The organism is Streptomyces sp. NPDC004667 (assembly GCF_040609475.1).
Lineage (GTDB): Bacteria > Actinomycetota > Actinomycetes > Streptomycetales > Streptomycetaceae > Streptomyces.
Map to the genome: position 1 here is coordinate 1 of NZ_JBEXKC010000068.1, position 44,971 is coordinate 44,971.

43 protein-coding genes and 7 tRNA genes are annotated in these 44,971 nt (G+C 72.8%); 16 read left to right on the forward strand and 34 right to left on the reverse strand.

From position 1 onward, the window contains the following. Positions 1-105 precede the first annotated feature (105 nt). The 15 genes from ABZW32_RS29455 to pgsA all read right to left on the reverse strand — a co-directional run bounded on the left by ABZW32_RS29455 (position 106) and on the right by pgsA (position 15,273). A complete protein-coding gene (locus ABZW32_RS29455) occupies positions 106-2,544 on the reverse strand; it encodes a bifunctional (p)ppGpp synthetase/guanosine-3',5'-bis(diphosphate) 3'-pyrophosphohydrolase (protein ID WP_356221514.1) in 2,439 nt (812 codons plus the stop codon). A 217-nt stretch (positions 2,545-2,761) separates the two neighbouring features. After that, positions 2,762-3,319, reverse strand: coding sequence for an adenine phosphoribosyltransferase (locus tag ABZW32_RS29460; RefSeq protein ID WP_356221517.1), 558 nt, complete (start codon positions 3,317-3,319; stop codon positions 2,762-2,764). After that, a complete protein-coding gene (gene secF / locus ABZW32_RS29465; protein ID WP_356221520.1) occupies positions 3,316-4,380 on the reverse strand; it encodes a protein translocase subunit SecF in 1,065 nt (354 codons plus the stop codon). Before secF ends, ABZW32_RS29460 begins: the two co-directional genes overlap by 4 nt. Positions 4,381-4,383: 3 nt before the next feature. Beyond that, positions 4,384-6,180 carry a protein translocase subunit SecD gene (gene secD / locus ABZW32_RS29470; protein ID WP_356221523.1) on the reverse strand — a complete coding sequence of 599 codons (1,797 nt, stop codon included), beginning with the start codon at positions 6,178-6,180 and terminating at the stop codon, positions 4,384-4,386. Between the two features lie 149 nt (positions 6,181-6,329). Next, positions 6,330-6,824, reverse strand: coding sequence for a preprotein translocase subunit YajC (gene yajC / locus ABZW32_RS29475; RefSeq protein ID WP_356221526.1), 495 nt, complete (start codon positions 6,822-6,824; stop codon positions 6,330-6,332). A 164-nt stretch (positions 6,825-6,988) separates the two neighbouring features. Further along, entirely contained in the window at positions 6,989-8,062 is a 1,074-nt protein-coding gene (gene ruvB, locus ABZW32_RS29480) for a Holliday junction branch migration DNA helicase RuvB (protein WP_356221529.1), read from the reverse strand. Positions 8,063-8,154: 92 nt separating this feature from the next. Beyond that, positions 8,155-8,787: a Holliday junction branch migration protein RuvA gene (gene ruvA, locus ABZW32_RS29485; RefSeq protein ID WP_356221531.1), complete on the reverse strand. Its 633-nt coding sequence runs from the start codon at positions 8,785-8,787 to the stop codon at positions 8,155-8,157. Then, positions 8,784-9,317: a crossover junction endodeoxyribonuclease RuvC gene (gene ruvC, locus ABZW32_RS29490; RefSeq protein ID WP_356221533.1), complete on the reverse strand. Its 534-nt coding sequence runs from the start codon at positions 9,315-9,317 to the stop codon at positions 8,784-8,786. Before ruvC ends, ruvA begins: the two co-directional genes overlap by 4 nt. Positions 9,318-9,499: 182 nt before the next feature. Beyond that, on the reverse strand, positions 9,500-10,252 hold the full coding sequence (locus tag ABZW32_RS29495; RefSeq protein WP_030233895.1) for a YebC/PmpR family DNA-binding transcriptional regulator: 753 nt from the start codon (positions 10,250-10,252) through the stop codon (positions 9,500-9,502). A 57-nt stretch (positions 10,253-10,309) separates the two neighbouring features. Further along, the gene (gene pdxT, locus ABZW32_RS29500; protein WP_356221536.1) at positions 10,310-10,900 is read right to left on the reverse strand and encodes a pyridoxal 5'-phosphate synthase glutaminase subunit PdxT; all 591 of its coding nucleotides are present in this window, start codon (positions 10,898-10,900) and stop codon (positions 10,310-10,312) included. 6 nt (positions 10,901-10,906) lie between these two features. Then, the gene (gene pdxS, locus ABZW32_RS29505; protein ID WP_356221539.1) at positions 10,907-11,824 is read right to left on the reverse strand and encodes a pyridoxal 5'-phosphate synthase lyase subunit PdxS; all 918 of its coding nucleotides are present in this window, start codon (positions 11,822-11,824) and stop codon (positions 10,907-10,909) included. 136 nt (positions 11,825-11,960) lie between these two features. After that, the gene (locus tag ABZW32_RS29510; RefSeq protein ID WP_356221542.1) at positions 11,961-12,503 is read right to left on the reverse strand and encodes a hypothetical protein; all 543 of its coding nucleotides are present in this window, start codon (positions 12,501-12,503) and stop codon (positions 11,961-11,963) included. A gap of 36 nt (positions 12,504-12,539) precedes the next feature. After that, on the reverse strand, positions 12,540-13,703 hold the full coding sequence (locus ABZW32_RS29515; RefSeq protein WP_356221545.1) for a glycosyltransferase family 4 protein: 1,164 nt from the start codon (positions 13,701-13,703) through the stop codon (positions 12,540-12,542). Next, the gene (locus ABZW32_RS29520; protein WP_356221548.1) at positions 13,703-14,605 is read right to left on the reverse strand and encodes a phosphatidylinositol mannoside acyltransferase; all 903 of its coding nucleotides are present in this window, start codon (positions 14,603-14,605) and stop codon (positions 13,703-13,705) included. The genes ABZW32_RS29515 and ABZW32_RS29520 overlap by 1 nt, the downstream gene beginning before the upstream one ends. After that, positions 14,605-15,273: a phosphatidylinositol phosphate synthase gene (pgsA, locus tag ABZW32_RS29525; RefSeq protein WP_356221550.1), complete on the reverse strand. Its 669-nt coding sequence runs from the start codon at positions 15,271-15,273 to the stop codon at positions 14,605-14,607. Before pgsA ends, ABZW32_RS29520 begins: the two co-directional genes overlap by 1 nt. Before the next feature lie 242 nt (positions 15,274-15,515). On the opposite strand from pgsA, the gene ABZW32_RS29530 reads away from it, so the two are divergent. The 4 genes from ABZW32_RS29530 to ABZW32_RS29545 all read left to right on the forward strand — a co-directional run bounded on the left by ABZW32_RS29530 (position 15,516) and on the right by ABZW32_RS29545 (position 21,858). Next, on the forward strand, positions 15,516-17,720 hold the full coding sequence (locus ABZW32_RS29530; protein ID WP_356221551.1) for an elongation factor G-like protein EF-G2: 2,205 nt from the start codon (positions 15,516-15,518) through the stop codon (positions 17,718-17,720). A gap of 158 nt (positions 17,721-17,878) precedes the next feature. After that, positions 17,879-19,567 (forward strand): hypothetical protein, encoded by a 1,689-nt coding sequence (locus ABZW32_RS29535; protein ID WP_356221554.1) that lies wholly within the window; start codon positions 17,879-17,881, stop codon positions 19,565-19,567. A gap of 41 nt (positions 19,568-19,608) precedes the next feature. Continuing rightward, entirely contained in the window at positions 19,609-20,010 is a 402-nt protein-coding gene (locus ABZW32_RS29540) for a DUF1992 domain-containing protein (RefSeq protein ID WP_356221556.1), read from the forward strand. A 243-nt stretch (positions 20,011-20,253) separates the two neighbouring features. Beyond that, a complete protein-coding gene (locus tag ABZW32_RS29545) occupies positions 20,254-21,858 on the forward strand; it encodes an IPT/TIG domain-containing protein (protein WP_356221559.1) in 1,605 nt (534 codons plus the stop codon). A gap of 4 nt (positions 21,859-21,862) precedes the next feature. Here ABZW32_RS29545 and ABZW32_RS29550 read toward each other — a convergent pair whose 3' ends face one another. Further along, on the reverse strand, positions 21,863-22,423 hold the full coding sequence (locus ABZW32_RS29550; protein WP_356221562.1) for an HIT domain-containing protein: 561 nt from the start codon (positions 22,421-22,423) through the stop codon (positions 21,863-21,865). A gap of 82 nt (positions 22,424-22,505) precedes the next feature. Then, positions 22,506-24,482, reverse strand: coding sequence for a threonine--tRNA ligase (gene thrS / locus ABZW32_RS29555; RefSeq protein WP_356221564.1), 1,977 nt, complete (start codon positions 24,480-24,482; stop codon positions 22,506-22,508). A 152-nt stretch (positions 24,483-24,634) separates the two neighbouring features. Here thrS and ABZW32_RS29560 point away from each other — a divergent pair, with 152 nt between their 5' ends. Further along, the gene (locus tag ABZW32_RS29560) at positions 24,635-25,120 is read left to right on the forward strand and encodes a GNAT family N-acetyltransferase (protein WP_356221567.1); all 486 of its coding nucleotides are present in this window, start codon (positions 24,635-24,637) and stop codon (positions 25,118-25,120) included. On the opposite strand, the gene ABZW32_RS29565 is transcribed toward ABZW32_RS29560, so the two are convergent. Further along, positions 25,117-26,331 carry a hypothetical protein gene (locus ABZW32_RS29565; RefSeq protein ID WP_356221570.1) on the reverse strand — a complete coding sequence of 405 codons (1,215 nt, stop codon included), beginning with the start codon at positions 26,329-26,331 and terminating at the stop codon, positions 25,117-25,119. The two genes, ABZW32_RS29560 and ABZW32_RS29565, sit on opposite strands and share 4 nt — an antisense overlap. Further along, on the reverse strand, positions 26,331-26,897 hold the full coding sequence (locus ABZW32_RS29570; RefSeq protein ID WP_356221573.1) for a DUF4365 domain-containing protein: 567 nt from the start codon (positions 26,895-26,897) through the stop codon (positions 26,331-26,333). The genes ABZW32_RS29565 and ABZW32_RS29570 overlap by 1 nt, the downstream gene beginning before the upstream one ends. A 219-nt stretch (positions 26,898-27,116) precedes the next feature. Between ABZW32_RS29570 and ABZW32_RS29575 the strand changes: the two genes are divergently transcribed. Further along, on the forward strand, positions 27,117-27,842 hold the full coding sequence (locus ABZW32_RS29575; protein WP_356221576.1) for a 3'-5' exonuclease: 726 nt from the start codon (positions 27,117-27,119) through the stop codon (positions 27,840-27,842). 62 nt (positions 27,843-27,904) lie between these two features. Here the strand turns inward: ABZW32_RS29575 and ABZW32_RS29580 are convergent. Both ABZW32_RS29580 and ABZW32_RS29585 read right to left on the reverse strand, forming a co-directional pair. Then, positions 27,905-27,976 (reverse strand) — tRNA-Val (locus ABZW32_RS29580). A 38-nt stretch (positions 27,977-28,014) separates the two neighbouring features. Beyond that, entirely contained in the window at positions 28,015-28,485 is a 471-nt protein-coding gene (locus tag ABZW32_RS29585; protein ID WP_356221579.1) for an SRPBCC family protein, read from the reverse strand. A gap of 189 nt (positions 28,486-28,674) precedes the next feature. Between ABZW32_RS29585 and ABZW32_RS29590 the strand changes: the two genes are divergently transcribed. Continuing rightward, positions 28,675-31,005, forward strand: a complete 2,331-nt coding sequence (locus ABZW32_RS29590; RefSeq protein ID WP_356221582.1) for a hypothetical protein — start codon at positions 28,675-28,677, stop codon at positions 31,003-31,005. A 66-nt stretch (positions 31,006-31,071) separates the two neighbouring features. Here the strand turns inward: ABZW32_RS29590 and ABZW32_RS29595 are convergent. Together ABZW32_RS29595 and ABZW32_RS29600 are read right to left on the reverse strand one after the other, a co-directional pair. Then, positions 31,072-31,143: transfer RNA gene (locus ABZW32_RS29595), tRNA-Val, on the reverse strand. 57 nt (positions 31,144-31,200) lie between these two features. After that, complete coding sequence (locus ABZW32_RS29600) at positions 31,201-31,638, reverse strand: TIGR02611 family protein (RefSeq protein ID WP_356221585.1); 438 nt, start codon at positions 31,636-31,638, stop codon at positions 31,201-31,203. Positions 31,639-31,814: 176 nt separating this feature from the next. On the opposite strand from ABZW32_RS29600, the gene ABZW32_RS29605 reads away from it, so the two are divergent. Together ABZW32_RS29605 and ABZW32_RS29610 are read left to right on the forward strand one after the other, a co-directional pair. After that, positions 31,815-32,228, forward strand: coding sequence for an SsgA family sporulation/cell division regulator (locus tag ABZW32_RS29605; RefSeq protein WP_030011909.1), 414 nt, complete (start codon positions 31,815-31,817; stop codon positions 32,226-32,228). Between the two features lie 213 nt (positions 32,229-32,441). Then, positions 32,442-33,068, forward strand: coding sequence for a CGNR zinc finger domain-containing protein (locus ABZW32_RS29610; protein WP_356221588.1), 627 nt, complete (start codon positions 32,442-32,444; stop codon positions 33,066-33,068). Here the strand turns inward: ABZW32_RS29610 and ABZW32_RS29615 are convergent. Next, on the reverse strand, positions 33,009-33,215 hold the full coding sequence (locus ABZW32_RS29615; protein ID WP_356221591.1) for a hypothetical protein: 207 nt from the start codon (positions 33,213-33,215) through the stop codon (positions 33,009-33,011). The two genes, ABZW32_RS29610 and ABZW32_RS29615, sit on opposite strands and share 60 nt — an antisense overlap. A 175-nt stretch (positions 33,216-33,390) precedes the next feature. Then, on the reverse strand, positions 33,391-33,828 hold the full coding sequence (locus tag ABZW32_RS29620; RefSeq protein WP_356221593.1) for a hypothetical protein: 438 nt from the start codon (positions 33,826-33,828) through the stop codon (positions 33,391-33,393). A 153-nt stretch (positions 33,829-33,981) separates the two neighbouring features. On the opposite strand from ABZW32_RS29620, the gene ABZW32_RS29625 reads away from it, so the two are divergent. Next, positions 33,982-34,476 (forward strand): DsbA family protein, encoded by a 495-nt coding sequence (locus tag ABZW32_RS29625; RefSeq protein WP_356221596.1) that lies wholly within the window; start codon positions 33,982-33,984, stop codon positions 34,474-34,476. Positions 34,477-34,581: 105 nt separating this feature from the next. Here ABZW32_RS29625 and ABZW32_RS29630 read toward each other — a convergent pair whose 3' ends face one another. The 4 genes from ABZW32_RS29630 to ABZW32_RS29645 form a co-directional block, all read right to left on the reverse strand. Next, positions 34,582-35,085 carry a hypothetical protein gene (locus ABZW32_RS29630; protein ID WP_356221598.1) on the reverse strand — a complete coding sequence of 168 codons (504 nt, stop codon included), beginning with the start codon at positions 35,083-35,085 and terminating at the stop codon, positions 34,582-34,584. Between the two features lie 392 nt (positions 35,086-35,477). Next, positions 35,478-36,302 carry a GNAT family N-acetyltransferase gene (locus tag ABZW32_RS29635; protein ID WP_356221601.1) on the reverse strand — a complete coding sequence of 275 codons (825 nt, stop codon included), beginning with the start codon at positions 36,300-36,302 and terminating at the stop codon, positions 35,478-35,480. Positions 36,303-36,361: 59 nt separating this feature from the next. After that, positions 36,362-37,183, reverse strand: coding sequence for an aminodeoxychorismate lyase (locus ABZW32_RS29640; RefSeq protein ID WP_356221604.1), 822 nt, complete (start codon positions 37,181-37,183; stop codon positions 36,362-36,364). Next, on the reverse strand, positions 37,180-38,262 hold the full coding sequence (locus ABZW32_RS29645; RefSeq protein WP_356221606.1) for a chorismate-binding protein: 1,083 nt from the start codon (positions 38,260-38,262) through the stop codon (positions 37,180-37,182). The genes ABZW32_RS29640 and ABZW32_RS29645 overlap by 4 nt, the downstream gene beginning before the upstream one ends. A gap of 180 nt (positions 38,263-38,442) precedes the next feature. On the opposite strand from ABZW32_RS29645, the gene ABZW32_RS29650 reads away from it, so the two are divergent. The 5 genes from ABZW32_RS29650 to ABZW32_RS29670 all read left to right on the forward strand — a co-directional run bounded on the left by ABZW32_RS29650 (position 38,443) and on the right by ABZW32_RS29670 (position 38,909). Continuing rightward, positions 38,443-38,515: transfer RNA gene (locus ABZW32_RS29650), tRNA-Gly, on the forward strand. Between the two features lie 41 nt (positions 38,516-38,556). Continuing rightward, positions 38,557-38,630 (forward strand) — tRNA-Cys (locus ABZW32_RS29655). 1 nt (position 38,631) lies between these two features. Next, positions 38,632-38,703 (forward strand) — tRNA-Val (locus ABZW32_RS29660). A 19-nt stretch (positions 38,704-38,722) separates the two neighbouring features. Then, positions 38,723-38,794: transfer RNA gene (locus ABZW32_RS29665), tRNA-Val, on the forward strand. A 40-nt stretch (positions 38,795-38,834) separates the two neighbouring features. After that, positions 38,835-38,909, forward strand: a tRNA-Val gene (locus ABZW32_RS29670). Positions 38,910-38,971: 62 nt separating this feature from the next. Here the strand turns inward: ABZW32_RS29670 and ABZW32_RS29675 are convergent. From ABZW32_RS29675 to ABZW32_RS29685, 3 genes are all read right to left on the reverse strand, one after another. After that, a complete protein-coding gene (locus ABZW32_RS29675) occupies positions 38,972-39,283 on the reverse strand; it encodes a zf-TFIIB domain-containing protein (protein WP_356221609.1) in 312 nt (103 codons plus the stop codon). Between the two features lie 75 nt (positions 39,284-39,358). Beyond that, entirely contained in the window at positions 39,359-40,270 is a 912-nt protein-coding gene (locus ABZW32_RS29680; RefSeq protein ID WP_356221618.1) for a phosphotransferase, read from the reverse strand. A gap of 320 nt (positions 40,271-40,590) precedes the next feature. Further along, a complete protein-coding gene (locus tag ABZW32_RS29685; protein WP_030233823.1) occupies positions 40,591-40,776 on the reverse strand; it encodes a hypothetical protein in 186 nt (61 codons plus the stop codon). Positions 40,777-41,328: 552 nt separating this feature from the next. Here ABZW32_RS29685 and ABZW32_RS29690 point away from each other — a divergent pair. Then, a complete protein-coding gene (locus tag ABZW32_RS29690) occupies positions 41,329-42,510 on the forward strand; it encodes a protein kinase (protein ID WP_356221612.1) in 1,182 nt (393 codons plus the stop codon). A 55-nt stretch (positions 42,511-42,565) separates the two neighbouring features. Here ABZW32_RS29690 and ABZW32_RS29695 read toward each other — a convergent pair whose 3' ends face one another. Both ABZW32_RS29695 and cobA read right to left on the reverse strand, forming a co-directional pair. Then, a complete protein-coding gene (locus ABZW32_RS29695) occupies positions 42,566-43,381 on the reverse strand; it encodes an RNA methyltransferase (protein ID WP_266838020.1) in 816 nt (271 codons plus the stop codon). A 42-nt stretch (positions 43,382-43,423) separates the two neighbouring features. Further along, positions 43,424-44,668 carry a uroporphyrinogen-III C-methyltransferase gene (cobA, locus tag ABZW32_RS29700; protein ID WP_356221615.1) on the reverse strand — a complete coding sequence of 415 codons (1,245 nt, stop codon included), beginning with the start codon at positions 44,666-44,668 and terminating at the stop codon, positions 43,424-43,426. Positions 44,669-44,971 lie beyond the last annotated feature (303 nt).

Below are 44,971 nucleotides of genomic sequence, written 5' to 3' on the forward strand. Positions count from 1 at the left end.
GGGGGCGCCCCCTGATCGGGCACCGGTGCCGGCCGCCCATTTCAGGGGGGCCGCCACCCCGAGGGGGTGGCGCCCACCGTCATGTGCGGGCCCGGCAACCGCCCCTCAGGGCCTGCGGGCGGAGGTGACGCGGTAGACGTCGTAGACGCCCTCGACGCCCCGTACGGCCTTCAGGACGTGGCCCAGGTGCTTCGGGTCGCCCATCTCGAAGGTGAACCGGGAGGTGGCCACCCGGTCCCGGGAGGTCTGCACGGCCGCCGAGAGGATGTTCACGTGCTGGTCCGACAGGACCCGGGTGACGTCCGACAGCAGCCGGGACCGGTCCAGTGCCTCCACCTGGATGGCGACGAGGAAGACGGAGGATTGGGTGGGTGCCCACTCGACCTCCAGCATCCGCTCGGGCTGCTGGGAGAGGGAGTCCACGTTCACGCAGTCGGCGCGGTGAACCGATACGCCACTGCCGCGCGTCACGAAGCCGATGATCGGGTCGCCCGGCACCGGGGTGCAGCAGCGGGCCAGCTTGACCCAGACGTCGTCGACGCCCTTGACCACCACGCCCGGGTCGGCGCTGCCGCGGCGCTTGGTCCGGCCGCGCGCCGGCGGGATGCTCTCCTCGATGTCCTCGTTGGCGGCCTCCTCGCCGCCGAGGGCCTGCACCAGCTTCTGGACGACGCCCTGCGCGGCCACGTGGCCCTCGCCGATCGCCGCGTAGAGCGAGGAGATGTCGGGGTAGCGCATCTCGTGCGCGAGGGTGACGAGGGAGTCGCCGGTCAGGATCCGCTGGATCGGCAGGTTCTGCTTGCGCATGGCCCGCGCGATGGCGTCCTTGCCGTGCTCGATGGCCTCGTCGCGGCGCTCCTTGGAGAACCAGCCGCGGATCTTGTTGCGGGCCCGCGGGGACTTGACGAAGCCGAGCCAGTCGCGGGACGGGCCAGCGCCCTCGGCCTTGGAGGTGAAGACCTCGACCAGGTCGCCGTTGTCGAGGGTCGATTCGAGCGGCACCAGCCGCCCGTTGACCCGCGCCCCTATGGTGCGGTGGCCGACCTCGGTGTGGACCGCGTAGGCGAAGTCCACCGAAGTGGCGCCCGCGGGCAGCGCGATGACGTCGCCCTTGGGGGTGAAGACGAAGACCTCGTTGCGGGAGAGGTCGAAGCGCAGCGAGTCCAGGAACTCGCCCGGGTCCTCCGTCTCCTTCTGCCAGTCGAGCAACTGCCGCAGCCAGGCCATGTCGTTGACGGTGTCCTGGCCGGCGCTGCCCTTGGCGGCCTGCGGGACGTCGGTGCGGACCTTGGAGGCGCCGGCGACGGTCTGCTGCTTGTACTTCCAGTGCGCGGCGATGCCGTACTCGGCTCGGCGGTGCATGTCGAAGGTGCGGATCTGGAGTTCGACGGGCTTGCCGCTGGGTCCGATGACCGTCGTGTGCAGCGACTGGTACATGTTGAACTTGGGCATCGCGATGTAGTCCTTGAACCGGCCGGGGACCGGGTTCCAGCGCGCGTGCACCGTGCCGAGGGCCGCGTAGCAGTCCCGGACGGTGTCCACGAGGACGCGGATGCCCACCAGGTCGTAGATCTCCGCGAAGTCACGGCCGCGGACGATCATCTTCTGGTAGACGCTGTAGTAGTGCTTGGGGCGGCCGGTGACCGTGGCCTTGATCCGGGCGGCTCTGAGGTCGACCATCACCTCGTCGGTGACGACGGCCAGGTACTCGTCGCGCTTGGGGGCGCGCTCGGCCACCAGGCGCACGATCTCGTCGTACATCTTGGGGTAGAGGATCGCGAAGGCGAGGTCCTCCAGCTCCCACTTGATGGTGTTCATGCCCAGCCGGTGCGCCAGCGGGGCGTAGATCTCCAGCGTCTCGCGGGCCTTCTTCTCCTGCTTCTCCCGCTTGAGGTAGCGCATGGTGCGCATGTTGTGCAGGCGGTCGGCGAGCTTGATGACCAGGACCCGGGGGTCCTTGGCCATGGCCACGACCATCTTGCGCACGGTCTCGGCCTGCGCGGCCTCGCCGAACTTGACCCGGTCGAGCTTGGTGACCCCGTCGACCAGCAGGGCCACGGCGTCGCCGAAGTCGCGGCGGAGCTGTTCGAGGCCGTACTCGGTGTCCTCGACGGTGTCGTGCAGCAGACCCGCCATCAGGGTGGCCGGGTCCATCCCGAGCTCGGCGAGGATGGTGGTCACCGCGAGCGGGTGGGTGATGTAGGGGTCGCCGCTCTTGCGCTTCTGGCCGCGGTGCCACCGCTCGGCCACCTGGTACGCCTGCTCGATCTGGCGCAGCGTCGCCGTCTCGATCTTCGGGTCGTTGCTGCGGACTATGCGGAGCAGGGGTTCCAGTACCGGGTTGTACGGGTTCGAACGCTGCACGCCCAGGCGCGCCAGCCGGGCGCGCACGCGGTTGGACGACCCGGCCGGCCTGGCCGGGGCGGGCTTGGCCGGGGCGGGCTTGACCGGCGGGGCCGGCGGGGGCGTGGCCGCGGCCGCCGCGGCCGGGTCGGCCTGCGGGTCGGGCTGCGCGGCGGAGAGTGGCTGGACCTCGTCTGGCAAGAGCGCTCCTCATGAGGATCCGGGGCCCCGGTCAGGTCCGGATAAACCATGGTAGCGAGGGTTCCGCCGGCCCGTTCTCCGTGGTCGTCCCGCGAGACGCGGCCCCGAGGCCTTTTCCAGCCGGGCGGGGGGCCCGGTCCCCCGCCGGGGCGCCGCACACGAAAGCGGCGGGTGCCGGGGAGGACCCGGACACCCGCCGCTCGGCGTACGAAGGAGCTCAGACCAGGATCAGCGCGTCCAGCGGCGCCCCGTCGAGCGCGGGGACGAGCTTGGCGCGCCCCGGCAGGAACGACAGCTCCATCAGGACGGCCACTCCGGCGACCTCGGCCCCGGCCCGCCGGATCAGGTCCAGCGAGGCCTCGGCGGTGCCGCCGGTGGCCAGGACGTCGTCGATGACCATGACCTTGTCACCGGCCGACAGGTCCTCCGCGTGGACCTCGATCTCCGCGGTGCCGTACTCCAGCTCGTAGGACTGCGCGAGCGTGGCGCCCGGCAGCTTCCCGGCCTTGCGTACGGGGATGAACCCGATGCCCGCCCGGACGGCGACCGGGGCGGCGAGGATGAAGCCCCGCGCCTCCAGCCCGACGATCTTCGTCGCGCCGTACCGGCCGGCCAGCTCCACCAGGGCGTCCGTCAGCGCCGCGAAGGCCTGCGGGTCGGCGAGCAGCGGGGTGATGTCCTTGAACACCACGCCCGGCTTCGGGTAGTCCTGGACGTCCTTGATCCGGCTGAGCAGCAGCTCGCGGACCTCGGGGGAACAGGCGTAGGCGGTCACCGGCGACGCCTCCCCTGGCCGCCCTGGGAGACGACCTGCGGGCTGTCCTCGGAACCGGAGCCCTCGTCGCCCTCGGGGCTCTCGCCCTTGGCCACGGCGGCCGCCCGCTTGGCGAGCACCCGCTTCTTCAGGGCCTTCATCGCCGGCTCGCGCTCCTTCAGGTCCACGACCAGCGGGGTCGCGATGAAGATCGAGGAGTACGCGCCGGCGGCGAGGCCGACGAACAGCGACAGCGAGATGTCGTTGAGCATGCCCGCGCCCAGGAAGCCGCCGCCGATGAACAGCAGGGCTCCGACCGGGAGCAGCGCCACGACGGTGGTGTTGATCGAGCGGACCAGGGTGCCGTTGATGCTGCGGTTGGCGACCTCGCTGAAGGTGAAGCGGGTCTGCTTCGTGATGTCCTTCGAGCCCTCCTTGAGACCGTCGAAGACGACGACGGTGTCGTAGAGGGAGTAGCCGAGGATCGTGAGCAGACCGATCACGGTGCCCGGGGTGACCTCGAAGCCGACCAGCGCGTAGACGCCGACGGTGATGGTGAGGTCGTGGATCAGCGCGATCAGCGCCGCGACCGCCATCCGCCATTCGAAGGCGATGGCGAGGTAGATCACCACGAGGACCATGAAGATCGCCAGGCCGGTCCAGGCCTTGTTGGCGATCTGCTCGCCCCAGCTCGGGCCGACCAGGTCGGCGTTGATCTGGTTCTCGGTGACCTTGAGGTCGGCGGCGAGCGCCTTCTTCACCGAGGCGGCGGAATCGGTGTCCAGACCGGAGATCTGGATGCGCAGACCGCCGGTACCGAGCTGCTGGACGGTCGCGTCGTGGCCGGAGGCCTTCTCCGCGTCCGCCGTCGCCTTGGCGACCGAGACCGTCGTCTTCGGGGTGGTGAAGACGGCACCGCCCTTGAACTCGATGCCCATGTTGAGGCCCTGAACGGCCACGGCCACGATCGCCGTGATGGTGATCAGGATGGAAACGCCGTACCAGACGAAGCGCTTGCCGACGAAGTCGTAGCCGACCTCACCGCGGTACAGCTTGGCGCCGAGATCTCCCAGCTTCGACATCTCTCACGCCTCCTTTGCGTCGACGGGGGCGGGGACGGGACCCGTACGGCGGGACCGGCGCAGCGGCGGCTTGGCGCCCAGACGCTCGGGGTCCAGCCCGGACCACGGATGTCCGCTGGAGAAGAACTTGGTGCGCGCCACCAGGGTCATGATCGGCTTGGTGAAGAAGAACACCACGACCACGTCGAGCAGGGTGGTCAGACCCAGCGTGAAGGCGAAGCCCTGGACCTTGCCGACGGTGACGATGAAGAGCACCGCGGCGGCGAGGAAGGACACGAAGTCGGAGACCAGGATGGTGCGCCGGGCGCGGGGCCAGGCACGCTCGACGGCCGGACGCAGGGTGCGGCCCTCGCGGATCTCGTCCCGGATGCGTTCGAAGTAGACGATGAACGAGTCCGCCGTGATGCCGATGGCCACGATCGCGCCGCAGACGGCCGGCAGGTTCAGGGCGAAGCCGATGCCCTTGCCCAGCAGCGACATGATCGTGTAGGTGAGGACGGCGGAGACCATGAGGCTGACGATGGCGATGAAGGCCAGCCCGCGGTAGTAGACCAGCAGGTAGATCACCACGAGGGCGAGGCCGATGGCGCCGGCGATCAGGCCCGCCTTCAGCTGCTCCCCGCCGAGCGCGGCGGTGACCGTGGTGACGCTGTCCTCCTGGAAGGACAGCGGCAGGGCGCCGTACGACAGCATGTTGCCGAGGTCCTGCGCGGACTGCTGGGTGAAGCCGCCCGAGATCTCGGCGTTGCCGCCGGTCAGGGCCTGGCTGACGGACGGGTCGGAGATGACCTCGCCGTCGAGGACGATCGCGAACTGGTTCTGCGGGGCCTGCTTGGTGGCCAGCTCACCGGTGATCTTGGCGAACTTGTCGGCGCCCTTGTCGGTGAACTGCATCGTGACGATCCACTGACCGCGCTGCTGGTCGATGACGCCCTTGGCGTCCTTCACGTCCTGGCCGTTGACCTGGGCCGGGCCGAGGACCCACTTGCCCCAGAGGTTGCCGCGCTTGCCGCAGGCGAGGATCGGGTCCTCGGGCTTGGCGCCCTTGCCGGCGGCGGCGCGCTGGTCCTCCTTGGTGCAGTCCAGCGCGGCGAACTTCGCCTGCAGGTCGGCCACGGCGGGGTCCACGGGCGGGGTGCTCGGGGCAGGGGTCGCGGGCGGGGTCGTGGCCTTGTCGTCTGCCTTCTTCGACTCGCTCGCCGAGGGCGAGGGAGTGGGGGTGCCCGGGGCCTTGAGGGCCTCGCTGAGCACACGGCCCTGGGAAGTGGCGCTGGACGACGGGGTGGCCGGGGCGGAGGGCTTACCGCTGCCTTCGGCCTTGGGGGCGCCGGAACCGCTGGCGGAGGGGGTCGGGGACCCGCTCGGCTTGGTCTCCGGGGCGACGGGGGCGCCGTCGGCGAAGGCGAGCACGGGGCGGAAGTAGAGCTGGGCGGTGGTACCGACCTGCTCGCGCGCCTGCTGCTCGTTGCTCCCCTTGGGGATGTTCACGATGATGTGGTCGCGGCCCTGGGTCTGGACCTCGGCTTCCGAGACGCCGAGACCGTTGACGCGGCGCTCGATGATGCCGACCGCCGTGTTCATGTTGGTCTCGTTGACCGCGTCCGGCTTGCCGGGCTCGCTCTTGGCCTTGAGCGTGATGCTCGTACCGCCCGCGAGGTCGATGCCCAGGCGGGGGGTCGTCTGCTTCGTGAGGAACATCCCCGCGGTGAGCGCCACCATCGCGATCAGGATGATGGCCAGGGCGCGCCCCGGCCTCCCCTGAGCCCCCGTGGGCCGCCGGCCCTTCTTCGGTGCTGCCACCTTGTCGTTTCTCCCTGTCCAACCGTCCCGCGCCGGGTCAGCGCGCGGACGGCCACGAAATGTGTGGTGGGGACCCCTGCCCCCCGCAGAAGTTCACTGCGGGTACCGCGGTGTCGCCGGTCGGACGCCACCGCGGTACCGGCCGGACGTTACTTGGTGCCGGCGTCGCCGTCGGACTTGCCGTCCTTGGGCTCGTCGCCCTTGGCCTGGTCGCCCTTGGCCTCGTCACCCTTGCCCAGGTCGAGCTTGGGGGCCTCGCCCGCGTCGCCGTCCTTCGACAGGTCGGCCTTCGGGGCGTCGGCCTCGGTCAGCGAGGAGGCGTCGTCCGGGACGACCGGCGTGTCGAGGGTCAGGTCCTCGGTGGTGCCGTGGACGATGCGGTTGTACTCCTCGTCCTCCAGCACGGCGCCGATGGAGTTCTTCGCGTAGATGGCGTGGACGCCGGGAGCCACCTCAAGGGTGACGGTGTCGTCACCGATCTCCTTCACCGTGGCGTACATGCCGCCGATGGTGCGGACGCCGGTGCCGGGCGACATTTCGTTGCGCATCTGCGCGGCCGCCTGCTGCTTCTTCTTGGCGGAGCGGGTCATCAGGAACATCGCCCCGATGAGCACGATGAACGGGAGGAGTGTCACGAGATTCACGGGACGGAGATCCTTCGCACGACCGCACGGGAGACGGCCAATTTCTACGGGGGTGGGCACGCCGACCCGAAGGGTCGGCATCGGCGGAGTCTAGGCGAGTCCGCACCGATGGAACAACGCCCAGCATGGCACCGCAGTTCCTGACCGGGGAAACGCCCGCGCCGTCAGGCCCCGAACAAGCCCTGTTGTCCCCTTGGTCCGCCGCCGGCCTGCTGCGGGGGGACAAGCCCCAGGTGAGCCCATGCGGCGGGGGTGGCGACCCGCCCGCGCGGGGTGCGCGCCAGCAGGCCCTCACGGACCAGGAAGGGTTCGGCCACTTCCTCGACGGTCTCCCGCTCCTCGCCGACCGCCACCGCGAGGGTGGACAGGCCGACGGGGCCGCCGCCGAACAGCTTGAGCAGGGCTTCCAGCACCGCCCGGTCCAGCCGGTCCAGCCCGCGCGCGTCCACCTCGTAGACCTGGAGGGCGGTTCCGGCCACCTCGCGGGTGATCACCCCGTCGGCCCGCACCTGGGCGTAGTCGCGGACGCGGCGCAGGAGGCGGTTGGCGATGCGGGGCGTGCCGCGGGAGCGGCCGGCGATCTCCGCGGCGCCGGCGGTGTCGATCTCCACGTCGAGGAGGCGGGCGGAGCGGTGGACGACCCGCTCCAGCTCCTCGGGGGCGTAGAACTCCATGTGGCCGGTGAAGCCGAAACGGTCCCGCAGCGGCGGGGGCAGCAGGCCGGCCCGGGTCGTCGCCCCGACGAGGGTGAAGGGCGGCAGCTCCAGCGGGATGGCGGTCGCCCCGGGGCCCTTGCCGACGATCACGTCGACGCGGAAGTCCTCCATGGCCATGTACAGCATCTCCTCGGCGGGCCGGGACATGCGGTGGATCTCGTCGAGGAAGAGGACCTCGCCCTCCTGGAGGGAGGAGAGGATCGCGGCGAGGTCGCCGGCGTGCTGGATGGCCGGGCCGGAGGTGATCCGGATCGGCGCCCCCATCTCCGCGGCGATGATCATGGAAAGGGTGGTCTTGCCGAGGCCGGGCGCGCCGGAGAGCAGGACGTGGTCGGCGGTGGCGCCGCGCTGCTTCGCCGCCTTGAGGACGAGGTCGAGCTGCTGGCGGACCTTCTCCTGGCCGACGAACTCACCGAGGTCCTTGGGGCGCAGGGCCGCCTCGACGGCGGTGTCCTCGCCGTCGGCGCCGGCCGCGACGAGGCGGTCCGGCTCGGGGGTGTCGGTCTCGTCGTACCCGTTCACGGTGTCAGTCTGCCTTCTCGGTCTTCACGGTCGGTGCGGTGTGCGGGGCCCGGCGGGGCCCGGGACGGCGGGCCCCGGGCGGCGGGCTGCGGTCAGCGGGCGCGGTTGAGGGACTGGAGGGCGGCGCGCAGCAGCTGCGGTACGGGCGCGGAGCCGCCGGCGGCGATGGCCTCCTCGGCCTGCGGGGTCACGGCAGAGACCGCCTCCTCCGCGTCCCGGGCGGCGTAGCCGAGACCGATCAGGGCGGCCTGGAGCTGTTCGGTCCAGGGCGCCGGACCTGTGGCGACGGCCCTCTGGGCGCCCACGAGGCCGCTGGCTCCCAGCGGGGCGCCGAGCTTGTCCTTGAGCTCCAGGAGCAGCTTCTGGGCGCCCTTCTTGCCGATTCCGGGCACCGCCGTCAGGGCCTTCTCGTCGCCCGTGGAGACGGCGAGGCGCAGCGCGTCGGGGCTGTGCACGCCGAGCATGGCCTGGGCCAGCCGGGGCCCGACGCCGCTGGCGGTCTGGAGGAGCTCGAAGACCTGGCGTTCGTCGTCGTCGGCGAAGCCGTAGAGGGTCAGCGAGTCCTCGCGCACGACCAGGGAGGTGGCCAGCCGGGCCGGATCACCGATCCGCAGGCCCGCGATCGTGTTCGGCGCGCACTGCACGGCCATGCCGACCCCGCCGACCTCGATCACGGCGAGGGTGGGGGCGAGTGCGGCGACCTGGCCGCTGACGAAGGCGATCATCGGGTACGGCCTTTCGAGGCGGCGTGCAGCGCGGCCGCCTGCTGGAGTCGGTTCTGGGCGGGGGCCCGCCAGATGTGGCAGATGGCGAGGGCGAGGGCATCGGCGGCATCGGCCGGTTTCGGCGGGGCGGCCAGCCGCAGCAGCCGGGTCACCATGGCTCCGACCTGCGCCTTGTCGGCCCGGCCGGTGCCGGTGACGGCGGCCTTGACCTCGCTGGGGGTGTGCAGGGCGACCGGTATCCCGCGGCGCGCCGCGCAGAGCATGGCGACGGCGCTGGCCTGGGCGGTGCCCATCACGGTGCTGACGTTGTGCTGGCTGAAGACCCGCTCCACGGCGACGACCTCGGGGCGGTACGTGTCGAGCCACTCCTCGATGCCCCGCTCGACGGCGACGAGCCGGTCCCCCAGCTCGGCGTCCGCGGGCGTGCGCACGACACCGACGCCGAGCATGGTCAGCGGCCGCCCGGCGACCCCCTCGACCACCCCGACGCCACACCGCGTCAGGCCCGGGTCAACGCCGAGTACGCGCACCGTACCCCCCTCACTCGATCGCCTGTCCGTGTCCGTGCAGGCTATCCGGCACCACTGACAAAGGACGGGCCGACAGGGTGTGTCCTGTCGGCCCGTCCAAAACAGCAACCATCAATTGAGCAACCCGAACGGCGAGCAACCACATCCGCGAGAGCGGCGGCGGTTCAGCCGCAAGGAGGGGATCAGGCGTCGACCTTCTCCATGACCTCGTCGGAGACGTCGAAGTTGGCGAAGACGTTCTGCACGTCGTCGCTGTCCTCCAGCGCGTCGATCAGCTTGAAGATCTTGCGCGCGCCCTCTTCGTCCAGTTCGACCTGCATGGTCGGGACGAAGCTGGAGTCGGCCGAGTCGTAGTCGATGCCGGCCTCCTGCAGCGCCGTGCGGACCGCGACCATGTCGGTGGCCTCGCTGATGATCTCGAACTGGTCGCCGAGGTCGTTGACCTCCTCGGCACCGGCCTCCAGCACGGTCTCCAGGACGTCGTCCTCGGAGAGCTCGCCCTTGGGCAGGAGAACGACACCCTTGCGGTTGAACAGGTACGAGACCGAGCCCGGGTCCGCCATGGAGCCGCCGTTGCGGGTCATGGCGACGCGGACGTCGGAGGCGGCGCGGTTGCGGTTGTCGGTGAGGCACTCGATGAGCACCGCGACACCGTTCGGGCCGTAGCCTTCGTACATGATCGTCTCGTAGTCGGCGCCGCCGGCCTCGAGGCCGCCGCCGCGCTTGACCGCGGAGTCGATGTTCTTGTTCGGGACCGAGCTCTTCTTGGCCTTCTGAACGGCGTCGTAGAGCGTCGGGTTGCCGTCGATGTCGGCACCGCCCATACGGGCCGCGACCTCGATGTTCTTGATCAGCTTCGCGAAGAGCTTGCCGCGCTTGGCATCGATCACGGCCTTCTTGTGCTTCGTCGTAGCCCATTTAGAGTGGCCGGACATCCGCCTGTCTCCTTCGCGTAACCAACAGTGTTCGTCCCCGATCCTACCGGGAGCCGGTCAGAGCCCGGCGCGCACCATGTCGACGAAGTACGCGTGGACCCGGTCGTCCCCGGTCAGTTCGGGATGGAACGAGGTCGCCAGGACATTACCCTGACGCACGGCGACCGTGTGACCCTCGTACGTGGCGAGCACCTCGGCGGTGGCGCCGACCGACTCCACCCACGGGGCGCGGATGAAGACGCCCTCGACGGGGCCGCCCGCTATGCCCGCAAAGTCGATCTTCGCTTCGAAGGACTCGTTCTGGCGGCCGAAGGCGTTGCGGCGCACGATCATGTCGATGCCGCCGAGCGTCTCCTGGTCGTCACGGCCGTCGAGCAGCTTGTCGGCGAGCATGATCATGCCGGCGCAGGTGCCGTAGACGGGCATGCCCGACCGGACGCGCTCGCGCAGCGGCTCCAGCATGCCGAACAGCACGGCGAGCTTCGACATGGTCGTCGACTCGCCGCCGGGGATCACCAGGGCGTCGACCTCGGCGAGCTCCTCGGGGCGCCGGACCGGCCTGGCCACGGCGTCCGCCGCGGCCAGGGCGATCAGGTGCTCCCGTACGTCGCCCTGGAGGGCCAGGACACCGATCACGGGGGTGGTCATGTCCGACTACCAGCCGCGGTTGGCGTAGCGCTCGGCCTCGGGGAGGGTGTCGCAGTTGATGCCGACCATGGCCTCGCCCAGGTTGCGGGAGGCGTCCGCGATGACCTTCGGGTCGTCGTAGAAGGTGGTGGCCTTCACGATGGCGGCGGCGCGCTTGGCCGGGTCGCCCGACTTGAAGATGCCGGAGCCGACGAAGACGCCCTCGGCACCGAGCTGGCGCATCAGCGCGGCGTCGGCGGGGGTGGCGACGCCACCGGCGGAGAACAGCACGACCGGGAGCTTGCCGAGCTCGGCGACCTCCTTGACGAGCTCGTACGGGGCGCGCAGCTCCTTGGCGGCGGCGAACAGCTCGTTGTTGTCGTAGCCGCGCAGGCGGGCGATCTCGTTCTTGATCTGGCGCAGGTGGCGGACGGCCTCGACGACGTTGCCGGTGCCGGCCTCACCCTTGGAGCGGATCATGGCCGCGCCCTCGGCGATGCGGCGCAGGGCCTCGCCCAGGTTGGTGGCGCCACAGACGAAGGGGGTGGTGAACGCCCACTTGTCGGAGTGGTTGACCTCGTCGGCCGGGGTCAGGACCTCGGACTCGTCGATGTAGTCGACGCCGAGGGACTGCAGGACCTGGGCCTCGACGAAGTGGCCGATGCGGGACTTGGCCATGACCGGGATGGAGACGGCCTCGATGATCTCTTCGATCATGTTCGGGTCCGACATGCGCGCGACGCCGCCGTCCTTGCGGATGTCGGCGGGGACCCGCTCCAGGGCCATGACGGCCACGGCGCCGGCGTCCTCGGCGATCTTCGCCTGCTCGGCGTTGACCACGTCCATGATCACGCCGCCCTTGAGCTGCTCGGCCATGCCGCGCTTGACGCGGGAGGTGCCGATGGCCGACTCAGCGGACTGGGAAGAGGGGGGAAGCGTGCTCACGGGTTGACCTCACTCGAAAGGAAGACGGGTACTACTGGGCTGAGAAAACCCCACGGACCAGTCCACTGCAAGGGCCAATCTGGAGCCGGTGGCCTCTCGACTTGTCCCCCGCGGCACTGGCCGGACCCGCCCGCGCCTATGCGGGACGGTCCGCCAAGTCCACCGGAGGCTCATCGTCCATTTCGAAGGCGAGCGGGAACGGGGCGTGTCCCGCCAGTCTGAACCACCGCACCTTGCGGTGGGTGCGCAGCGCGCGGGCGGCCCGTACGGCGTCGTTGAGGAACCGCCGCGCCATCGGCACCCGGCGCACGGCCGCCGCCAGGTCCTCGGCCGCCGCCTCTCCCCCGGGAGCCGCCTTGAGCACCTCCACCTGGTCGGCGTCCGCGAACACCGCGCGCAGCGCCTGGCTGAGCTCGCTCTCGGCGACCTCCCGCTGCTCCTCCTCGGCCTGCCGGGCCGCGTGGGCGGCCTCGTACAGCACGAGCGAGGAGGCGGGGTCCAGCGCCCCCGAGGTGGCCACCTCCAGCACCACGGAGGCGCGCCGCACGAGCTGCGCGTCGAGGGCGGCCCGGGCGGCGTCCATCCGCGTGTGCAGCCGGTCCAGCCGCCCGGCGGTCCAACTGAGGTAGACCCCGACGACACCGAGCGCCACCGCGATCCAGACAAGGTTTTCGATCACGGGCCGCGACACTACCGGCTACGGGAGGCCGTTCGCTCAGCCGTCCCGCGAGAAGCCGAGGCGGGTGCGGAGGGGGATGCGTTCGTCGGCGGCCACCGCGGCCGCGCCGTCGGTCACCGTCTCGTAGACGGCCAGGATGTCCGCGCCGACCGTCGACCAGTCGAACCGCCGCACGTGGGCCGAGCCGCGGGCGCTCAGCTCCGCGCGCCGGTCCGGGTCGCGGAGCAGGGCGACGGCGGCCGTCGCCAGCGAGTTCGCGTCCTCGTTGGCGAAGAGCTCCCCCGCCGCGCCCTGGTCCAGGACCTGGGCGAAGGCGTCGAGGTCCGAGGCCAGGACGGCCGCTCCGGCGGAGAGGGCCTCGACCAGGATGATCCCGAAGCTCTCGCCGCCGGTGTTGGGGGCGACGTAGACGTCCACGCTGCGCAGCAGGCGCGCCTTGTCCTCGTCGGAGACCATGCCGAGGAACTCCACCCGGGAGCGCAGTTCCGCGGGGAGGGAGGCCACGGCCTCCTCCTCGTCGCCCCGGCCCGCGACGAGCAGCCGTACGTCCGGGCACTGCTCGGCGATGGCCGGGAAGGCCGCCATCAGCACCGGCAGGCCCTTGCGGGGTTCGTCGATGCGGCCGATGAAGCCCAGGGTCCGGCCGGACCAGTCGGGGTTCGGGTCGGCCTTGGCGAAGAAGTCCACGTCGACGCCGTTGGGGATGACCACGGCGTCCCCGCCGAGGTGTTCCACCAGCGTGCGCCGGGCGTACTCGCTCACCGCGATCCGCGCGCTGATCTTCTCCAGCGCCGGCTGGAGGATCGGGTACGCGGCGATCATCGCCCGCGAGCGGGGGTTGGAGGTGTGGAAGGTCGCCACGATCGGGCCCTGGGCCGCCCAGCAGGACAGCAGCCCGAGGGAGGGCGAGGCGGGCTCGTGGATGTGGATCACGTCGAAGACGCCGTCGTGCAGCCAGCGGCGTACGCGGGCGGCCGAGAGGAAGCCGAAGTTCAGCCGGGCGACCGAGCCGTTGTAGGGCACCGGCACCGCCCGTCCCGCCGAGACCACGTAGGGGGGCAGCGGGGTCTCGTCGTCCGCCGGCGCCAGGACCGACACCTCGTGGCCGAGGCGGATCAGGTGCTCGGCCAGATCGCGGATGTGGAACTGGACGCCGCCCGGCACGTCCCACGAGTACGGGCACACGATGCCGATCTTCACTACGGGCGCTCCTCCAGGTCGTCGAGCCACAGGCGCTGCAGCATGTGCCAGTCCTCCGGGTGGGCGGCGATGCCCCAGGCGAAGGCGTCCGCGAGCGCCTGGGTCATGACCGAGGTCTTCTCGGTGCGCGTCCCCGTGCCGGGCACCTCCACCTCGGGGTGGATCCGGCCGTGCATCACCGGGGTGTCGCCGTAGTGCAGGGTCGCCGGGAGCAGTACGGCGCCGGTCTGCTGGGCCAGCAGGGCCGGGCCCGCAGGCATCCGGGTCCTGGCGCCGAAGAAGTCCACCTCGACCCCCGAGGCCGACAGGTCCCGGTCCGCGACCAGGCAGACCATCCCGCCGGAGCGCAGCCGCCGGGCCAGGGTGCCGAAGGCGGCGCCGCCGCTGTGCGGCAGGACCTCCATGCCCAGGCTCTCGCGGTAGGCCACGAAGCGGTCGTACAGCGACTCGGGCTTGAGCCGCTCGGCGACCGTGGTGAACGGGACCCCGATGTGGCCGATGGCCCAGGCTCCCGCGAGGTCCCAGTTGGCCAGGTGCGGCAGGGCCACGATCACCCCGCGGCCGGTGGCGAGGGCCTCGCGCAGGAGGTTCTCGTCCTGGAAGCGGACGTCCGTGCTGAACCGCTTCGGGTCCATCGTCGGCAGCCGGAAGGATTCCATCCAGTACCGCATGTACGAGCGCATGCCGGCGTGCGAGAGCTCGCGCAGCCGCTCGGGGGTCGCGTCCGGCACCACCCGCGCCAGGTTCGACTCCAGGCGCAGCACGCTCTTGCCGCGCCGTTTCCAGGCCACGTCGGCGATCTTGCGGCCGAGGGCCACGGCGGCCGGTTCGGGGAGCTTCTTGACGCCGGCCCAGCCGAGCCCGTACAGGCCGTCGACCAGCTTGTCCTGTGCCTTGCCCATCAGGCGGTACCACCCTCGGACCCGGCCGTGGCCTCGGCGTCGGCCTCGGCGGCCTCCCGGCGTACGGTGACCACCCGCTGGATCAGGGTGACGAGCGAGCCCGCCGCCACGACCCACAGGGCGATCGGCAGCAGCACGCCGATCCAGGAGGGGACGCCGAAGGTCTGGAGCCCGGACAGGCCGGCCGCGACCAGGGAGATCACCAGTCGCTCGGCGCGTTCGATGAGCCCGTTGACGGCGACCGGCAGCCCGATCGACTCGCCGCGGGCCTTCGTGTACGAGACCACCTGGCCGCTGGCCAGGCAGAAGATCGCCACTGCGCACAGCGCGTTGTCGTTCCCGTCGCCCGCGTACCAGAGCGCGAGGCCGCCGAAGATCGCCGCGTCGGCCACCCGGTCGAGGGTGGAGTCGAGGAAGGCGCCCCACCGGCTGGAGACCCCGGCCTGGCGGGCCATGTTCCCGTCCACCAGGTCGGAGAACACGAAGAGGGTGATGGTGATCGTGCCCCAGAAGAACTCGCCCCGGGGGAAGAAGACCAGCGCTCCGGCCACCACTCCGGCGGTGCCGATGAGGGTGACCGCGTCCGGGCTCACCCCCCGACGGAGGAGAAACGCGGCGAACGGCGTGAGAACACGCGTGAAGAATGCACGCGCGTACTTGTTCAGCATGGCCTTCCCGGAGGGTCGCTGGGCCGCGCGGCCACCTCGGCCACCGGCTGGCCCATCGTAGCCAGCGCCCCGGGCCCGTCACGCCGCGCACCCACCGGTTCGCGCCGCGCAATCCGGCCGCCGGGCCACCGTCACGCTCCGGACAGTCGCCGGTACGACGTATGGACGCAGTGTGACACCGGTGCAAAGCTCGAAGGACCCCGATCACCCTCCTCACCGCGACACCAGGAGGCACGAGCAGCATGGGAGCCACATCACACCAAGCCGGAGCCGCCGGCAGGGCACTGACGGCCGACCGCCCCTCTTCCGTACGGAACGTCGTGCTGGTCGGCCCCAGCGGTGCCGGCAAGACCACCCTCGTCGAGGCCCTGGCCCTGACGGCGGGGGCAGTGAACCGGGCCGGACGGGTCGAGGACGGGGGCACGGTCTCGGACTACGACGAGATCGAGCACCGCCGCCAGCGCTCCGTCCAGCTCTCCCTGGTCCCCGTCGAATGGGCCGGCATCAAGATCAACGTCCTGGACACCCCCGGATACGCCGATTTCGTCGGGGAACTGCGGGCCGGTCTGCGCGCGGCGGACGCGGCCCTCTTCATCGTCTCGGCCGCCGACGGGATCGACGGGGCCACCCGCATGGTCTGGGAGGAATGCCAGGCGGTCGGCATGCCCCGCGCCATCGTCGTCACCCATGTGGAGGCAGCCCGCTCCGATTACTCCGAGACGGCCGCCGCCTGCGGCGAGGCCTTCGGAGCGGAGGACCCCGACGCCGTCGTCCCGCTCTACCTGCCGCTGCACGGAGCCCGCGGGCCCGACGGCCACGCCCCGGTCACCGGCCTGATCGGCCTGCTCTCCCGGCGCGTGTACGACTACTCCTCCGGCGAACGCGCCGAGCGCGACCCGGACCCCGCCGAGCTCGCCCTGATCGACGGCGCCCGCTCCCGGCTGATCGAGGGGATCATCGCCGAGAGCGAGGACGAGAGCCTCATGGACCGCTACCTCGGCGGCGAGGACATCGACGTCAAGACCCTGATCGACGACCTGGAGCGGGCCGTCGCCCGGGGCACCTTCCACCCCGTCCTGATGGCCGCCCCCGCCGTCGACGGCGCCCGTCAGGGCCTGGGCACGGTCGAACTCCTCGAACTGATCACCGGCGGCTTCCCCACCCCCGAGGAACGCGCCCCCGTCACCGTCACCGCCCCCGACGGCTCCCCGCGCCCCGCCGTCACCTGCGATCCGGCCGGACCGCTCCTCGCCGAGGTCGTCAAGACCTCCTCCGACCCCTACGTGGGCCGCGTCTCCCTGGTCCGCGTCTTCTCCGGCACCCTGCGCCCCGAGGAGACGGTGCACGTCAGCGGCCACGGGCTGGCCGACCGCGGGCACGAGGACCACGACGTCGACGAACGCGTCGGCGCCCTCACCTCCCCCTTCGGCAAGCAGCAGCGCACGCTCGGCACCTGCATCGCCGGCGACCTCGCCTGCGTGGCCAAACTCACCCGCGCCGAGACCGGCGACACCCTCTCCGCCAAGGACGCCCCCCTGCTCATGGAGGCCTGGGCGATGCCGGACCCGTTGCTCCCCCTCGCGATCGAGGCCCACAGCAAGGCCGACGACGACAAGCTCTCCCAGGGCCTGGCCCGGCTCGTCGCCGAGGACCCCACGATGCGGCTGGAGCAGAACCCGCACACCCACCAGCTGGTCCTGTGGTCGCTGGGCGAGGCCCACCAGGACGTCGCCCTGGAGCGGCTGCGGACCCGCTACGGGGTCCAGGTCGACCCCGTCCCGCACAAGGTCAGCCTGCGCGAGACCTTCGGCGCGAAGGCCACCGGCCGCGGCCGGCACGTCAAGCAGTCCGGCGGCCACGGCCAGTTCGCCATCTGCGAGATCGAGGTCGAGCCCCTCCCGCCCGGCAGCGGCATCGAGTTCGTCGACAAGGTGGTCGGCGGCGCCGTGCCCCGCCAGTTCATCCCGTCCGTGGAGAAGGGCGTACGGGCCCAGGCCGCCCGGGGCATCGCGGCCGGCTATCCGCTGGTCGACGTACGGATCATCCTGCGCGACGGCAAGGCGCACTCGGTGGACTCCTCCGACGCCGCCTTCCAGACCGCCGGCGCCCTCGCCCTGCGGGAGGCCGCCGCCGACACCCCCATCCACCTCCTGGAACCCGTCGCGGAACTCGACGTCCAGGTCCCCGACGCCTACGTCGGCCCGGTCATGAGCGACCTCGCGGGCCGCCGGGGCCGCGTCGTGGGCACCGAGCAGGCCGGGGCCGGCCGCACCCGGGTGCGCGCCGAGATCCCGGAGATCGAGATCGGCCGGTACGCCGTGGAACTGCGCTCCGTATCGCACGGCACGGGCCGGTTCAGCCGCGCCTATGCCCGCCACGAGCCGATGCCGCCCCACCTCGCGGACAAGGTGCGCGAACAGGCAGAGAAGGGAAACCAATTGACATAGCGTCACGCCCGCCGCCCACCCGACCCGCTTGCGGTGGGCGGCATTTCCCTGTCCCATGACCAAGGGGCGGTGTCCGCCGATAGGCTTTTCGGCGCGGCGGACGGATCGACAGGGCACAACGACCACAGCGGTACGACAAAGAGCACAGTGGCACGGCGATGGGGGCAGCGGTGGCGGACGACTTCGACTTCAGGCCCGGGGCACAGATTCCGCTCCAGGGGGGCGGCGGCCAGACCGCCGCGACCAACGCGCTCGCCTCCGCCGCGTACCGCGACGGCGGCACGGACACCGCGCTGTCCTCGATACTCGGGGCCAACAGCGAGAACCACCCGGCTTCGGTGAAGCCCCCGAAGATCTCCCTGTTCGAGCCCAACCTCGGCGAGGCCTTCTGCCGGGCCGTGGAGGCCCGCACCCTCGCCCCCGGCCGCAAGCCGCTCATCCAGTCCTTCGGCGCCGACCCGCAGACCATCGTCGAGCACTGCCTGGCGGCCTCCCACATCCGCCGGGCGCGCGACCGCAAGCTGCGCCTGATCATGCTGGTCTGCGGTGTGGTGTTCCTGCCGGGGCTGCTGCTGTGGCTCGGCCTCTTCCAGCTGCGCAAGACCCTCGCCAAGGGCGAGGGAAAGAAGAGCACGTGGATCGGGACCGCCCTGCTGGTCGGCGTCGTCGTCGTGGCCGCGGTGCTGCTCTACCGGGTGGTCTACCGGGCCCCGGGCAGCGGTGTGCTGGAGCTGTACCTGTTCGGCTCGCTGGCCGCCCCCGCGCTGGGCTGGTTCCTGGCCCGCCGGATCTGCGAGAGCACCGCCGCCGACCTGCGCTCGCGCTGGGACGGCCTGCTCGGGGGCGGCGGGGTCGCCGCCAAGATCCCGGACGCGGTCCCCGGCAACCCGGACGAGAAGGCCCGCGAGGACCTGCGCCGCCAGCTGGCGAAGCTGACCGCCGAGGACCGCAGCAACTCCGTCTTCTACGCCGGCCCCAAGGGCATCCTCGGCATGGGCACCCGCTGGGGCAGCTGGCAGATGGCCGAGGAGCTGACCCCGAGGACCGAGGGCGCGGAGATCCACCCCTTCCGCAGCTGGGACGTCATACGCGCGATGGACGCCCAGCTGCGCAAGCTGGAGCGGGGCCCCCTGCACACCGGCGGCTTCCCGGCCGCCTCCATCCAGCACTGGATCGTCACGCCCGTGGGCGAGGGCGCCGGGGAGGTCGCCCGGCCGACCGGCGAGGACGTGGACACCTTCCTGGTCAAGCCGCACGAGATCACCCGGATCTGCAACGAGCAGCAGTTCAGCGCGGGCAACCGGCACTACCTCGGCATCCAGTACCCGCTCTGGGACGGCCAGCTCGTGATCAACATGCTGGTCACCGTGACCGTGCTCTACAAGACCCTGCGCGTGGACGTCACCGCCCACGCCCTCGGACCGGTGCACGGCCTGTTCACCACCAAGTCCAAGGCCCCGGTCATAGAGGTCCCCAAGTCGGTGCGCTTCTGGGAGACGGTGGAGCGCCCGCTGCCGCTCGTGGACGCGAGCGAGGTCGTACGCCTCGCCGTGCGTGCCCCGCTGACCTGGTACCCGCCGCTCCTGGAGTACTTCGGCGGCAAGCTGGTCCTGCCCGAGCCCTTCGGCCTGCGGCACGTCTGGGCCGGCACCATGTGGCGCCACCGCTTCATGGCGGACGACGCACTGCGCACGGTGGCCCCGGTCCTGCGTTCCGTGCACGCCGCGGCGTTCAAGGTGCTGGAGGAGAACGGCGTCGACACGGACCGCTTCACGAACCGCTCCTCGATCATGAGCGGCCTGATCCAGGAGCCCGCCCCGCGCAGGGCCGACGTCTACGACGCCTAGGTACGCTGAAGAGGACCGATCCGACCCGGGGAGGAACCACCATGACCGAGCGCAAGCCGCCCGGTGTCAGCTTCGAGTCCTTCGTGGACCGGCAGATCCGGGAAGCGGCCGACCGCGGCGAGTTCGAGAAGCTGCCGGGCTGGGGCAAGCCGATGGCCTCGCTGGACGCGCCCTACGACGAGCTCTGGTGGATCAAGGGGAAGCTGCACCGCGAGGGCTTCTCCGCGCTGCCCCCGTCCCTCGCGCTGCGCAAGGAGGCCGAGGACGCCCTGGAGAAGGTCCGGGAGGCCCGTACCGAACGCCGGGTACGGGACGTCCTCACGGAGGTCAACGAGAAGATCCGCGCGGCCCTGCTCAGGCCCCCGCCGGGACCTCCCCTGAACCTCACCGAGTTCGACGTCGAGGCCGCCGTCGCCGACTGGCGAGCGAGCCGCGAGGGGTAGACCGGGTCGAGCCGGGGTCCCCGCCGGGGTCCGCCGGCGCTGGGCCGGGAGCCTGAAATCCGGCGGCCCCCGGGCCGGTGACGTCCCCGCCGGGTGTGGCGCCGGGGAGGATGGGCGCGACCAGCACGATCGCAGGGGTGGTGTGCACCTGTCGCCGACCCGGCAGGGGTACCGAGGTCTCCTGAGGCCGGACACGACGGCCGTCGCGGGCCGCTCCGCTCCGCAGCCACGCAAGGAGCACGTATGGCCACGTCGGCCCAGCCCGTCCCGTCCACCGCCCCGGTCCTCTTGACCCTCGCCGCGATCGCCGCCACGGCGGCGGTCGCGCGTCCGTCGGGTGAAAGCAGGCAGGAGCAGGCCCTGCGCGCCAGGTCCGGCATCACCTCACTCCTACAGGACCCCACGCTCGCCACGGCCGGCACATGGCAGTTGAAGTGGCTGGGGCTCAGTCCGGACAACGCGAACCTCGCCTACGTCGCCTGGAACTCCGACGGCTCGAACCAGATCGTCGTCGCCGTCCGCGGCACGGTCAACCAGCCGCTCGACACCATGGAGGACCTCGACGTCGGCACGGTGGTGCCGTTCACGGCCGGCGGGTCGACGGACATCGCCGTCTCCACCGGTGCCATGGACGCGTTCACGCAGGTCGCGACGGCACGCGGGATCACCGGGGTGCCCGCCGAACCGTCAGGGTCCGATGGGCCGGACGCCGCCATCCCGGTGGACGCGACGCTCGCCCAGGCTCTCGCCCTCCTCCTCGCGGTCGTGCCGTCCTCGCCCCAGCCGACGGTCCACGTCACCGGCCACAGCCTGGGCGGCTGCGTCGCCACCATGCTGGCCGCGTACCTCCAGACGCAGACCTGGACGCCGAACCCGCCGCGGTTCGCACTCGTCACCTTCGCCGCGCCCACCGCCGGCCTCCAGAGCTTCGCCGACCACGTCGACGGCCTGGACTGGATCCTGCACGAACGCCACGTCAACGCGTACGACGTGGTGCCGCTGGCCTGGTCCGACCTGCTCGAAGCCCGCAAGTGGTACCCGCACCCCCAGGGCCCGAGGGCCACCGCCGAGGTGGAGCTGCTCCTGACGGAGATCAACCTGCTCACGAAGGACAACGTCTACGTCCAGCCCCTCGCCGACTCCCCCGTCACGTGGAACCCGTCGTACGACTGGTACAACACGCTCTTCATCCACAAGACCACCGCCGACTTCACGGCCCAGGTCGCCTTCCAGCACTCCAACTTCAGCTACCTGTACCTGCTGGGCGCGCCCCGGATCCCGGCCGGCCCGGTGGTGACCGGGCTGAGCAGCACCGCCGGGGAGGGCGGCGAGCAGCTCACCATCAACGGCACGGGATTCACCCCGGACAGCGTCGTCGACTTCGGTCCCGTTCCGTGCACCGAGTTCGTCCACGACCTGGACGGGATGTGGATCAGGGCGGTCGTGCCAGACGGGGTCGGCATCGTCGACGTCCGCGTCACCAGCCGGCTCGGGACCTCGCCCGCCGTCCCGCTGGGACGGTTCGCCTACGGAGGTCCCGCGCCCGTCGTGGTCGCCTCCGTCGTCCCGGACCACGGGACGGCCCTCAGGAAGGTCACCATCGAGGGCTCGGGCTTCGCCTCGGGCGCGGCCGTGCGGTTCAAGGACGAGCTCGCGTACGACGTCGCGGTCGAGTCCTCGACCGTCATCACGGCGAAGGCTCCGGCCCGGGCGCTCGACGGAGCGGACGCGGACGACGCGAAGACGGTGGACGTCACCGTGACGGTCGGCGTGGCCACCTCGCCCACCGCGCCGATCGACGAGTTCACCTACGACGACCTGTCGGCCGCCGGAGGGGACCCGAGCTAGCCGGCTAGTCGACGGGCCAGGCGTCGGCGAGCATCTGGCGGGTGTCGGCCAGGAGCTGCGGCAGGACCTTGGTGTGGCCGACCACCGGCATGAAGTTCGTGTCCCCGCCCCAGCGCGGCACGATGTGCTGGTGCAGGTGCGCGGCGATGCCCGCGCCGGCGGCCGCGCCCTGGTTCATGCCGATGTTGAACCCGTGCGCACCGGACGCCTTGCGCAGCGCGGCCATGGCCCGCTTGGTGAGGTCCGCGAGCTCGGCGGTCTCGGGGCCGTCGAGCTCGGTGTAGTCGGCGACGTGCCGGTACGGGACGACCATCAGGTGGCCGCCGTTGTACGGGTAGAGGTTCAGCACGGCGTACACGTGCTCGCCCCGCGCCACGATCAGACCGTCCTGGTCGGACATCTCCGGAATCCCGCAGAAGGGACAGCCGTCCCCGGCCTCCGGGCCGGTCGGCTTGTTCTCCCCCTGGATGTAGGCCATCCGGTGGGGCGTCCACAGACGCTGGAACGCGTCCTGCGTGCCCACACCGATCTGCTGCTCCGGCTCACTCGTCATAGGACGCAGCATATGACCTCGTCCCGGTGGACGAGGAAGGCCCCCGGAAAGTGATCGCTTTCCGGGGGCCCGCCGACTGCCGTGCGGCCGTGGATCAGACCTGGACGCGGTCGGCGACGACCTTCGCCAGCTTGGCCAGGGCCTCGTCCTTGGCGATGCCGTTCTCCTGCGAACCGTCGCGGTAGCGGAAGGAGACGGTGCCCGCGGCCATGTCCTCGTCACCGACGATGATCATGAACGGGACCTTGAGCTTCTGGTGGTTGCGGATCTTCTTCTGCATGCGGTCGGACGAGGCGTCCACCTCGACCCGCAGCCCCTGCTTCTTCGCCTCGGCGGCGAACTCCTGGAGGTACTCCACGTGCCCGTCGCCGATCGGGATGCCGACGGCCTGGACCGGGGCCAGCCACGGCGGCATGGCGCCCGCGTAGTGCTCCAGCAGCACCGCGAAGAACCGCTCGATCGAGCCGAACAGCGCGCGGTGGATCATGACGGGGCGCTGGCGCGATCCGTCCGGGCCGGTGTACTCCAGGTTGAAGCGCTCCGGCAGGTTGAAGTCCAGCTGCACGGTGGACATCTGCCAGGTGCGGCCGATGGCGTCACGGCACTGGACCGAGATCTTCGGGCCGTAGAACGCGGCGCCGCCCGGGTCCGGGACCAGCGGGAGGCCCTGCTTCTCGGCGACCGACTGGAGGACCGCGGTGGCCTCCTCCCAGACCTCGTCGGAGCCGACGAACTTCTCCGGGTCCTTGGTCGACAGCTCCAGGTAGAAGTCGGTCAGACCGTAGTCGCGGAGCAGGTTCAGCACGAAGGTCAGCGTGCGGTCGAGCTCCTCCGCCATCTGCTCCTTGGTGCAGTAGATGTGCGCGTCGTCCTGGGTGAAGCCGCGCGAGCGGGTCAGGCCGTGCACGACGCCGGACTTCTCGTACCGGTACACGGTGCCGAACTCGAAGAGGCGCAGCGGCAGCTCGCGGTAGGAGCGGCCGCGCGCGTCGAAGATCAGGTTGTGCATCGGGCAGTTCATGGGCTTGAGGTAGTAGTCGGTACCACCGTCGAGCTGCATGGGGGGGTACATGCCCTCCGCGTACCAGTCCAGGTGGCCGCTCTTCTCGAAGAGGGCGCCCTTGGTGGCGTGCGGGGTGTAGACGAACTCGTAGCCCTCTTCCTCGTGCCGCTTGCGCGAGTAGTCCTCCATGGTGCGGCGGATGACGCCACCGCGCGGGTGGAAGACGGCCAGGCCGGAGCCGATCTCGTCCTGTACGGAGAACAGGTCGAGCTCGGTACCCAGGCGCCGGTGGTCGCGCTTCTCGGCCTCGGCGAGGAAGTCGAGGTGCGCCTTCAGCTCGTCCTTCGACGGCCAGGCGGTGCCGTAGATGCGCTGGAGCATCGGGTTCTTCTCGCTGCCGCGCCAGTAGGCGGCCGCGTTGCGCATCAGCTTGAAGGCCGGGATGACGCGGGTGGTGGGCAGGTGGGGACCGCGGCAGAGGTCCTTCCAGCACAGCTCGCCGGTCTTCGCGTCGAGGTTGTCGTAGATGGTCAGCTCGCCGCCGCCCACCTCGACGTTCGCGCCGTCGTCGGTCGACGCCGAACCCTTGATCCCGATGAGCTCCAGCTTGTACGGCTCGTCGGCGAGCTCCTCGCGGGCGGCCTCGTCGGTGACCACGCGGCGGGCGAAGCGCTGGCCGCGCTTCTGGATCTCCTGCATCTTCTTCTCGATGGCCTTGAGGTCATCGGGGGTGAAGGGCCTGGCGACGTCGAAGTCGTAGTAGAAGCCGTCACGGACCGGCGGGCCGATGCCCAGCTTGGCCTCGGGGAAGAGCTCCTGCACGGCCTGCGCCATCACGTGCGCGGTCGAGTGGCGCAGGATGTTCAGGCCGTCCTCGGAGGAGATCTCCACCGGCTCGACGGTCTCGCCGTCCTTCACCTCGTACGCGAGGTCCTTCAGCTCACCGGCGACGCGCGCGGCCACGATGGTGCGCTCGCCGGCGAAGAGCTCCGCCGCCGTAGTGCCCGTGGCCACCACGCGCTCGTCCCGCTCGGAATCGCGTTGGATGATCACACGGACGTCTGACACCGGTCACTCCTGACTCAAGGGATGCGCGAGCGGACACTGCGCGCCTGAATCGTACCGAGCCGAGAGGCCGCGCCGCTAAACGGTTACGGCCCGCCCGCGGGCGCTGGCTACCCTGGGCCGCGTCCGCCCCCGCCGACCGGAGGAATCCGCCCGTGCCGAACCCGCTCGTCCGCCCGCTGGACCTGACCGACGACGGGACCGCCGCGGCCGTGCACCGCATCGGCCGCGCCGCCTACGCGGTGGAGGCGGAGCTGATCGGCTTCGACGGCATCCCCGCCCTCGGCGAGAGCCTCGCGCAGCTGCGGGCGCGGCCGCTGCGCTGGCTGGGGGCCGTGTCCGGGGACGGCGCGATCGCCGGGTTCCTGGCCTGGGAGGCGGCGCCCGAGGAGGCGATCGCGCTGGACCGGCTGTGCGTGGACCCGGCGTGGTTCCGCCGCGGCATCGCCTCGCTGCTGCTGCGGCACGCCCTGACGGAACTCTTCGCGGACCGGACGGTCGAGGTCACCACGGGCGCGGCCAACACCCCCGCGGTGACCCTGTACGAACGCCTGGGCTTCGTCCGCGGCGCGGACTTCTCCCCCGTCCCGGGACTGACCATGGCCTCCTTCACCCGCGCGGGGTCGCCCCGGTCGCCCTAGTCGTCCTGGTCGTCCGACGGCAGGACGTCCGAGGGCTCGAAGCCGTCGTCGAGCGACTTCATCAGGCGGTCCCGTTCGACCTCGTCCAGGGGGACGGGCGTCACGTCCGTGGCGTCCGTCAGCCGGCGGAAGCCGCCCCGGCGCTGGAGCCGGCCGCTCACCCGGACCGGCAGGCCCACCAGGTGGGCGTGGCCCGCGATCCGGTACGCCTCCTCGTCCAGCGCGGCCCGCACGTACGGGACCTCCGCGCCGGCCAGCACCCGCAGCCGGACGGTCCCCCCGCCGCCCGCCGCGGCCCGCCGCATCCGGACCACCGCCCCCGCGAGCCGTACGGGGACCGCGGGTTCCTCGCGGGTGTAGCGGGCGGCGGCCTCCCGCAGCACCGGCAGGTCGCCGGGCGAGAACTCCACCGGCTCGGGCCGTGCCGCGCAGCCGGCGGGGACCCCGGCCGCAGGCGCCCAGGCCAGCGTGATCCGGGCCCCTTCGGAACCCCGTACGAGGGCGATCAGGGCGTCGGCGAGTTCCCTGCTGACCCCGGCGGCCACGGCGGCGTCGAAGGCGTCCATCCCGCCGGTGGCCCGCCGGTAGTCCACCGCCTCCCGGGCCGCGTGCAGGGCCTGGTGCAGCCGGGCCACCACGCCCCGGCCCCCGTCGACGGGCACGTACGCGGTGAGCCGGCGCCCGCCCGGCGAGGGCCCGACCAGCACCCCGTCCAGGACGCGTTCGGCCTGGGCGCGGTGGCGGGCGCCGTAGTACCCGGCGCGGGCGCGGTCGGCCAGGGCGCCGGCCACCAGCAGCCGGCGGGCCGCCGAGCGCAGCTGTTCCTGGACGGTCCAGGCGGCCTCGCCCTGGTAGCCGTAGGGGCCGACGGGTATCTCGCGCTCCCAGCGGACCTCGTCGCTGGGCACGCTCAGCCCGAACAGCACCTCCCGCGCCGAGGCGAGCCCGCTGCGCGAGAGCGCGGTGAGCGCCTCCTCCAGCAGGTCCGCGCAGTCGGGGAAGGTACGGCTCTCGGGGACGAGCAGGCTGGTCCCGGCACGGCCGGGCGGGGTCCAGCGCCCGTACCGGCCCGCCGCGCCGCCGCGCCGCAGCCATCCGTGCCGGTGCAGCAGCGCGCCGAGCACCTGCGGGTCGACCTGGGCGGGATCGGGCGTGCCCGGGGAGAGCTCCGGGGGCGGCAGCGGTTCGAGGTGCGGCGGGTGGCGGTGCATCAGGGTGTCCCTCCCGACCCGACCCGGGTCATGATCTCGCACAGCGCCCGGTCGTCGAAGATCCGCGTGGTCGGGATCCGTACGGTGGTCCGGCGCCGGCCGGTCACGGGGTGCCCGGCGAGGTTGGTCCAGTAGCAGCAGTGCCGCAGGTCGAGCCGGTCGTGCCCGGCGCCGATCCACTGGTCCCGCTCCCGCGGTACGAGCATCACGACGAGGATCTTGTGGACGGCGACCGGCGTCCGGGCCAGCTTCACCAGGTGCTCGTTGTCGAGGGTGAAGCCGAAGGTGGCCCCGGCGGGCCGGGGCGGTATCTGGTAGGTCGCCTTGAGCTGCACCTTGATGGTCACCTCGTCGTCGACGACGTGCTCGGGGGCGCCGTGGCTGACGTGCCAGTCGATGCCGTTGTCCGGGAAGGGCTGGGAGAGCGAGCAGCCGGCCGCGGCCGCGACGGCGTGCAGGTATCCCACCTGGAGGGTCTCCATGCAGGCGGTGGTGGCGAGCGTGCCGCGCAACGGTCCCGTCGGTCCGTGCGGCAGCCCGCCCGGTTCGGGCTGTGCGAGCGCCATGGCCGGCCCCCCATGCCTTCCGGGCTCTGCCGTGAGCGGGAACGGGGTGACGACCGGTCATGCGTACGACCCCCCAGGGAAGTTGTCTCCGCACCCGGGTGCCCGCAAACGGCGTACGGGGCAAACGGCCCGGGTATCACCGCTTCGGCAAGGTGGCACGTTCCGTGGCGGTTGTGCCCGGGGGCGCCCCATCTGTCGATCGGGGACGAGGAGTTCGCCATGACACGCTGGTACGAGGGCCCGCTGGCCGCATTCGACACGGAGACCACCGGGGTGGACGTCGAGCAGGACCGGATCGTGTCCGCCGCGCTCGTCGTGCAGGAGTGTGCGGGCGGCCGGGTCCGCTCCACCCGGTGGCTGGTCAATCCCGGCATCCCGGTGCCGCCGGGCGCCACGGAAGTGCACGGCCTGACCGACGAGCACCTCCAGCGCCACGGCCGTTGGCCGGCGCCGGTGGTGGAGGAGATAGCCCGCGCGCTCGGTGAACAGCAGGTGGCGGGCCGGCCGGTGGTGGTGATGAACGCGCCGTTCGACCTGACGCTGCTGGACCGGGAGTTGCGCCGGCACCGGGCCTCGACGCTGGCCCGGTACCTGGACAACCGGCCGCTGACGGTGCTGGACCCGCGGGTGCTGGACAAGCACCTGGACCGCTACCGCAAGGGCCGCCGGACGCTGACGGACCTGTGCGCGCACTACGGGATAGAGCTGGAGGGCGCCCATGACGCGACGGCGGACGCGATGGCCTCGCTGGAGCTGGTCCGGGCGGTCGGGCGGCGCTTCGCGGGGCGGCTGGAGCGGCTGACCCCGGCGGAACTGCACGCGCTGCAGGCCGTGTGGCACGCGGCGCAGGCGCGCGGGCTCCAGGCGTGGTTCACCCGGCAGGGCACCCCGGAGGCGGTGGATCCGCACTGGCCGCTGCGTCCGGAGGTGTCGCAGGCCGCGTAGGGCCCGTACATGCCCTGACATGCGGAAGGCCGGTCCGTCAGTGACGGACCGGCCTGTCCCGGTGGGCGATACTGGGATCGAACCAGTGACCCCTTCGGTGTGAACGAAGTGCTCTCCCGCTGAGCTAATCGCCCGGGAACGGAGTGAACAATACAAGAGGCTCGGGGTCTGTTCAAACCGCTTCCCGCTCGGCCTCCAGCAGGGCCGCGAGCCCGCGGCGCCCCGCCCGCATCATCAGGGTGTGGTTGAGCCGCAGGACCGGACGCCCGGCGAGCGCGAACGGCCGCAGCGGGGCCGCCCGCAGCTCGACCTCCTGCTCGTAGAGGGCCCGTGTGGCCGCGGGGCCGGCGGCGCGCGGGCGTACGGTCCACCGCGCCCAGCCTTCGAGGTCCCCGCGCACCGCCACCTCCAGGACGCCCCGCTCGGGATCGCGGAGCAGGCCGGTGAGGGTGACGTGGATCGCGTACGGGAGGACGGAGCGGATCACGGCGGTACCGGTGTGCTCGTCGACCGCCCGGACCCGGCGGACCTGGGGCCACCACCGGGGGTAGTGCGCGGGGTCCTCCAACCGCGCGAACACGAGGGCGGGCGGGGCGTCGAGGTCCCACACGTCGCGGAAGCGGAAGTGCGTCCAGCGCGGCATGGCCCCAGTCTGGCCCGGTGGCGTGGTCCGCGTCCGGCCGTCGCGGGTTTTGGTGCCCGGGGGTGCGGGGGTGCAGGGGTGCAGGGGTGCGGGGGTACGGGTACGGGTGCGGGGGTACGGGGGTACTCAGCGCCGATCTGAGTACGCACGCCCATGTCCTGAGGGAGTGACGGGCACCACACTCCGGCTATGGACACGCCCCTGCCGCCCGCCGAGGAGCTGGCGCTGATCGACCGTGAGCTGGCCCGACTGGACGCCCGGCGGCTGTACTTGTTGACCCGTCGGGAGTGGCTGGTGCGTCTGCTGTGGCAGCAGGCACCGGCCGCGGCGCCGGCCTTCCCTCCCGTGGCCCACGGTGCGCCGACACCGGCCGGCCCGAGCGCGCAGAACGTGCTGCTGACCCTGGGCGCGGTGCTGCTCGCCGTGGCCGCGCTCGCCTTCACCCTGGTCAGCTGGGGCTCGCTGGGCATCGGGGGCCGCTGCGCGGTGCTGGCCCTGCTGACGGCGGCGGCGCTCGCCGCGCCCGCCGCGCTGCTGCGGCGCGGGCTGCGCTCGACGGCCGAGTCGGTGGCGGGCGTCGCGCTGGCGCTGACGGTGCTGGACGCCTACGCCCTGCACGCCGTGGGGCTTCCCGGCACCGACGGCGGGGCCTACGCGGCGGGGGCGGCCGCCGTGCTGGCGGGGCTCTGGGCCGGGTACGGGCTCGCGCTGCGCGGGCTGCGGCTGCCGCTGCCGGCCGCGGTGGCGGCGGCGCAGCTGCCGTTGCCGCTGGCGGCGGCCGTCACCGGTGCGGGGCCTCTGGCGGGCGGCTGGGCGCTGCTGGCGACGGCCGCGCTGGACGCGGCGCTCGCGACGGCGGTGTCCCGACGGGCGGTACGGCTGCCCGCGGCGGTGGCCGGGGGGCTGCTCGCCGCGATGGCCCTGTCCACGGGGCTGGCGCTCTCCCTCGGCGCTCCCGGGACGGCCGGGCCGGCGGGGCTGCTGGCGGCGGGGGCGCTGCTGGGCGTGATGGTGGCCCTGCGTGAGCCGCGGGCCCGGGCGGCGGCCGTCGCGGGGGGCCTGGCGGCGGTGGCGGCGGTCGGGGCGCTGGTCCCGGCGCCGGCCCCGGGGTGGGCGGTCGCGGTGCGGGTGGCGGCGGCACTGGCCCTGCTGGTGGCGGTCCCGCGGACGGGCGGGCTGCCGGAGCCGGTGCGGCGGGGGCTGCTGTGGGCCGGGACGGCGGTGGCCGCCCTGGGGGCGTCGGCGGCGGTCCCGACGGTGGCGGGGGCGCTGCTCTCCGGGCTGGGGGTGCTGCGCGAGGTGTGGGCGGCGACGACCCCGCGGCCGGCCGGGGACGGGTACGGCATCCCGTACGTGGTGACGCTGCTGCTGTCGGCCGGGGCGCTCGCGTGGCCGGCCGGGGTGCTGCCGCGCCGGGCGGCGCGGGCGGCGGCGGGGGTGTGCGCCGGGACGGCCCTGTTCGTGGCGCCGGCGGTGGCGGGCCTGCCGGTGGCGGCGGTGCTCGCGGCGCAGCTGGCGGTGACGGCCGCGGCCGGGGTGTCGGCGCTGCGGGCCACGGGCCGGGGCGTCGCCCTCACAGCCGGGGGCTGCGCGGCCGCGGCGGCCCTGGACGTGTCCCTGACGGCCCTGGACGGCCGCCTGGCCACCTTCGCGGTGTTCGGCCTGCTGGGGGCCGGCTGCGCGCTGGGGGCGGCGTACGGGCCCGCCGAGCGGCCCGTGCGGGCGGGCGGGGCGGTGTGCGGCGTCGGGTTCGCGACGGCGACGGCGGTGGCGGTGGGCGCGTCGGCGGGGCTCGCCGTGCCGTGGCGGGCGGTCGCCGTACTGGCGGTCCCGGCCCTGGTGGTGGCGCTCGCCCCGCGGCTGGGTCCGGTACGGGTCCCCTCCGAGGTGGCGGCGGGCGCGGCCGGGGTGCTCGCGGTACTCCTGGCGGCCGGGGACGGGCCGGTGTCGGCCCTGGTCCTCGCGCTGGGCGGGGTGCTGTGCGCGGGCGCCGCGGTGCGCCCGGACCGGCGGGCCCTGGGCTGGGCCGCGGGGGCGTTGTTCGTGGCGGCCTCGTGGGTACGGCTCGGCGCGTCGGGGGTGACGGCGGCGGAGGCGTACACGCTGCCGGTGTCGGTGCTCGCCCTGGCGGTGGGTCTGGTGCGGCGCCGCCGGGACCCGGCGGCCTCGTCCTGGGCGGCGTACGGTCCGGGACTGGCGGCGACCCTGCTGCCGAGCCTGGTGGCCGTCTGGGGGGACCCGTACTGGCCGCGCCCGCTCGTGCTGGGCCTGGCGGCGCTGGGCCTGACCCTGGGCGGGGCGCACCGCAGGCTGCGGGCGCCGCTGCTGCTGGGCGGGGCGACCCTGGCGGGGGTGGCCGTGCACGAGCTGGCCCCGTACGTGGTCCAGGTCGTCGGGGCGCTGCCGCGCTGGCTGCCCCCGGCCGCGGCGGGTCTTCTCCTGCTGGTGGTGGGGGCGACGTACGAGAAGCGGCTGCGCGAGGCGCGCAGACTCCGGGAGGCCGTGGGCCGGCTCCGCTGAAGGAGGTCGGGGCGGGTACGACAGAGGCCCGAAGACTCTTCCGAGTCTTCGGGCCTCTGCTCCGGGTGGGCGATACTGGGTTCGAACCAGTGACCCCTTCGGTGTGAACGAAGTGCTCTCCCACTGAGCTAATCGCCCGGACGCACCGCAAACATTACCGCATGTCAGCGGTGCTCCATGACCACCCCCGGACGGTCACTGGTCCTTCAGGTTCCACGGCAGGGTGAGGCCGTACTTCCACAGGTAGAAACCGATCAGCGCGCCCGCGATGGCCAGGCCGACGCCGGTGAGGATGATGTTGCGGCGGCGCACCTTCGGGTCGAGCGCCTTCTGTGCGGCTTCACTGACCTTGCGCTTGGTCCAGCGCAGGACGAGGTGGGCCCAGGCGAACTCGGTGGCCCAGATCGCCAGGCCGGCGAAGATCGCCACCCAGCCCGGACCGGGCAGGACGAGCATGGCGATGCCCGCCCCGATGACGGCCAGGCCGACGATGAAGACGCCGACCTGCCAGCTCAGGTGCAGGCTGCGGTTGGCCTTGATGAACGCGGGCGCCTTCGAGACGTGGGGCGTCTCTTCGGCGGCCGGTTCGGTGGTGGCGGACTCGTCGGTCCCGCGGTCACTCCCCGTATTCATGCCCCGAATCTACCGGAGCCGGAAGCACACGTGAATGCCGCTTTGGATCCGCCGTTCGAGGGACCCAGAGGTCCGCAAAACGGTCAGAGGGGTTTACAACGGCACCGTAGGTGGCATGTCGATTTCGCCGACGTGCGAATCCCCGAGCGCACACTGAGCGAAAGGCCCTGGCGCTTATGAACACCACGGTCAGCTGCGAGCTGCACCTGCGCCTCGTTGTGTCGAGCGAGTCCTCACTGCCTGTTCCCGCGGGCCTGCGGTATGACACGGCCGACCCCTACGCCGTGCACGCCACCTTCCACACCGGCGCCGAGGAGACGGTCGAATGGGTATTCGCCCGCGACCTCCTCGCAGAGGGTCTCCACCGGCCCACCGGAACCGGCGACGTCCGCGTCTGGCCGTCCCGCAGCCACGGTCAGGGCGTCGTGTGCATCGCCCTGAGCTCACCGGAGGGAGAAGCGCTGCTCGAAGCACCCGCCCGAGCCCTCGAATCGTTCCTCAAGCGGACGGACGCCGCGGTCCCACCCGGGACCGAACACCGGCACTTCGACCTCGACAAGGAGCTCTCCCACATCCTGGCCGAAAGCTGAGCCAGGCCTACAGCCGCTCGACACCGTCCGACTCGGGGCGACGGTGCGGGTCGGACAACCACATACGGCAGTGCCGGCGCTGTTCCCGCGGAAGCCGACCGCGGGGACGGCGCCGGTGCGTTTGGGCCCGCCCGGGGAGGTAACCGCTAGAGTCGGCCCCCCAGCGGCGGCGGCGGTCCGTCGCCGCAATGCCGGCCTCCAGGGAGCGACCCCGTGCAGATCCCCCACGACACCCGTCGCGCGCTCGACGTCGTCGTCGCGCTGGTGAACACCGCGGCCGAGCCGGACCAGCCGGACGGCCTGTCCGACGTCGCCGCAGTGCGCGGCTTCGTCAAGGAGCACGCGATCAGCGACGTCGGCGAGCTCGGCGCCCGCGACCTCGCCGGCGTGCGGACCGTGCGCGGCAAGTTCGCCCAGGTCTTCGCGGCGCCGAACTCCCGTGCGGCGGCGGCACTGATCAACGAACTCGTCGCCACCGCGGGCACCACCCCGCAGCTCACCGACCACGACGGCTACGACTGGCACGTGCACTACTTCGCGCCGGGCGCCTCGGTGGGCGACCACCTGGCGGCGGACGGCGGTATGGCGCTCGCCTTCATCGTGGTCTCCGGGGAGCAGGAGCGGCTGCGCCGCTGCGAGGCCCCGGACTGCCGGCGGGCCTTCGTGGACCTGTCCCGCAACCGCTCCCGCCGCTACTGCGACAGCCGGACCTGCGGGAACCGGCTGCACGTGGCCGCCTACCGGGCGCGCCGCAAGGAAGCCGACTCCCAGCCGGAGGGCTCAGAGCAGGTACAGGTCGTGGACGGCGGCGAACAGCAGCAGGCTCCCGATCACCCCTAGGAAGATCATCAGCGGGGGCTGGGACAGGGCGAAGAGGCAGCCGCGCCCCTCGGGGGAGAGCGGGGCCGGCGGAACGGCGGCCTGGGCGAGGGGGACCTCGGCGACGGAAGGGAGAGCCTGCGGCTCGTCCTGCGATGTGTCGAGCATGTCCGGGCGATGATCGCGCAGCGCGTCCCGGATCGGCCCCCAACACGCCATTCGGGGGGCGGGAGTTCGCCCTCTCTCGTCAGTTCAGGTGGTTTCCCGCCACTTCTCCCCCGCGCCCGGCCGCACCTGCGCTATGGCCTCGGGCAGCCTTCCGGGCGCCGCGCGGGCCACGGCGTCAGATGCCGTGCTTCTTGAGGATGGCCTCGATGTCGGAGAAGTCCTCGGCCGGGGGCGCGGCGGCGGCCGGCGCGGAACCGGTACGGGCTCCGGTGCCGAGGGAGGGGGCGGAGGCGGCGGGGGCCACGGCCTCCCGGGCCGCACCTCCCCGGGCGGCCTTCGCGGGCCGCTCCGCGCCGAGGCCCCGGCGCTCCACCGCCCGGGTGGTCACGAGGAGCAGCCAGGCCAGGCCCAGCAGCCCGAAGCCGATCCAGACGGACGGCTTGAAGACGATCCCGGACAGCCACTCCACCACGCCGGTCATCACCAGGCCCACCGGCACCAGGGAGTACGCCGCGATGCGCGTGGCGGTCAGGAAGCGCCTGCGGTACGCGGTCACCGCGGCGATGCCCAGTCCCGCGGCGGACACCGCGGAACATATGGTTTCGGCGAGCATGCGGTCCTCCGACCCTGGACGGATGGGCGATCTGTCCCTTCCATCCTGCACCGGCGGGTGCCGTCGGGGCCACGTCCGGAGGGCCTGCGGCCCGGATCTCCGGGAGATCTCGGGGTCGGATCTCCTCCCCGGGGGGTCTGGGAGACTGTCCGCATGACCGATTCCGTGATCCTCGACGTCTGGTGCGAACTCCAGTGCCCGGACTGCCACAGCGCTCTGGACGACGTGCGCGCCCTGCGGGCCCGCTACGGCGACCGGCTGGACATCCGGCTGCGCCACTTCCCCCTGGAGAAGCACAAGCACGCCTTCGCCGCCGCGCAGGCCGCCGAAGAGGCCGCGGAGCAGGGCAAGGGCTGGCCGTACGCGGAGGCCGTCCTGGCCCGCACCGCCGAGCTCGGTGAGCGCGGCGAGGCCGTCCTGCTGGACGTGGCGCGCGAACTCGGCCTGGACGCGGAGGAGTTCGACACCGCGCTGATCGACGGCCGGCACATCCTGATCGTCGACGCCGACCAGGCCGAGGGCAAGGCCATCGGCGTGACCGGCACCCCGACCTACGTGATCGACGGCGAGCGCCTCGACGGCGGCAAGAGCCAGGAGGGCCTGCGCGCCCGCATCGAGGAGATCGCGGACCGGCTGCTCGCGGCCTGACGCCCTGCGCGCGGACCGGCCCGCCGCGGTGACGGCAGGCCGGCGGGTCTGCGGGCCGGCGGGCCTGCGGGTCCCCCGGACGCGGGACCCGCGGGTGCGGATACGTCAGTGCTGGATCGCCACGAGTCGGCTGCAGACGATCGCCACGTCGTATTCGTGCGGGAGGCGCGTATCGGTGTTGACGACGGTCACCTCCCACGACTCACTGACCCCCTTGATGGACTTCTGCACGACGAGCGTGGGCGGCGGCGTGCTGAGCGCGACACCACCGCTGTCGATGAGCCAGCCCGGGTCGCAGGCGAGGCTGACGTTCTGCGTCGCGCCTTCATGGACGAGGAAGGTCGTCTTGAGGGTGCGGGACTGCAGTTCGTAGCTGATGCCACCACGGGAGTGGTCGCAGCGGCCGGAACTGCGGTCGTCCTGGCCCCCGCAGTCGCCGTCCATGAACTGGTGCGGGGGGTCCGCGGCCACGACGGGCGGTGTCGCGGCGAAGGCCGGGGCCGAGAGGCCCGTCAGGGCGAGGGCCAGGGCGGCCGTCACCCCCGAGGCGAGCGCGGCCGGGCGGCGGACGCGGACACCGGGGTGTCCCGAGGTGCGGTGGGAGTTCAACTCTCGCTCCTTGCTCAGGGTCGGTTTCGGGTCCGCCTCGGATGCGGTGGCCCGCTTTCCTCGGAAACCGCCGCCGCTGCCGGAGCGCCTCCCGCCCCCGGAGCCGGCGCTCCCGCCCCCGGAGCCGGCGACTTCAGGGCTCCGTACACCAACCGCGTGCCGCCCGAGCGCACCCTCGCCTTACGGCGAGCATCCATGCGCACGCTCCTTGTCGACTCAGGATCCCGGCGACGATCCGATTACCGTTCTTGTACGCAAAACAGCTGTCGGGCAATCGGACCCCGCCCCTGATTCACCCCCGCCCACGGCAGTGCCCTTGTGATCGCCGGGCACGGCTCCCTCCCCCTGGGCGAAATGGCCGCCGGACGAGCGAGGGCGCGGAGCGTCGACCTCTAGATCAGCTCTTTGGCCCAGTTCAGGTCCGTGGTGACATAGCCGAGGGACTCGTACAGGCGCAGCGCCGGGGTGTTGGCGGCGAAGACGTGGAGGGCGAGGCGGCGGTGCCCGGCGGCCAGGGCGGCACGCTCCGCGAGGAGCATCAGGTCGCGCCCGTAGCCGTGTCCCCGGTGCTCCGCGGCGACCTCGACGTCGAAGACGTACGCGCCCTCCCCGGTCCCGGAGACCCAGACGTGCCCCACGGGGGCGCCGGCCGCCTCCAGGACGGTGAAGGTCGCTCCGAGGGTCTCCAGCCCCTGCGGGAGCTGCGTGTCGTGGTCGGCCCGCGCCTTGTTGCGGGCGGCCTCGGGGTCCATGCCCCGCCGGGTCCAGCTCGCGGCGTACTCCTCGCGGGCCCGCAGGTCCCAGTCCGCGTACTCGGCGCCCGTCATCGGGCGGCCCCGTACCCCGGTGGAGAGGGCGGGCGGGTCGGCCGGGAGGTCCTTGGCCATGTTGCGGCCCTGCTCGACGTAGCCCAGGGCCGCGGCCAGCCGCAGCCCGCCCGGCGAGCCGGCCGGTACGGAGATCCGCACCCGGCGGCAGCCCCAGCCGCGCAGCACCTCCTCGGCGGCGAGCGCCGCGACGGTGGCGCGGCCCCGGAGGCGGTCGCGTTCGTCGATGGCCAGGTCGCGGATCTCCCCCACGGTCGGCCCGAAGGGGGTGTCGGCGGCGATCAGCAGCGCCCCCACGCGCCTGCTGTTGACGCGGACCTCGTAGGGGCGCGAGCGGGCACCGTCCGCGCTCTGCCGGAGCGGCCCCGAGGGCCGCAGGGTGGTGGTCATCCGTCGAGTTCTACCCGTCCCGCGGCCCCGTGACTACGGGCCGTGCCCGCCGGTCCCGCTCAGGGGTCGATGTCGGAGGCGGCCCGCTCCTCGAAGATCCGCATCGCCTTGGCGGTGACCGGGCCCGGTGCGGCGGCCAGGGTGCGGCCGTCGACGCGGTGGACGGCCTGTACGTCGCGCAGCGTCGAGGTCAGGAAGACCTCCTCGGCGCGCTCCAGCGCGTCGAAGGGCAGGTCGGCCTCCTTGGCGCCGGTCCATTCGACGGCGAGCGCCCGGGTGATGCCGGCGAGGCAGCCCGAGGCCAGGGGCGGGGTGTACAGCTCGCCGTCGAGGACGACGAAGACGTTGGAGCCGGTGCCCTCGCAGAGCTGCCCGACGGTGTTGGCGAAGAGGGCCTCCGAGGCCCCCTCCCCGTGCGCGCGGGCCAGGGCCACCACGTTCTCGGCGTAGGAGGTGGTCTTCAGACCGGCCACGGCGGAGCGCTCGTTGCGCACCCAGGGCACGGTGATCACCGCGGTGGTGTCGGGGCGGCGGGCGGTCTCCCCGATGGCGACGGTCAGCGTGGGTCCGCTGTCGCCGCGCTCGGAGCCGAGCGGGGAGAGGCCGCCGGTGTAGGTGATCCGGAGCCGGCCGAGCGGCACGGGGTGTTCGGCCACCACGGCGGCGCAGGCGCGGCGCACCTCGTCGAGGTCGGGGTCGGGCAGGCCGAGGCCGCGGGCCGAGCGGGTCAGCCGGTCCAGATGGCGGGTGAGCGCGAAGAGGGTCCCGTCCTGGGCCTTGACCGTCTCGAAGACCCCGTCGCCCACGGTGAGCCCGTGGTCCATTGCGGACACCTTCGCGTCGTGCTCGTCCCGCAGCGTTCCGTCGAGCCAGATCCTCACCGTACGGTTCCTCCACTCAGGTCGCGGGCCCCGTTCGGGCCCGGCTCTCGCACCCCCGACGCTAGCGCGACCAGCCGGGCCGCCTTGAGCTCGGTCTCCGCCCACTCCCGCTCGGGGTCGGATCCCCAGGTGATGCCCGCTCCGGTCCCGAAGCACAGGCGGGGGCCGCCGGGGGCCGCGCGGTCGATCCAGAAGGTGCGGATGCCGACGGCGAGGGCGGCGGTGCCCCGGTCCGCGTCCACCCAGCCGATGCCGCCGCAGTAGGGGCCGCGCGGGGCGGTCTCCAGTTCGTCGATGATCCGCAGGGCGGAGGACTTGGGCGCGCCGGTGACGGAGCCGGGCGGGAAGGTGGCGGCGAGCAGCTCCGGCCAGCCCGCGCCCTCGGCGAGTTCCCCGCCGACGGTGGAGACCAGGTGGACGAGGCCGGGGTGCTCCTCGACGGCGCACAGCTCCGGGACGGTGACCGAGCCGGTCGCGCAGACCCGGCCCAGGTCGTTGCGGACCAGGTCCACGATCATCACGTTCTCGGCGTGGTCCTTGGGGAGCAGGTCGGCCACGGTGCGGCCGGTGCCCTTGATGGGGCCGGACTCGATGCGGCGGCCGTGGCGGCTCAGGTAGAGCTCCGGGGAGGCGCTGGCGATCTCCACGCCGTGGGCCGGCAGGCGGATCGTTCCTGCATACGGGGCCGGGTTCCCGCGCGCGAGCAGGGCGGTGAGGGCGTCCACGTCGGCCCGCGCGGGGTCCGGCAGCGGCGCGGACATCACGCGGCACAGGTTGGCCTGGTAGACCTCGCCCGCCTCGATGTACGCGCGTATCCGGCGCACGCCCGCGACGTACGCGTCGCGGTCGAGCGAGGAGGACCAGCGGCCGGCGGCCGGGCCGGACCAGGCCCCGGGCACGGGGGCCGGGACGGGGTCGGGACGCACGTCCCCGAAGCGCGCGCAGACCAGCCGGCCTTCGAAGTCTGCGGTCACCGCCCAGAAGCCGGAGGAGTCGAGGGCCGCGGGGTCACCGGTGACGTCACGGAGGTCGGTCGCGAGGAGGCCGCCGAAGCGGGCCAGGGGAGGCAGGTCGTGCACGGCTGCGAGTCTATGACCGGTGACGCGATGGCGCCGGTGAGGTGGCCGCCGGGTGACCGGTGGTGATCGGGCCGCAGCACGCTGCGGAAACGCGTTTTTGAGCTGGCCCGGGAATCCGCTAGAGTTCAACACGTCGCCAGGGAGCGAAGGGGAAAAACCCCGGAGCGAACACGGTGACCTGCGGACGTAGCTCAGTTGGTAGAGCACCACCTTGCCAAGGTGGATGTCGCGAGTTCGAGTCTCGTCGTCCGCTCGAAGTGGGGGATTTCTTCCCGAGAACCCCTACAGCTCCATGGTGGAGTGGCCGAGAGGCGAGGCAACGGCCTGCAAAGCCGTCTACACGGGTTCAAATCCCGTCTCCACCTCCAAGGACGATTAGCTCAGCGGGAGAGCGCTTCCCTGACACGGAAGAGGTCACTGGTTCAATCCCAGTATCGTCCACTGATCCGCAAGGATCCCCGCGCGATTAGCTCAGCGGGAGAGCGCTTCCCTGACACGGAAGAGGTCACTGGTTCAATCCCAGTATCGCGCACGCAGTACACGCATCACCTGCGGTTTCACACCGCGGTCCCGCGCGATTAGCTCAGCGGGAGAGCGCTTCCCTGACACGGAAGAGGTCACTGGTTCAATCCCAGTATCGCGCACCAGCTCCGGAAGCCCCGGCCGTTCCCACGGCCGGGGCTTTCGCGTTCCCGGGTGCCGACCGGTCTCAGGAGGAGAAGAGCATCCGGCCGAATCCGCCCTTGTGGTGGCCGTGGTGTCCGTGGCCGTGTCCGTGGCCGCCGTGCTGCGGGGCGCCCCAGGCCGGGGCCGGAGCCACGTGGGCCGGGTACGGGGCCGGCGGCGCGGCGGGCGGCGGGACCTGGCCGTACTGCTGGGCCGTGTACTGGGACTCCAGGCGGGTCAGCGCCTCCAGCTCGCCGTAGTCGAGGAAGATGCCGCGGCAACCGCTGCACTGCTCGATCTGGACGCCGTTGCGCTGGTAGGTGTGCATCATCGCGTGACACTTCGGACACTGCATGACCGGATCAACTCCTCGCCGTTCGCGTCGGCGCCGGATGCGTACCCGGCGCCTCCCGCTCACCCTACGACGGCATCAGGGCTCCAACTCGGCCCGGAGTGTAGCCATTCGGACACAGGAATCCAGCATCAGCCGCTCCCCCTCGTCCAGCGGGCGGCGGGCGGGTGCCGCCTTGGCGAGGGCGAGGGCCGCCGTCTGTACGGTCAGCGCCCGTGCGGCCAGGTCGAGTTCCGGCCAGGGGTCGCTGCCGGGCGGGCCGGCGGCCGGGCCGCCCGCGGCCCGGTAGGCGTCGAGGAAGCGCAGCCAGGCCTCCGGGGCGAGGATCCCGGCCGCGTACCAGGCGGCCGGGCGGGCGAGGTCCCAGGCGGGCGCGCCGAGGCCGAGGTCGTCGACGTCGATGAGCCGCCAGGGGCCGTCGGGGACGGGGTGGCGGACGAGCTGCCCGAGGTGCAGGTCGCCGTGGCACAGCACCGCCGCCCCGGCCGGGGGGACCGCCTCGCCCCGGGCCCAGTCCGGAAGGGTCGCGGCGGCGGCGCGGACCGCCCGGACCCCGTCCGGGTCGGACTGCGGGGCCCTGGACAGCCGGCGCAGGGCGCGGGCCACCTTGGCCGGGCCGCGCATCGGCGGAAGGGGTCCGGGGAGGTCCCGGAGCCCGGTCCGGTGCAGGGCCGCGAGCAGCCGGGCGGCCTCCTCCCAGGGGGCGTCCTCGGGGCGCGCCGGATCCACGGGGGTCCCGTAGGGCCACAGCGAGACGGTGCGGCCGTGGACGGCTCCGGTGCGCAGCGGGGGCAGCAGCACCCCGGCGAGGGGGCCGGAGCCCGCGACGCGGATGCGGGCCGCGAGGGCTTCGGGGTCGCTGCCGGGGGCGTGCGCCTTGGCCACGGTGTCCCCGCAGCGCACGACGGTCCCGTCGGGCCGGTCGGCGAGGAGGACGTAGGGCTGCGCGGGGCCGCCGCCGCGGGCCCAGGCGGCGAGGGCCGCGGGCAGCGGGGCGGGCAGCGGCAGTGCGCTCACGCGGCGGCCGCGGCGCGCGGCGGCGTGCCGCGGCGCGGGGGGTGCGTCGCCTCCCCGTCGTGGGCCTGCGTGCTCGTGGGGTCGTGGTCCGCGTCCGCCATGGGCCTCTCCTTCGCTCGGGACGAGGCTACGGGTGGCGGGGGCGGGACGAAAGAAAGGGTGCTGCCCGTCCGACTCCCCAGTCGTACGGGCAGCACCCTTCACCTGCCGTCCGTCGTCGATCCCCCGTCCCCACGGGGATTCGACAGGCCGATGTCCCGGTCCGGGCCGCTCTCCCGGACCCGGGGCGCCGCTCAGCGCCCCAGCATCACGCCAACGGACGACGCCTGTGCCGCCACCTGGTCGAAACCTCCGAAGAGGAAGAGCAGGAGGGCGGCCAGGGGGAGGACCATCGCCGCGGCCACCAGCGGGTGGCGCGTACCGGACTCATGGCTGTTGAACGCGAATGCCTTGCGTCCCTGCCGGGCGATGTCCGCCATGGTCCTCTCCCTGTCGTCTGGCAGCGGCGGGTTCGTGACCTCGGGGGACGAGTGCGCCACCCGCCGCTTGTCTTCAACACTAGGTGCGCGGAAGGCCCCTGGCCTCATGCCCTCGTACCCTTTGCCGGGCCTCCGGGAGGATGACGAGGGCCTCCCCGGAGTACTCCCCTGGGTGGAGACCGCTTCCCCGTCATGGGGGACTTCCCGGAGGGGATGACCGGAGGGTAGTGACTTCGCTCACTTCCGTCACTCCCCGCACACGCGTGTCCGCGTACGGGCGGTTGACCGCGTCACCCGGCGGCTCCCGCCGCTCCCCCGCCGGGACGAGCCCGCACGGGGCCGCCGTCGGCGCCAATCCCCTTGGCGCGAGGGCCGTTTGGGCGCCCTGTCCGCCGCGGGTCCGGGGGCGGGGGCCGGGGGCGGTGCACCCTCAAGTGGCCTGCCCCGTACTGAGGATCGAATCCTCCGACGAGGGCGCGGCCTCTGAGCGCTCTTGCCGGATGGTCCGTAAGCTGTGCCAGGTCAACAGGACGACCGGTCAGCGGGGTGGACATGGCGATGATGCGGCTCCGGCGCGAGGACCCGCGTGTCGTCGGCTCGTTCAGGCTGCACCGCAGGCTCGGCGCGGGCGGCATGGGCGTGGTCTACCTGGGGTCCGACCGGCGCGGTCAGCGCGTCGCCCTGAAGGTGATCCGGCCCGACCTGGCCGAGGACCAGGAGTTCCGCTCACGCTTCGCGCGCGAGGTGTCCGCCGCCCGGCGGATCCGCGGCGGGTGCACCGCGCGGCTGGTGGCCGCCGACCTGGAGGCCGAGCGCCCCTGGTTCGCCACGCAGTACGTGCCCGGACCCTCGCTGCACGACAAGGTGGCCGAGGAAGGCCCCCTGACGGCCGCGCAGATCGCCGCCATCGGCGCCGCGCTCTCCGAGGGCCTCGTCGCCGTGCACGAGGCGGGCGTGGTCCACCGCGACCTCAAGCCCTCGAACATCCTGCTGTCCCCCAAGGGCCCGCGGATCATCGACTTCGGCATCGCCTGGGCGACCGGGGCGAGCACCCTGACCCACGTGGGGACGGCCGTCGGCTCCCCCGGCTTCCTCGCCCCCGAGCAGGTGCGCGGCGCCGCCGTCACCCCCGCCACCGACGTCTTCGCGCTCGGCGCCACCCTCGCCTACGCGGCCACCGCCGACTCCCCCTTCGGGCACGGCAGTTCCGAGGTCATGCTGTACCGGGTGGTGCACGAGGAGCCCCACCTGGTCGGCGTACCGGACGCCCTCGCGCCGCTGGTCCGGGCCTGCCTGGCCAAGGACCCCGAGGAGCGGCCGACGACCCTGCAGCTGTCCATGCGGCTGAAGGAGATCGCGGCCCGCGAGGCGCAGGGGCTGGGCGACGGCCGGCCGCCGGTGCAGCGGCCGCGGCCCGACCGGCCGGTGGGGCGGCTCGCAGACCAGACCGCCCTCTACACCGAGCAGAGCAGCGTGGACCGGCGCACTCCGGGCGCCGGCACGCCCGCCCCCAGGGCGCAGGCCCCGCACGGCGGACCTCCCTCGCGGCCCTCGTCCCCGCGCAACCCCGGTTCCACCGCCGGGCGTACGGGCGGCCGTCCGGCTCCGCGGACCACCGGCACGGGGCGCCGGCCCTCGCGGCCGGACCCGAAGCTGATGCGGCAGCGGCTGATCGTGTTCGTCGTGGTGACGCTCCTGGTGGCGCTGGGCATCGCCCTGGCGCAGAAGATCTAGGGCCACCGGCCCGTACGGCGGTGCCGGGCCCCGAGGGGTCCGGCACCCGGCCGGGTCAGGCCCGGTGGCCGCCGGCCACCGCGTAGAAGGCGACGGCCGCGGCCGCGCCCACGTTGAGCGAGTCCACGCCGTGCGCCATGGGGATGCGCACCCATTCGTCGGCGGCGACCAGCGCCTGCGTGGACAGGCCGTCGCCCTCCGCCCCGAGCATCAGCGCGACCCGTTCGAGGGACTGCGGGGCGGCCTCGTCGATCGGCGAGGCCTTCTCGTGCGGGGTGAGGGCCAGGAGCTTGAAGCCCGCCTCCCGCACCGAGTCCAGGCTCTTGGGCCAGGCGTCGAGGCGGGCGTAGGGGACGGAGAACACCGCACCCATGGAGACCTTCACCGAGCGGCGGTAGAGCGGGTCCGCGCAGTCGGGCGACAGCAGCACCGCGTCCATGCCGAGGGCGGCGGCGCTGCGGAAGATGGCTCCGATGTTGGTGTGGTCGTTGACCGCCTCCATGACGGCCACCCGGCGGGCCGACGCGAGCAGGTCCTGCGCCGTGGGCAGCGGCTTGCGCTGCATGGAGGCGAGGGCGCCGCGGTGCACGTGGTAGCCGGTGACGCGTTCGGCGAGCTCCGGGCTGACGGCGTAGACCGGGGCCGGGAGCTCGTCGATGACGTCGCGCATGACGTCGACCCACTTGGCGGAGAGCAGCATGGAGCGCATCTCGTAGCCGGCGTCCTTGGCCCGTCTGATGACCTTCTCGCCCTCGGCGATGAAGAGGCCCTCGGCGGGCTCGCGGCGGCGCCGCAGCTCCACGTCGGTCAGGCCCGTGTAGTCGCGCAGGCGGGGGTCGTCGGGGTCTTCGACGGTGATGAGATCAGCCACAGGGTGATACTGCCTTGTCGTGGGTGTGGTGCCAACGGCCTGTCAGGCGTCGGTGGCGGGGAGGGCGCCGGACGCGTTCACGCGGACGACCTCGCCGATGACGATCACGGCCGGCGGGCGGACCTCCTCGGCGCGCACGGTCTCACCGACCGTGGCGAGGGTGGCGTCCACCCGGCGCTGGGTGGCCGTGGTGCCCTCCTGGACGACCGCGACCGGGGTGTCGGCGGAGCGGCCGTGGCGGATCAGGGCCTCGGCGATCAGGCCGATCTTGTCGACGCCCATGAGGATCACCAGGGTGCCGGTGAGCTTCGCGAGGGAGGCCCAGTCCACCAGGGAGCGCGGGTCGTCGGGGCCGACGTGTCCGCTGACCACGGTGAACTCGTGCGCCACCCCGCGGTGGGTGACGGGGATCCCGGCGGCGCTCGGCACCGAGATGGAGCTGGAGATGCCGGGGACGACCGTGCAGGGGATGCCGTGCTCGGCGAGGGCCTGCAGCTCCTCCATGCCACGGCCGAAGACGTACGGGTCCCCGCCCTTGAGCCGGACGACGGCCTTGCCCGCCTTGGCGTGCTCGATCAGGGCGTTGTTGATGGCCTCCTGGGCCATGAAACGGCCGTACGGGATCTTCGCCGCGTCGATGACCTCGACGTGCGGCGGGAGTTCGTCGAGGAGGTCGCGGGGGCCGAGCCGGTCGGCGATGACCACGTCGGCCTCGGCGAGCAGGCGGCGGCCGCGCACGGTGATCAGGTCCGGGTCGCCGGGGCCGCCGCCGACGAGGGCGACACCGGGGGTGGCCTTGTGGCGGTGCGCGGGGGCGGTGAGGGTGCCGTCGCGCAGCCCCTCGACGACCGCGTCGCGGACGGCGGCCGAACGGCGGGGGTCGTTGCCGGTCAGCACGGCGACGGTGACGCCCTCGATGCGGCCGGTGGCGGGGGTCCAGGCCGTGGCGGCGGAGGCGTCGTCGGCGCGCACGCACCAGACGCGCTCGCGCTCGGCCTCGGCGGAGGCCCGCTCGTTGTCCTCGCGGTTCTGGGTGGCGATCAGGGCGTACCAGGCGTCGGCGAGGTCGCCCTCCCGGTAGCGGCGGCGTTCCCAGCGGATCTCGCCGGTCTCCGCCATCGCGTCCACGGAGGGGGTCGCGGAGGGGGAGATCAGCAGGACGTCGGCGCCGGCCGCGATGAGGGCGGGCAGGCGGCGCTGGGCGACCTGACCGCCGCCGATGACGACGACGCGGCGCCCGGCCAGGCGGAGTCCTACGGGGTAGGCGGGGTATGCCGGGTTTGCCATGGCGGTTGCGGCTCCTGATGCGGCGAGGGGTCGGCGGGCCGCTGCTGCGCTGGAGCGGCGTGGCGGGCGGCGTGCGGATGCCCGCCCGGGACCACGATACGACCCATCCGGGGCGGGGGTACCTGCGGGGGCTGCGCGGGCTTTGGGGTTCGGCGCCGCTGCGCGGGGCTGGGTCCCCTACCCGCCCTTCCACCGTTCCCCGGGCTCCGCCCGGACCCGTTCGGGGGCTCCGCCCCCGGACCCCCGCGCCTCAAACGCCGGCGGGGCTGGATTTCCGCCTGGCGGCGGCTGGATTGCCCGCAG

Coding starts and splice junctions, on each gene's coding strand:
- ABZW32_RS29575 (WP_356221576.1), top strand. CDS start 27,117: ATGACACGCTGGTACGAGGGCCCGCTGGCCGCATTCGACACGGAGACC.
- ABZW32_RS29495 (WP_030233895.1), bottom strand. CDS start 10,252: ATGTCCGGCCACTCTAAATGGGCTACGACGAAGCACAAGAAGGCCGTG.
- ruvA (WP_356221531.1), bottom strand. CDS start 8,787: ATGATCGCCTTCGTCAGCGGCCAGGTCGCCGCACTCGCCCCCACCCTC.
- secF (WP_356221520.1), bottom strand. CDS start 4,380: ATGTCGAAGCTGGGAGATCTCGGCGCCAAGCTGTACCGCGGTGAGGTC.
- ABZW32_RS29635 (WP_356221601.1), bottom strand. CDS start 36,302: ATGACCACCACCCTGCGGCCCTCGGGGCCGCTCCGGCAGAGCGCGGAC.
- ABZW32_RS29545 (WP_356221559.1), top strand. CDS start 20,254: ATGGCCACGTCGGCCCAGCCCGTCCCGTCCACCGCCCCGGTCCTCTTG.
- ABZW32_RS29615 (WP_356221591.1), bottom strand. CDS start 33,215: ATGCTCGACACATCGCAGGACGAGCCGCAGGCTCTCCCTTCCGTCGCC.
- ABZW32_RS29565 (WP_356221570.1), bottom strand. CDS start 26,331: ATGCACCGCCACCCGCCGCACCTCGAACCGCTGCCGCCCCCGGAGCTC.
- ABZW32_RS29540 (WP_356221556.1), top strand. CDS start 19,609: ATGACCGAGCGCAAGCCGCCCGGTGTCAGCTTCGAGTCCTTCGTGGAC.
- ABZW32_RS29685 (WP_030233823.1), bottom strand. CDS start 40,776: ATGGCGGACATCGCCCGGCAGGGACGCAAGGCATTCGCGTTCAACAGC.
- ABZW32_RS29605 (WP_030011909.1), top strand. CDS start 31,815: ATGAACACCACGGTCAGCTGCGAGCTGCACCTGCGCCTCGTTGTGTCG.
- cobA (WP_356221615.1), bottom strand. CDS start 44,668: ATGGCAAACCCGGCATACCCCGCCTACCCCGTAGGACTCCGCCTGGCC.
- ABZW32_RS29675 (WP_356221609.1), bottom strand. CDS start 39,283: ATGCAGTGTCCGAAGTGTCACGCGATGATGCACACCTACCAGCGCAAC.
- ABZW32_RS29620 (WP_356221593.1), bottom strand. CDS start 33,828: ATGCTCGCCGAAACCATATGTTCCGCGGTGTCCGCCGCGGGACTGGGC.
- ABZW32_RS29690 (WP_356221612.1), top strand. CDS start 41,329: ATGGCGATGATGCGGCTCCGGCGCGAGGACCCGCGTGTCGTCGGCTCG.
- pdxT (WP_356221536.1), bottom strand. CDS start 10,900: ATGACCACCCCCGTGATCGGTGTCCTGGCCCTCCAGGGCGACGTACGG.
- ABZW32_RS29520 (WP_356221548.1), bottom strand. CDS start 14,605: ATGGGCAAGGCACAGGACAAGCTGGTCGACGGCCTGTACGGGCTCGGC.
- pgsA (WP_356221550.1), bottom strand. CDS start 15,273: ATGCTGAACAAGTACGCGCGTGCATTCTTCACGCGTGTTCTCACGCCG.
- ABZW32_RS29625 (WP_356221596.1), top strand. CDS start 33,982: ATGACCGATTCCGTGATCCTCGACGTCTGGTGCGAACTCCAGTGCCCG.
- ABZW32_RS29550 (WP_356221562.1), bottom strand. CDS start 22,423: ATGCTGCGTCCTATGACGAGTGAGCCGGAGCAGCAGATCGGTGTGGGC.
- ABZW32_RS29585 (WP_356221579.1), bottom strand. CDS start 28,485: ATGCCGCGCTGGACGCACTTCCGCTTCCGCGACGTGTGGGACCTCGAC.
- ABZW32_RS29570 (WP_356221573.1), bottom strand. CDS start 26,897: ATGGCGCTCGCACAGCCCGAACCGGGCGGGCTGCCGCACGGACCGACG.
- ABZW32_RS29590 (WP_356221582.1), top strand. CDS start 28,675: ATGGACACGCCCCTGCCGCCCGCCGAGGAGCTGGCGCTGATCGACCGT.
- ABZW32_RS29530 (WP_356221551.1), top strand. CDS start 15,516: ATGGGAGCCACATCACACCAAGCCGGAGCCGCCGGCAGGGCACTGACG.
- ABZW32_RS29600 (WP_356221585.1), bottom strand. CDS start 31,638: ATGAATACGGGGAGTGACCGCGGGACCGACGAGTCCGCCACCACCGAA.
- ABZW32_RS29535 (WP_356221554.1), top strand. CDS start 17,879: ATGGGGGCAGCGGTGGCGGACGACTTCGACTTCAGGCCCGGGGCACAG.